General features: G+C 63.6%; 46 protein-coding genes and 1 pseudogene. 22 read left to right on the top strand and 25 right to left on the bottom strand.

Annotated features, from left to right (window positions below):
• The first annotated feature begins 225 nt into the window (after positions 1-225).
• Together leuB and NKK51_RS29170 are read left to right on the top strand one after the other, a co-directional pair.
• Entirely contained in the window at positions 226-1,329 is a 1,104-nt protein-coding gene (leuB, locus tag NKK51_RS29175; protein WP_352555609.1) for a 3-isopropylmalate dehydrogenase, read from the top strand.
• Positions 1,330-1,333: 4 nt separating this feature from the next.
• Positions 1,334-1,810 carry a GNAT family N-acetyltransferase gene (locus tag NKK51_RS29170; RefSeq protein ID WP_352555607.1) on the top strand — a complete coding sequence of 159 codons (477 nt, stop codon included), beginning with the start codon at positions 1,334-1,336 and terminating at the stop codon, positions 1,808-1,810.
• On the opposite strand, the gene NKK51_RS29165 is transcribed toward NKK51_RS29170, so the two are convergent.
• Together NKK51_RS29165 and NKK51_RS29160 are read right to left on the bottom strand one after the other, a co-directional pair.
• Positions 1,807-2,469, bottom strand: coding sequence for a DUF805 domain-containing protein (locus NKK51_RS29165; protein ID WP_023814442.1), 663 nt, complete (start codon positions 2,467-2,469; stop codon positions 1,807-1,809). The genes NKK51_RS29170 and NKK51_RS29165 overlap by 4 nt on opposite strands.
• 63 nt (positions 2,470-2,532) lie before the next feature.
• Positions 2,533-3,243: a DUF805 domain-containing protein gene (locus NKK51_RS29160; RefSeq protein ID WP_023814443.1), complete on the bottom strand. Its 711-nt coding sequence runs from the start codon at positions 3,241-3,243 to the stop codon at positions 2,533-2,535.
• A 134-nt stretch (positions 3,244-3,377) separates the two neighbouring features.
• On the opposite strand from NKK51_RS29160, the gene NKK51_RS29155 reads away from it, so the two are divergent.
• Positions 3,378-4,793: a glycosyltransferase gene (locus NKK51_RS29155; RefSeq protein WP_352555605.1), complete on the top strand. Its 1,416-nt coding sequence runs from the start codon at positions 3,378-3,380 to the stop codon at positions 4,791-4,793.
• A 98-nt stretch (positions 4,794-4,891) separates the two neighbouring features.
• On the opposite strand, the gene NKK51_RS29150 is transcribed toward NKK51_RS29155, so the two are convergent.
• Positions 4,892-6,766 carry a DEAD/DEAH box helicase gene (locus tag NKK51_RS29150; protein ID WP_352555603.1) on the bottom strand — a complete coding sequence of 625 codons (1,875 nt, stop codon included), beginning with the start codon at positions 6,764-6,766 and terminating at the stop codon, positions 4,892-4,894.
• Positions 6,767-7,223: 457 nt separating this feature from the next.
• Between NKK51_RS29150 and NKK51_RS29145 the strand changes: the two genes are divergently transcribed.
• Positions 7,224-8,258, top strand: a complete 1,035-nt coding sequence (locus tag NKK51_RS29145; RefSeq protein WP_023814446.1) for an aspartate-semialdehyde dehydrogenase — start codon at positions 7,224-7,226, stop codon at positions 8,256-8,258.
• 174 nt (positions 8,259-8,432) lie between these two features.
• Here NKK51_RS29145 and NKK51_RS29140 read toward each other — a convergent pair whose 3' ends face one another.
• A complete protein-coding gene (locus NKK51_RS29140; RefSeq protein ID WP_352555601.1) occupies positions 8,433-8,840 on the bottom strand; it encodes an ACT domain-containing protein in 408 nt (135 codons plus the stop codon).
• Positions 8,841-9,003: 163 nt separating this feature from the next.
• On the opposite strand from NKK51_RS29140, the pseudogene NKK51_RS29135 reads away from it, so the two are divergent.
• From NKK51_RS29135 to NKK51_RS29125, 3 genes and pseudogenes are all read left to right on the top strand, one after another.
• Positions 9,004-9,931, top strand: a pseudogene (locus tag NKK51_RS29135) (bestrophin family protein).
• A 109-nt stretch (positions 9,932-10,040) separates the two neighbouring features.
• The gene (locus tag NKK51_RS29130) at positions 10,041-10,451 is read left to right on the top strand and encodes a DoxX family protein (protein ID WP_352555599.1); all 411 of its coding nucleotides are present in this window, start codon (positions 10,041-10,043) and stop codon (positions 10,449-10,451) included.
• A 134-nt stretch (positions 10,452-10,585) separates the two neighbouring features.
• Positions 10,586-10,849, top strand: a complete 264-nt coding sequence (locus NKK51_RS29125; protein ID WP_023811331.1) for a YMGG-like glycine zipper-containing protein — start codon at positions 10,586-10,588, stop codon at positions 10,847-10,849.
• 81 nt (positions 10,850-10,930) lie between these two features.
• Here the strand turns inward: NKK51_RS29125 and rpsP are convergent, their stop codons facing one another.
• The 7 genes from rpsP to NKK51_RS29090 all read right to left on the bottom strand — a co-directional run bounded on the left by rpsP (position 10,931) and on the right by NKK51_RS29090 (position 17,908).
• Positions 10,931-11,332 carry a 30S ribosomal protein S16 gene (gene rpsP, locus NKK51_RS29120; RefSeq protein ID WP_023811330.1) on the bottom strand — a complete coding sequence of 134 codons (402 nt, stop codon included), beginning with the start codon at positions 11,330-11,332 and terminating at the stop codon, positions 10,931-10,933.
• A 51-nt stretch (positions 11,333-11,383) separates the two neighbouring features.
• Positions 11,384-11,710, bottom strand: a complete 327-nt coding sequence (locus NKK51_RS29115) for a chorismate mutase (protein WP_023811329.1) — start codon at positions 11,708-11,710, stop codon at positions 11,384-11,386.
• Between the two features lie 7 nt (positions 11,711-11,717).
• Positions 11,718-13,322, bottom strand: a complete 1,605-nt coding sequence (gene ffh, locus NKK51_RS29110) for a signal recognition particle protein (RefSeq protein WP_352555597.1) — start codon at positions 13,320-13,322, stop codon at positions 11,718-11,720.
• 277 nt (positions 13,323-13,599) lie between these two features.
• Positions 13,600-14,550, bottom strand: a complete 951-nt coding sequence (locus tag NKK51_RS29105; RefSeq protein WP_352555595.1) for a CPBP family intramembrane glutamic endopeptidase — start codon at positions 14,548-14,550, stop codon at positions 13,600-13,602.
• Between the two features lie 171 nt (positions 14,551-14,721).
• Entirely contained in the window at positions 14,722-15,321 is a 600-nt protein-coding gene (locus NKK51_RS29100; RefSeq protein WP_027037478.1) for a DUF1236 domain-containing protein, read from the bottom strand.
• 62 nt (positions 15,322-15,383) lie between these two features.
• Positions 15,384-16,481 (bottom strand): zinc-binding metallopeptidase family protein, encoded by a 1,098-nt coding sequence (locus NKK51_RS29095; protein WP_352555593.1) that lies wholly within the window; start codon positions 16,479-16,481, stop codon positions 15,384-15,386.
• 176 nt (positions 16,482-16,657) lie between these two features.
• Entirely contained in the window at positions 16,658-17,908 is a 1,251-nt protein-coding gene (locus NKK51_RS29090) for a flavin monoamine oxidase family protein (RefSeq protein ID WP_352555592.1), read from the bottom strand.
• Between the two features lie 141 nt (positions 17,909-18,049).
• Here NKK51_RS29090 and NKK51_RS29085 point away from each other — a divergent pair, with 141 nt between their 5' ends.
• Positions 18,050-18,847, top strand: coding sequence for a lytic murein transglycosylase (locus tag NKK51_RS29085; protein WP_128304286.1), 798 nt, complete (start codon positions 18,050-18,052; stop codon positions 18,845-18,847).
• A 71-nt stretch (positions 18,848-18,918) separates the two neighbouring features.
• On the opposite strand, the gene NKK51_RS29080 is transcribed toward NKK51_RS29085, so the two are convergent.
• Both NKK51_RS29080 and NKK51_RS29075 read right to left on the bottom strand, forming a co-directional pair.
• Entirely contained in the window at positions 18,919-19,440 is a 522-nt protein-coding gene (locus NKK51_RS29080; RefSeq protein ID WP_352442583.1) for a hypothetical protein, read from the bottom strand.
• Positions 19,441-19,445: 5 nt separating this feature from the next.
• Positions 19,446-20,669, bottom strand: a complete 1,224-nt coding sequence (locus NKK51_RS29075; protein WP_352555590.1) for an argininosuccinate synthase — start codon at positions 20,667-20,669, stop codon at positions 19,446-19,448.
• Positions 20,670-20,967: 298 nt separating this feature from the next.
• On the opposite strand from NKK51_RS29075, the gene NKK51_RS29070 reads away from it, so the two are divergent.
• A complete protein-coding gene (locus NKK51_RS29070) occupies positions 20,968-23,043 on the top strand; it encodes a putative bifunctional diguanylate cyclase/phosphodiesterase (protein WP_352555588.1) in 2,076 nt (691 codons plus the stop codon).
• A 126-nt stretch (positions 23,044-23,169) separates the two neighbouring features.
• Positions 23,170-23,811, top strand: coding sequence for a LysE family translocator (locus NKK51_RS29065; protein WP_128304284.1), 642 nt, complete (start codon positions 23,170-23,172; stop codon positions 23,809-23,811).
• Positions 23,812-23,818: 7 nt separating this feature from the next.
• Here the strand turns inward: NKK51_RS29065 and NKK51_RS29060 are convergent, their stop codons facing one another.
• The 6 genes from NKK51_RS29060 to NKK51_RS29035 all read right to left on the bottom strand — a co-directional run bounded on the left by NKK51_RS29060 (position 23,819) and on the right by NKK51_RS29035 (position 27,727).
• Entirely contained in the window at positions 23,819-24,298 is a 480-nt protein-coding gene (locus NKK51_RS29060) for a hypothetical protein (RefSeq protein ID WP_023811319.1), read from the bottom strand.
• Complete coding sequence (locus tag NKK51_RS29055; protein ID WP_023811318.1) at positions 24,298-24,747, bottom strand: hypothetical protein; 450 nt, start codon at positions 24,745-24,747, stop codon at positions 24,298-24,300. The genes NKK51_RS29060 and NKK51_RS29055 overlap by 1 nt, the downstream gene beginning before the upstream one ends.
• Positions 24,744-25,979, bottom strand: a complete 1,236-nt coding sequence (rlmN, locus tag NKK51_RS29050; protein ID WP_023811317.1) for a dual-specificity RNA methyltransferase RlmN — start codon at positions 25,977-25,979, stop codon at positions 24,744-24,746. The genes NKK51_RS29055 and rlmN overlap by 4 nt, the downstream gene beginning before the upstream one ends.
• A 191-nt stretch (positions 25,980-26,170) precedes the next feature.
• Positions 26,171-26,674: an invasion associated locus B family protein gene (locus NKK51_RS29045; RefSeq protein ID WP_127296348.1), complete on the bottom strand. Its 504-nt coding sequence runs from the start codon at positions 26,672-26,674 to the stop codon at positions 26,171-26,173.
• Positions 26,675-26,944: 270 nt separating this feature from the next.
• Positions 26,945-27,307 (bottom strand): YkvA family protein, encoded by a 363-nt coding sequence (locus tag NKK51_RS29040; protein WP_352555586.1) that lies wholly within the window; start codon positions 27,305-27,307, stop codon positions 26,945-26,947.
• A gap of 123 nt (positions 27,308-27,430) precedes the next feature.
• Positions 27,431-27,727: a 4a-hydroxytetrahydrobiopterin dehydratase gene (locus NKK51_RS29035; protein ID WP_023811314.1), complete on the bottom strand. Its 297-nt coding sequence runs from the start codon at positions 27,725-27,727 to the stop codon at positions 27,431-27,433.
• A 50-nt stretch (positions 27,728-27,777) separates the two neighbouring features.
• Here NKK51_RS29035 and NKK51_RS29030 point away from each other — a divergent pair, with 50 nt between their 5' ends.
• Positions 27,778-28,296 carry a low molecular weight protein-tyrosine-phosphatase gene (locus tag NKK51_RS29030; protein WP_128304280.1) on the top strand — a complete coding sequence of 173 codons (519 nt, stop codon included), beginning with the start codon at positions 27,778-27,780 and terminating at the stop codon, positions 28,294-28,296.
• Here NKK51_RS29030 and thpR read toward each other — a convergent pair.
• On the bottom strand, positions 28,200-28,796 hold the full coding sequence (gene thpR / locus NKK51_RS29025) for an RNA 2',3'-cyclic phosphodiesterase (RefSeq protein WP_027037464.1): 597 nt from the start codon (positions 28,794-28,796) through the stop codon (positions 28,200-28,202). The two genes, NKK51_RS29030 and thpR, sit on opposite strands and share 97 nt — an antisense overlap.
• Positions 28,797-28,921: 125 nt before the next feature.
• A complete protein-coding gene (locus NKK51_RS29020) occupies positions 28,922-29,566 on the bottom strand; it encodes an arylesterase (RefSeq protein WP_027037463.1) in 645 nt (214 codons plus the stop codon).
• Between the two features lie 83 nt (positions 29,567-29,649).
• On the opposite strand from NKK51_RS29020, the gene NKK51_RS29015 reads away from it, so the two are divergent.
• The 4 genes from NKK51_RS29015 to NKK51_RS29000 all read left to right on the top strand — a co-directional run bounded on the left by NKK51_RS29015 (position 29,650) and on the right by NKK51_RS29000 (position 34,579).
• Positions 29,650-30,345 (top strand): ABC transporter ATP-binding protein, encoded by a 696-nt coding sequence (locus NKK51_RS29015; RefSeq protein ID WP_013528821.1) that lies wholly within the window; start codon positions 29,650-29,652, stop codon positions 30,343-30,345.
• Complete coding sequence (locus NKK51_RS29010) at positions 30,345-32,894, top strand: ABC transporter permease (RefSeq protein WP_352555583.1); 2,550 nt, start codon at positions 30,345-30,347, stop codon at positions 32,892-32,894. Before NKK51_RS29015 ends, NKK51_RS29010 begins: the two co-directional genes overlap by 1 nt.
• A 226-nt stretch (positions 32,895-33,120) precedes the next feature.
• Complete coding sequence (locus tag NKK51_RS29005; RefSeq protein WP_352555581.1) at positions 33,121-33,900, top strand: Bax inhibitor-1/YccA family protein; 780 nt, start codon at positions 33,121-33,123, stop codon at positions 33,898-33,900.
• Positions 33,901-34,006: 106 nt separating this feature from the next.
• Positions 34,007-34,579, top strand: coding sequence for a GNAT family N-acetyltransferase (locus tag NKK51_RS29000; protein ID WP_023811307.1), 573 nt, complete (start codon positions 34,007-34,009; stop codon positions 34,577-34,579).
• A gap of 123 nt (positions 34,580-34,702) precedes the next feature.
• On the opposite strand, the gene NKK51_RS28995 is transcribed toward NKK51_RS29000, so the two are convergent.
• Positions 34,703-35,089, bottom strand: coding sequence for a DUF2794 domain-containing protein (locus NKK51_RS28995; RefSeq protein WP_023811306.1), 387 nt, complete (start codon positions 35,087-35,089; stop codon positions 34,703-34,705).
• A gap of 605 nt (positions 35,090-35,694) precedes the next feature.
• Entirely contained in the window at positions 35,695-36,495 is an 801-nt protein-coding gene (locus NKK51_RS28990; RefSeq protein WP_023811305.1) for a DUF1223 domain-containing protein, read from the bottom strand.
• Positions 36,496-36,667: 172 nt separating this feature from the next.
• Between NKK51_RS28990 and NKK51_RS28985 the strand changes: the two genes are divergently transcribed.
• On the top strand, positions 36,668-37,339 hold the full coding sequence (locus tag NKK51_RS28985; RefSeq protein ID WP_128304276.1) for a ceramidase domain-containing protein: 672 nt from the start codon (positions 36,668-36,670) through the stop codon (positions 37,337-37,339).
• A 71-nt stretch (positions 37,340-37,410) separates the two neighbouring features.
• On the opposite strand, the gene acnA is transcribed toward NKK51_RS28985, so the two are convergent.
• Positions 37,411-40,101 carry an aconitate hydratase AcnA gene (gene acnA, locus NKK51_RS28980; RefSeq protein WP_127273510.1) on the bottom strand — a complete coding sequence of 897 codons (2,691 nt, stop codon included), beginning with the start codon at positions 40,099-40,101 and terminating at the stop codon, positions 37,411-37,413.
• 280 nt (positions 40,102-40,381) lie between these two features.
• Here acnA and ccmA point away from each other — a divergent pair, with 280 nt between their 5' ends.
• From ccmA to NKK51_RS28960, 4 genes are all read left to right on the top strand, one after another.
• On the top strand, positions 40,382-40,987 hold the full coding sequence (ccmA, locus tag NKK51_RS28975) for a heme ABC exporter ATP-binding protein CcmA (RefSeq protein ID WP_352555580.1): 606 nt from the start codon (positions 40,382-40,384) through the stop codon (positions 40,985-40,987).
• A 25-nt stretch (positions 40,988-41,012) separates the two neighbouring features.
• Entirely contained in the window at positions 41,013-41,678 is a 666-nt protein-coding gene (ccmB, locus tag NKK51_RS28970) for a heme exporter protein CcmB (protein WP_352442575.1), read from the top strand.
• A gap of 123 nt (positions 41,679-41,801) precedes the next feature.
• Positions 41,802-41,969 carry a heme exporter protein CcmD gene (gene ccmD / locus NKK51_RS28965; protein WP_352555578.1) on the top strand — a complete coding sequence of 56 codons (168 nt, stop codon included), beginning with the start codon at positions 41,802-41,804 and terminating at the stop codon, positions 41,967-41,969.
• On the top strand, positions 41,966-42,547 hold the full coding sequence (locus NKK51_RS28960) for a DsbE family thiol:disulfide interchange protein (protein ID WP_023811300.1): 582 nt from the start codon (positions 41,966-41,968) through the stop codon (positions 42,545-42,547). Before ccmD ends, NKK51_RS28960 begins: the two co-directional genes overlap by 4 nt.
• A 103-nt stretch (positions 42,548-42,650) precedes the next feature.
• Here NKK51_RS28960 and NKK51_RS28955 read toward each other — a convergent pair whose 3' ends face one another.
• Positions 42,651-42,818: a hypothetical protein gene (locus NKK51_RS28955; protein ID WP_013528833.1), complete on the bottom strand. Its 168-nt coding sequence runs from the start codon at positions 42,816-42,818 to the stop codon at positions 42,651-42,653.
• A gap of 364 nt (positions 42,819-43,182) precedes the next feature.
• Here NKK51_RS28955 and NKK51_RS28950 point away from each other — a divergent pair, with 364 nt between their 5' ends.
• Both NKK51_RS28950 and NKK51_RS28945 read left to right on the top strand, forming a co-directional pair.
• Positions 43,183-44,103 carry an SMP-30/gluconolactonase/LRE family protein gene (locus tag NKK51_RS28950; protein WP_352555576.1) on the top strand — a complete coding sequence of 307 codons (921 nt, stop codon included), beginning with the start codon at positions 43,183-43,185 and terminating at the stop codon, positions 44,101-44,103.
• A 72-nt stretch (positions 44,104-44,175) separates the two neighbouring features.
• Positions 44,176-44,382, top strand: coding sequence for a tautomerase family protein (locus tag NKK51_RS28945; RefSeq protein ID WP_128304273.1), 207 nt, complete (start codon positions 44,176-44,178; stop codon positions 44,380-44,382).
• The last annotated feature ends 177 nt before the right edge of the window (positions 44,383-44,559 follow it).

Genomic DNA, 44,559 nt, shown 5'->3' with positions numbered 1-44,559 from the left:
CAGAGCCTCCACAAAACTGAACTGACCGCTCGGCTTCGTCGTCATCGCAAGATCCCTGTTTCAAAAACAGGGAATCACATCCACACAATTTTGCAACAGGCCCTTGAGGGGAGATGGCCGGCAGGCCAGAGGGGGGTGTGAAGGATCTCGGCGCTCGTCCCCTTGCGCACAACCGGCTTGGCGTTTAGCAAGGCCGCGGTTCAAATCTTTCCAGGACGGTTCTCCATGGCAACGAAGCATCTTTTCCTGCTCCCCGGCGACGGCATCGGTCCGGAGGCCATGGCCGAGGTCAAGAAACTGATCGCGGTCATGAACGACAAGCTCGGCAGCGGTTTTGCCACCGATGAGGGGCTGGTCGGCGGCTGCGCCTATGACGCGCATGGCGCGGCGATCTCCGATGCCGACATGGAAAAGGCGATGGCAGCCGACGCAGTGCTGTTCGGCGCCGTCGGCGGTCCGAAATGGGATACGGTGCCCTATGAGGTGCGCCCTGAGGCCGGCCTGCTGCGGCTGCGCAAGGACATGGAGCTGTTTGCCAATCTGCGCCCGGCCATCTGCTACCCGGCGCTGGCGGCGTCCTCCTCGCTCAAGCAGGAGGTGGTCGAGGGTCTCGACATCCTGATCGTGCGCGAGCTGACCGGTGGCGTCTATTTCGGCGAGCCCAAGCAGATCATCGATCTCGGCAACGGCCAGAAGCGCGGCATCGACACGCAGGTCTACGACACGTTCGAGATCGAGCGCATTTCGGGCGTCGCTTTCGAACTGGCACGCACGCGCAAGAACCACGTCACCTCGATGGAAAAGCGCAATGTGATGAAGTCGGGCGTGTTGTGGAACGAGGTCGTCACCCAGACCCACAAGGCACGCTATTCCGACGTCAAGCTCGACCACATGCTGGCCGATGCCGGCGGCATGCAGCTGGTGCGCTGGCCAAAACAGTTCGACGTCATTGTCACCGACAATCTGTTCGGCGACATGCTGTCCGACATCGCCGCCATGCTGACCGGCTCGATCGGCATGCTGCCGTCGGCCTCGCTCGGCGCGCCTGATGTGAAAACCAAGAAGCGCAAGGCACTCTACGAACCGGTGCACGGCTCGGCGCCCGACATTGCCGGCAAGGGCATCGCCAACCCGATCGCCATGATCGCTTCCTTCGCCATGTGCCTGCGCTATTCCTTCGGCATGGTCGATGAAGCCGACCGCGTCGAAGGCGCGATCGCCGCCGTGCTCGACGCGGGCCTGCGGACGAAAGACATCATGTCCGATGGCATGACCGAGGTCGGTACGGTTCAGATGGGCGACGCGATCATCGCCAAATTCCTGGGCTGATATCGTGACGGTCGACGTCCGCTGGGCGACGATCGAGGACGCGACGGCGCTCGCGGCCATATTGTGCGAGATGGCGGTTCACTACCGGCAGCCACCTCTCGATGCCGGCCGGGCCGTGTCTGCCGCACGAAAATGGCTTGGCGAGGAAAGCCCGGCCTATCCGCATTTCGCGCTCGCCTTCGTCGAGGGCGAGGTCAGCGGCCTGGCGTCGGTGGCGATCGCGCATCCCGGCATCGATCTTGAGCGGCTGCTGTTCCTCAAGGATTTGTTCGTGCGCGACAAAGCCCGCAACGCCGGCGTCGGCCGAGCAATGATCGGCTTTCTCGCCGATCATTGCCTGCGCGAAGGCATCGGCCGCATCGACCTGACCACCGAGGACTGGAACGAAGGCGCGCTGCCCTTCTACGACCGGCTTGGCGCCGAACGCCACGGCCAGAAGGTCTTTCTCAGACTTTCGGGTGAGGCGTTGAAAAGCGGCTAGATCCTGACGCCTGCCGGCACTGGTCCCCAAGGATTTTCGCCCACCTGGGACGGCAGAAGTCCGAAGACCAGCAAGGCAATGCTGCCAATGGGAGTGATGAAGCCCAGCAGTGCAAACCAGCCGCTCAGACCCGCGTCATGCACACGCCGCACGACGAGGGCAATCGACGGCAGGATCAATCCCGAAAAGAAAACCAGGAAGGGTATGAGCCCTATGGCCCTCATCGTCGTCCTGTCCGCATTGGTTTTGAAGCCATTGAACGCTAGGTCAACGAGTATTCCGAAGCCTAGAAGCGCCAATATCCCGAGGGTGTAGAATAGCCAGAAGGCCCAGAATTCCTTGCGGCGGGCGCGACCTTTGAAATTGCTATAGTCCGCAATTATCGCGCGCCAGAAGTAAGCCCACAGACCCATGGAATAGGCGGGCCTGCTCTCGGCCGAACGGCGTGGCTGGCCCGTGCTTGGCGATGGCGCTGTCGGGGTGACGGCGACTATATCGTGCGCCGTACCGTCATCCGGTTGAAACTCGACAAGGGTGCCCCTGGCGAGGGTCACTTCATGGCTCACATCGTCACGGGCAAAGATATAACGCTTGCTGTCGATTCCGTCGATGTAGCCGTAGTCCTGATCCTGATCGTAGTGGAATATCGTGCCACGCATGTTTCTCCCCCGCGTTGCGCAAATACTACCCAGGGTTGTTTGTGATTGCAATACACGTCGCGGCTAAATCCTGACACCCGCCGGCACCGGCCCCCACTGGTTTTCCCGGGCCTGCGTCGGGATCAGCGCGAAGACCAGGATGATCAGGCTGCCGATGGTCGGGATCAGGATCAGCAGGCTGAGCCAGCCTGACAGGCCGATGTCGTGGAGCCGGCGCACGATCATGCCGAGGCTAGGGAGCAGTGTCGCCAGCAGGAACGTGCCGCACAGCCCGACCGTTATCGCGCCCGAAATATCACTGTCGAAACCGCCCATATCCATATCGGTGTACAGGCCGATGCCGCCGATGATCAGCAGGCAAACCGTCCAGAACAGGCAGTAGCCCCAATATTCCTTGCGGCGGGCGCGGCCGGCGAAATTGAAGTAGTTCTGCGTCACGCCGCGCCAGAAATAGCCCCAGAGATCGCTGGGTTCGGCCGGCTCGGAGGAGCGGCCGAAATGCTGTGCCGGGGGCGGGGTTGCCGCGGCCTTGCTGCCGGCTTGAGTCGGTGCGGGGTTCGTGCCGGCGTCAGTGGCCGAAGTAGCGGTCTGGGCGGCAATCGAAAAGACGTCGTGAGCCTGGCCGCCGCCCGCCTGAAACTCGACGGACGCGCCCTTCCGCATGGCAGTTTCACGGCGCAGGTTTTCTCGGGTGAAGGTGTATTGGCTGCCGTCGGCGCCGGTGATGAAGCCGAAGCCCTGGACCTCGTCATAGTGAAGCACTTCGCCGCGCATTTGCCACCCCCGCTCGCCACGTCCTAGCCGAAGGTGGCACAGGGCCGTGCCGATGGGCAAGCCAGCATGGCTACCCTCTTCGCGGCAAATGAAGCATAAGGCATCGAGTGCAACCGCCTTCGACAGAAGCAGACATGACAGTCGAGAGTCCTGACAGTAAAACCGTAAATGAAGATGGAGGGGAAAGAAGACCTCCCAGGCTGGCCATCGACGCCACCGGCCTGACGTTCTGGCCGTCCGGCCAGGGACTTGTCGGCATCCCGCGGGTGGAAAGCTTTCTCGTCAGCGCAGCCCTGGCCGATCCCGACCCTTGCGTGGAGGTGGTGGCGTTCCGACCGTGGGAAGGCCGGTTTCGCCCCCTCGCTCCTTTCGAGCAGGACCATGTCGCGACGGGCGAGATTTCACCCTGGCGCCTCAAACGAAGGCCTGGGAGACGCACGGCGATGTCGCAGGCCCTCGAAGCGGTGAGGCAGCAGCCATGGGGCAAGCGCGACGCCGACCGCCATCTTGCAAAGACGGTGACCCATGGCCGCAAAGGGATTGCCTATCAGGCGACCAGGCTGCTGATCCGGGCCTATCGGCTGTACCAGCGGGCGCGGACCCGGTCGGCCCCGCGTCAGGTTCCAAGCCAACCGGACGAGACTGAACGCGGCTTTGTCCTGATCAGCCATCACATTCTGACCGGGGACGACCGAGCCGCCGTCTCCGGGCGCGCCGGTGGCCTTGCGTTTCTTTGCCACGACCTCATCCCGACACTGCGCCCCGACATGGTTGGTATGAGCCCTGGCGAGGCTCGCTACGGGTCATATCTCGAGCACCTCGTGCGTTCCGGCGCGCCGGCATTTTGTGCATCCGACGAAGTTGGTGCGACGCTGACCGATCATATGCAACAGGCAGGCGTCACGCAGCCGGTGGTATATCGGTTTCCGATGCCGTCCATCCTGTACGAAACGGCTTCGCGCATGGGCGAGACTTCGCGCATCGAGGCCGACGAGCCGTTCGTGCTCTATTGCTCGACCATCGAAGTGCGCAAGAACCACATCCTGCTGGCACGGATATGGCAGCAGGCGCTCGACGAGGGCGTCAAGCTGCCGAGGCTCGTCTGCGCCGGGCGCTGGGGCTGGATGATCGATCCGCTGCGCGCCTATCTCAAGGCCCATCCGAGACTGCTCGAGCGGGTTACGTTCACCGGAGCGATCAGCGATGAGGAACTCATCCGATATTATCGCAGCGCTTCCTTCGGCGTCTTTCCCTCGCATATCGAGGGCTGGGGCTATGGCGCCTCGGAATGTCTCGATTTCGGCGTTCCCGTCATCGTCTCGACCGCGCCGTCGCTGATCGAGGCGAGCGGCGGGCTGATGCCGGCGATCGATTCCAATGACCAGGCCGGCTGGTACGCTGCGATCCGCAGGATGGCGGAAGACCCGGACTGGCGCTCATCGCTGACGGAACGCATCGCAAAGCAGCATCGCCCGACGCCGGCATCGGCCAGCTGGGCTGCCATCAAGGCTGGCCTGCAGGCAAGCGCGTCCCTCCGGCCGAAGTCCTAGAGCAATTCTAGGAAAGGTGTGACGCGGTTTTCCGTCTAGAATTGCGTCAAAACAAAGAGTTAGAGCAGATCGCCGTTTCCGTGAAACGGTGAAATGCTCTAGGTGGGCCGCTTCTTCGCCTTCTTGTGCTTGGGCGCGCCGGTGGTGTCGAATTTCGGCTTGCCCGGCTTCTTCGCCCATGGCTTTGCCTCATGCGCGGTGGCCGGGCGCTGATCGACTGCTGCCGGTGCACGTTTTTCGAATTTGCGCTTCGGCGCGTTGGGGTCGAATGGCGCCTTGCCGCGATGCGGTTTCTTGTCGGGGCTTGGCGGCTGGTAGCCGGCGCGCGACAGATCGGGCGTGCCCTCGAGCCGCTTCACCAGGATGTTGCCTTGCAGCTTGCGATCGGGATCGATCGCGGCCAGGAAGCGGTCGGCCCAGTCGGCTGATATCTGCACGTAGGTCTCTTCCGGCTGCATCTTGATGGCGCCGATCTCGCGCTTCGAGATGCTGCCGGTGCGGCACAGCATCGGGATGAGCCAGCGCGGCTCGGCATTCTGCCGGCGCCCGATCGACAACGAGAACCAGACGCTGTCACCGAAATCGTCGCGACGGCTGGGCGCCTCGTCGCGGCGCGCGAAACCTTCGCCTGCCGGTCTTTCACGCGACGGCGTGAAGGGCGCGATCTCCATGAGGTCCTCGGGGGCCGAGCGGCTGGCGCGGCACTGGCGCACGAAGGCGGCAGCCACTTGCTCGGCGCCATGTCTTGCGAGCAGCGCGTCGATGAAACCGCGTTCGTCGTCCTTCACCGGCTCGTCGAAAACCGGATCGGCCAGGATGCGCTCGTCGTCGCGCCGCATCACGTCGTCGGCCGAGGGCGGGCTCGCCCATGTCGCCTTGAGGCCGGCGTTCTGCAACAGCCGCTCGGTGCGCTTGCGGGCACTGTTGGGCACGATCAGCGCGCTGACGCCCTTGCGCCCGGCGCGGCCGGTGCGGCCGCTGCGGTGCAGCAGCGTTTCCGGGTTGGTCGGCAGGTCGGCGTGGATGACCAGTTCGAGGTTGGGCAGGTCGATGCCGCGCGCCGCGACATCGGTGGCGATGCAGACTTTTGCGCGGCCGTCGCGCATTGCCTGCAGCGCATGGCTGCGCTCGTTCTGGCTGAGTTCGCCGGAGAGGGCGACGACGGAGAAGTTGCGGTTGTTGAAGCGCGCGGTCAGATGATTGACGGCGGCACGCGTGTTGCAGAACACCAGCGCGTTCTTGGCTTCGTAATAGCGCAGAACGTTGATGATGGCGTTTTCCCGGTCGGGCTGGGCGACGCTCAGCGCCCGGTATTCGATGTCGAGATGCTGCTTCTCCTCGCCGGCGGCCGAGATGCGCACCGCATCGCGCTGATAGCCCTGCGCGAGCGTGGCGATCGAGCGCGGCACCGTGGCCGAGAACATCAGCGTCCGGCGTTCGGCAGGAGCGGCGTCGAGGATGAATTCGAGGTCTTCGCGAAAGCCCAGATCGAGCATCTCGTCGGCCTCGTCGAGCACCACCGCCTTCAGCGCCGACATGTCGAGCGAGCGCCGGGTGATGTGGTCGCGCAGCCGGCCGGGCGTGCCGACGACGATATGGGCGCCGCGCTCCAGCACACGCCGCTCCGAGCGCATGTCCATGCCGCCGACGCAGGACGCCACGGTGGCGCCGGTCAGTTCGTAGAGCCATTCCAGCTCGCGCGTCACCTGCAAGGCGAGTTCGCGCGTCGGCGCCACCGCCAGCGCCAGCGGTGCGGCGGCGTGGCCAAAGCGCTCCGCGCCCTCAAGCAGGGTCGGCGCCAGAGCGAGGCCGAAGGCCACCGTCTTGCCGGAGCCTGTCTGCGCCGAAACCAGCGCATCGGCCTCGCCGAGTTCCGGCGCCACAACCGCCTTCTGGACGGGCGTCAGCTCGGAATAGCCGCGTTTTTCCAGCGCCCTTGCCAGCGCGGGAACGAGTGCATCGAAGTTGGACATCTTACTCTTTCGGAATTCGGATTCTTATATGCCCAGCAATGGGCCTGTCTTCGGCGGGCGTCGGGACGCTCCATGAGCCGGATGGTCATGCCGTTCGTACTTCGTGCCGCCGCGATTGTACAGGGCAACAGGACGCTCATCGCAATTGACTCTTGACGCAAACCGCGTAAAAGCCCGCTTTGAACGGGATCGTTTTTTCGATGCGCGGCCTTTTGATGGCTCTTCTTGCATTCGATGCCCCCAGCCTCAATGCACATCATTGGGCCGGGCGCGTCGGCGCGTCCCCTCGTTCCAGCAAAACCCCATTCTTGGCCAAAAAAACTACCAAAACCACCACCAAAACGGTGTGACTCCCTTGGCCTAACCACCCTCTCCCGGGTTCGGCCCGGGGGACGGAACCCGCATCGGCCAGCGGGTTTCTCCAAAAACCAAGCGGAGAGGGACAGGAGATTTTTCGATGAGTTTCAAGGTAGCGATCGTCGGCGCCACGGGCAATGTGGGCCGGGAAATGCTCAACATACTGGAAGAGCGCGGCTTTCCGGTAAGCGAAGTCGTGGCGCTGGCGTCGCGGCGCAGCCAGGGCACGGAAGTGTCGTTCGGCGACCGCACGCTGAAGGTGAAGACGCTCGACCAGTATGATTTTTCCGACACCGACATCTGCATCATGTCGGCTGGCGGCAGCGTCTCCAAGGAATGGTCGCCGAAGATCGGCAAGCAGGGCTGCGTCGTCATCGATAATTCGTCGGCCTTCCGCTACGATCAGGACGTGCCGTTGATCGTGCCGGAAGTAAACCCGGACGCGATCTCGCTGTTCACGCGCAAGAACATCATCGCCAATCCGAATTGCTCGACGGCGCAGCTGGTAGTGGCATTGAAGCCGCTGCATGACTTCGCCACCATCAAGCGTGTCGTTGTCGCCACCTACCAGTCGGTGTCGGGCGCCGGCAAGGAAGGTATGGACGAACTCTTTACCCAGACCCGCGCGGTCTTCGTCGCCGATGGCGTCGAGGTCAAGAAGTTCACCAAGCGCATCGCCTTCAACGTCATCCCGCACATCGATGTCTTCCTTGATGACGGCTCCACTAAGGAAGAGTGGAAGATGGTCGCCGAGACCAAGAAGATGCTCGACCCCAAGATCAAGCTGACGGCGACCTGCGTGCGCGTGCCGGTGTTCATCGGCCATTCGGAAGCGGTCAACATCGAGTTCGAAAAGCCGATCACCGCCGACGAGGCGCGCGATATCCTGCGTGAGGCGCCGGGCTGTCAGGTCTTGGACAAGCGCGAGGACGGCGGCTACATCACGCCGCTGGAATCGGCCGGCGAAGACGCCACCTTCATCTCGCGCATCCGCGAGGATTCGACCATCGACAACGGCCTGTCGATGTGGATCGTCTCCGACAATCTGCGCAAGGGCGCGGCGCTCAACGCAGTGCAGATCGCCGAGTTGCTGGTCGAGCGCGGCCTGATCCAGCCGAAGAAGAAGGCGGCTTAGTTTTCGCTCACGGGCCGTATCGCCGCTGCCGCGGCGGGCGCTCCGCGGGGGCGCCGGACGACCGGCGGCCCGCAGTCGCGGGCTCGGCCTTCGGCCGGGTGCTGAAGGTTAGCGAAGGCATTGATGGATGCCGATCTCCCCACGAGGGGGAGATCGGCAGCTCTGGCCGATGCGCTACGCTCTGTTCTCCCTGGCCAGCTGGTTCAACAGCCCCAGCGCTTCCTCCGCCCGGTCGACCGGCACGAACAGATGGTCGTGGTAGAAGGCCGAAACCGGGTTCACGCCCATGCCGGCGGCGGCGAGGCGCGTGGTGATGGCGGCGAGAAAGCCGACGGCTTCCAGCGACGAATGGATGTTCAGCGTGACCATCCGGCAGCGGAATGACGCGGTCAGTGCCGCAGCGATGGCCTTCTCCTCGGTTACGATCAGTGTCACGCCCTCGCGCTCACGAAAGATCATCACCGGCTCGAGGCCTTCCGGCTGAACGACGCCGGGCGCCAGCATGGCGAAGACATAGGTGCCGGCGAGCAGTTCCGGCGTCATCGATGCCAGCAGTGTCTTCAGATCGGTCTCGCCGGTCATTCGGTTTCTCTCGCTTGCAGAAATGGGCCGCAGCCCATGTGCTCTTCAATATCCGCGACCGGCGCGTGCCGATAGTCCAGGCGCTGCAAGGACGACATGGCGGTGTCGCTGGTGGCTGGGCTTGCAGAGCTGTCGCATCGCACAATAAAGGAGGTGAGGGCCGATGGCGGTCCGTGAAAGGCCTTCGATGATCGTTCGCCCGCGCCCCACATTCCTACAGCTGTTCTTCATCATGCGCGGTTCGGTCGTGCCACGCATCCTGCCGCAGATATTGGGCTTCGCGCTTTATTCCGCGATCATCCTGGCCGTGGCGCGCCGGTTCCAGCTTGATTTCAGCGTCTTCAACATCACGCCTTTCGGCCTGGTCGGCGTGACATTGTCGATCTATCTCTCGTTCCGCAACAACGCCGCCTACGACCGTTGGTGGGAGGCGCGCAAGCTGTGGGGCGCGCTGGTCTTCGAAATGCGCAACCTGGCACGCGCCACCACCAGCCTCATACCGGACCAGACCGAACAGCGCCTTGCTGATGGAAGCGCTCGCCTTCTGTCATTTCCTGCGCGGGCAGTTGCGCAAGATCGACAGCATGAAGGATGCCCGTGCCTTCATCGACGCCGAGGCGGACAAGGCAGCAGCCTTTTCCAATCCGGCGGACGAGATGGTCAGGCGCATGGGCCGGCGTGCCAATGCCCAGCGCCGGGCGGGCGACGTCGACACGATCGGCTTTCGTATCCTCGATGAGAGGCTCGCGTCGATCGCCGCCATCCAGGCCGGCTGCGAGCGGATCGCCGGCACGCCCTTGCCGTTCGCCTACACGCTGTTGGTGCATCGCACGGCCTATATCGTCTGCCTGCTGCTGCCGATCGGCCTGATCTCGACCGCCGGCTGGGCAACGCCGCTGTTCACGGCGCTGATCGCCTACACCTTCTTCGGCCTCGACGCGCTTTCGGAAGAGCTCGAGGATCCGTTCGGCACCGAGGCCAACGACCTCGCCCTCGACGGTCTCTGCCGCGTCTGCGAGATCTCGGTATTCGAGGCGCTGGGCGAAACGCCGCCGAAGATGATCCCGGCGGAAAAGTTCTATTTTTCGTAGGCGAAGGCGCGCGGGTTTAAAAGAATCCGCCCCGCTGTCGGATCGCGGCCCCATGCCACGTCCTTGGGTCGACCCCTGCGAAAGGGCTCGACCATCAGGAGGGACCACCATGAGTATTTCCGAAACCGCGCCCGTCTCGCCGGGCGCTTTGTGGACCGGCCGCGTGCTCAGCGGCGTCATCGTGCTGTTCATGATCTTCGACGGCGTCATCAAGCTGCCGCCGCTCGATGTCGTCACCCAGACGATGGTGCCGCTCGGCTGGCCGGCCGATGCCAATGTCGCGCGCATGCTTGGCGTCATCGGCCTGATCTCGACCGCGCTCTACGCCTTGCCGCGCACCGCGGTGCTCGGCGCCATCCTGCTCACCGCCTATATGGGCGGCGCCATCGCCACCAATGTCCGCGTCGACAACCCGCTGTTCTCGCACATTCTGTTCGGCGTCTATCTCGGCATTATTCTGTGGGGTGGCCTGTATCTGCGCGATGCCAGGGTCCGCGCGCTGATCCCGTTCAGCCGATAGATCCGCTCGAAGCATCGCTTTCAACTCGAAGCCTGGAACCCTTTGCCGGGCAATGTCTTAGGGATCGAATCGCCGAGTTGCGAGTTAGAGATTCGCTTGGCGGCGGAGGCGGCTCCTATCGGAGAGGAACGACGATGAAGAAAACGATGCTTTTGATGGCGCTTCTGGTGCCGCTCGCCGCTTGTTCGCAAACGGAAAAAGGCGCGGCCGTTGGCGGCCTCGGTGGCGCTGCCGTCGGTGCGGCGGTCGCTGGCGATCCGGTTGAAGGCGCCGTCGTCGGTGGTGCTGTCGGCGCCGTTGCCGGTGCGCTGATCGGCCGGGCAAGCGAGAGCGGCGAATGCCGCTATCGCGATCGGCGGGGCCGCGTCTACATCGACCGCTGCCCGAGCGGTTATTGATCGGCAGCTCTTACAGACAGAACTGGACAGCAAAACGGCGGGCCTTGGCCCGCCGTTTTCCTGGATGCGATAGGGCAATACTTATTCGGCGGTGGCGGCTTCCGCCTCGGCCGGTGCTGCTGCGGCGGCCGCAGCCGCGGCAGCAGCGTCTTCCTGCGCCTTCTTCAAGAGCGAAGCACGTTCCTGCGCCTTCTTGCCCGGCTCGGCCTTCTTCGGGTTGGAACGGGCGTCGCGCTTGACGAGGCCGGCCTCGTCGAGGAAACGCAGGACGCGGTCGGTCGGCTGGGCGCCATGCGCCAGCCAATGCTTGACGCGGTCGGCGTCGACCTTGACGCGTTCGCCGTCCTTGGGCAGCAGCGGGTTCCACGAGCCGATCGACTCGATGAACCGGCCGTCACGCGGCGAACGGGCGTCGGCAATGACGACGTGGTAGTAAGGACGCTTCTTCGAGCCCGCACGGGCCAGTCGGATCTTCAAGGGCATTTATTTTCTCCTAAAATGGCTGATTTGGTTGATCGGTTGGTGGCTGGTTTCTCAGCCGGCTTTCATCACGCCGTTGGAAGCGGCGATCTGTTCGTGGTGGCGGATCACTTCGCGGACGACGAAGTTGAGGAATTTTTCCGCGAAATCCGGGTCGAGATGGGCATCCTTCGCCAGCTGGCGAAGCCGGGCGATCTGCTGCTGCTCGCGTGCCGGGTCGGCCGGGGGCAGGCCATGCGTCGCCTTCAGCACACCGACCGCCTTGGTGCAGCGGAAGCGCTCGGCCAGCATGTGGATGAGGGCCGCGTCGATGTTGTCGATCGAGGCGCGGTAATCGGCCAGGAGAGCGCGAGCGTCGGCCATGTCCTTCTCTTCGTTCATGGCGTCCTCACTTCTTCTTGCCAAGGCCGGGCAGGCCGCCGCCCATTCCGGGCAGGCCGGGGAGCTTCATGCCGCCGGGCAGTCCGGGTAGGCCGCCGCCGGGAAGGCCTTTCATGCCGCCGCCGAGGCCGGCTGCTTGCGCCTGCTTCTGCAAGGCTTCGAGCTGCTTGGGATCCATCTTCGACAGGTCCGGCATGCCGCCGCCCATCATGCCGCCACCCATGCCCCCGGGGCCGCCCGGCATCATGCCGCCGAGGCCCATCTTGGACGCGAGGCCGCCCATCATGCCGCGCATCAGGCCGCCGCCTTTGCCCTTGCCGCCCATCGCCTTCATCATGTCGGCCATGCCGCGATGCATCTTGAGCAGCTTGTTGATTTCGGCCGCGTCGGTGCCGGAACCGGCGGCGATGCGCTTCTTGCGCGAATGCTTGAGCAAATCGGGATTGGCGCGCTCGGCCTTGGTCATCGACGAGATGATGGCGAGCTGGCGGCCGAACATCTTGTCGTCGAGACCGGCGGCGGCCATCTGGTCCTTCATCTTGCCCATGCCGGGCATCATGCCCATGATGCCGCCCATGCCGCCCATCTTCGACATCTGCTGAAGCTGGCCGGCGAGATCGTTCAGGTCGAACTTGCCCGACTGCATCTTCTTGGCCATCGCCGCCGCCTGCTCGGCGTCGATGTTCTCGGCGGCCTTTTCGACGAGCGAGACAATGTCGCCCATGCCGAGGATGCGGTCGGCGATGCGCTTGGGGTGGAATTCCTCCAGCCCGTCCATCTTTTCGCCAGTGCCGATCAGCTTGATCGGCTTGCCGGTGACGGCGCGCATGGAGAGTGCAGCACCACCGCGGCCGTCGCCGTCCATGCGGGTCAGGACGAGGCCGGTGATGCCGACGCGCTCGTCGAAGCTCTTGGCCAGGTTGACGGCGTCCTGGCCGGTCAGCGAATCGGCGACCAGCAGGATTTCGTGCGGGCTCGACACCTTCTTGATGTCGGCCATCTCGACCATCAGCGGCTCGTCGATATGGGTGCGGCCGGCGGTGTCGAGGATGACGATGTCGTGGCCGCCGAGCTTGGCCGCCTGCACGGCGCGGCGGGCGATGTCGACCGGCGACTGGCCGTCGATGATCGGCAGCGTGGCGACCTTGACCTGTTCGCCGAGCTGGCGCAGCTGCTCCTGCGCAGCGGGGCGCCGCGTGTCGAGCGAGGCCATCAGGACCTTCTTGTTCTGACGCTCGGAAAGACGCTTGGCGATCTTGGCCGAAGTGGTCGTCTTGCCGGAACCCTGCAGGCCGACCATCATGATGACGACCGGCGCCGGGGCATTGAGATCGATGGCGACGCCTTCGGCGCCGAGCATGTCGACCAGTTCGTCATGGACGATCTTGACGACCATCTGGCCGGGCTTGATAGACTTGACCACGGCAGCGCCGACGGCCTTCTCGCGCACCTTGTCGGTGAAGGAGCGCACCACTTCCAGCGCCACGTCTGCTTCGAGCAGCGCCCGGCGCACCTCGCGCAGCGCCGCCGAGACATCAGCCTCCGACAGGGCTCCGCGGCCGGTCAGGCCGTTCAGGATCGAACCAAGACGTTCCTGTAGCGATTCAAACATTCGTTTTCCTTTTCCCTGGCATCCGGATGATGCCCGAGAGGTAATGCGTTCGCGCCCAGTGTCCAACCAAAAGCCAAAACCAAAAAGCACCCGGGGGCGCTCAGCGCTGCCGGGTGTTGGCCTCCAGGATCGATTTACAGCACTTCACCTCAAAGAGGCTTCGGCGTCCTGGTCGGCTTGCTCGGAGGGATACTCGTCGCGGAATTCGGGGCGTGTAGACAGGAAATCGGACACGGAGTCAAGACAAAGACCGGATTGCGTCGTTCCCGGCCTGCAATCAGGCCGTGCTCGCCCGGTCCGGAAATTCGGCGGCAACCCTGAGCGGCGAACGCGGATGTAGAAGCAGCACGATGGTCAGCAGGCTGCAGGCGATGCCGATGAAGGCGATGAGAACCGCATCCGACGTCGCCCAGCCCGGTCCTTCGAGCGGCCTGGCATTGAACAGGGCGAAGGAATTGTAGCTTTCCTGATGCGAGATCAAGAGAAACCCGGTCAGGTTGTTGCCGAGATGAGCACCCAAGGCGGCGCCGAGATTGCCGGTTGCGTAGACGACAAGTGTCAGCAGCAGCGCGAAAGCGGCGATCGACGCCAGCACGCAAGCATTGATGGCTGGTGACGAACTCGCACTCCAATGCAGCGAGGTGAACAGCAGGGCCGGCAGCAGGGCCCAGACGAACGGGCTCGTGAACCGGCTGGCGAGACCGCGCAGCAGGTAGCCGCGAAACAGCAGCTCTTCCGAAGAGGTCTGCACCAAGGTAAGCGCGGCGATCGGGATCGCAAACAGCAGCCAGGATGACAGGCTGATCGGGCCACGCGTGATCTGCGGCTGCAGCAGATAGAGCAGGATTTCGGATATGAACGACGTGATCAGCACCGCGATCAGCCCTTTGAGGAAGCCGGGCCATGAAACTCGTCGGCTGTTGCCGAGCAGCGCCGACAGCTTCTCGCCATGCACCCAGCGCATCGCGACCCACAGGCCGATCCAGATGCCGGCAAACGAGACGAGCGCGGTGAGGATGCCGAGGGGCGAAGCGAGGAAGCCCTGAATGCCGGATGATGGGGTCGCCTGCCAGGCGATGAAGGCATAGGTGCCGCCGACCAGCACGGCCACGGTGGTTGCTGCCCAAAAAAGGACCACGATCCCCGTTCCGAGCAACAGGCGCGGTAAGGTCGTCCTGGCGTTCGGCGAATGCCTGTAACGCTCGAAGGCGGCCGGATCGATGGTCACGCGGGCTCCCTTCCCAAAGTCATCGCCTGTTGACTAACCGATGGCCGGGAAAATCGGAATGGTTTTCCGCAAAGACTAAGTCAGAGCAAAGTCGGCGCAGGAGAGCGCCGCGCGGCAGCGCCGCCTGCTGGCGGCCGCTGCTCTCGCAGCGGCCGCTTGTGGCAATTGTTGTTAACGCACGACGTACATGATGCGCCGGGTCTGAGGATCGATCAGCGCCCGCTGGCCGTTCACATAGACATAGCGGTAATTGTAGTCCGGAATCTCGCGCAGCTCGACGGTGTCGGGCAGGGTCGCGCCGGTCACCACTTCGCCATCGAGATAGATGGGATCGAGGCGATGCGCGTCGACATAGGTACGGACTTCAGCCGGGGGCGGGGGGAAGTCATCCACGACCGGCTCACCGGCAACGATCGCGCCGGTATAATCGGTCGAGTAGTTGCCGATGTCCTCCGGCGGCGAGACGACAGCAACACTGGCGCGCCGTTCCGTCAGCACCACGCGGCTGCCGCCGATATCGGCCGTCACATAGTCTGAATAGACCCAGCCCTGGCCGCCGGCCTCGGCTATGGTGCACCATTTGCTGTTTTCGATGCAGCCATTGAGGGTTGCCGACTGGCCGGCGGTGAGCACGCCGATGACAGGGTATTGCGGGCCGGGTCCGGCGCGCACGTTAAGATCGGTGACGGCTGAGACGGCGGTATCGGCAAGCGCGGCGCCCGACATCACGGTCAGCATTCCGGCGACCGCCGGAAACAACAGGAATTTCATGGTTTCTCTCCGTTTTCAGGTCCCTCGGCAGCCAAAACGGGGCAGCAGCTTATGCGTTCCCGCTAAAACGCTTGCGCCAACTCACGATTTGTTCCCGCTTCTTTCGGCAAATCGGTCAGAAGTTCGTGAACGAATTCCAATTTCCGCGCCGTGACGTCCGAAATGACGAAGGGGTAGAGGTCGGGCAGGCCCATGCAGCGGTTGATCGAATTGGAGGCTTCCGACAGCACCAGCCAGCGTGCAAGGATCTTTTCGAAAGGCTCGGGCGCGGTCGCCGGCTCCGAGGGTGCGGCCTGCAACCCGCCGCCGGTGTCGCCGCGCGGCAAGTCGTTGGCCTCCACCGTCTCCAGCCGGCCGAGCGGAAAGTTCAGCGCATGGACCATTTCCAGCGTGTCGGTGATGTGCAGATGGTGAGCCCAGGTCTCGGCCCAGTCCTCCCAAGGATGCGAGGTGGCATAGGCCGAGATATGGCCTTGCTGCCAGTCGGGCGGCGCACCATTGGCATAATAGGCCTTCAGCGCCTGCTCGTAATCGGCGCGGTCGTCGCCGAACAGTGCGCGGAAAGCTTCGAGCCTGTGCGGATCGTCCCGGATGAGGCGGTCCCAGTAATAGTGCCCGAGTTCGTGGCGGAAATGACCGAGCAAGGTGCGATAGTTCTCGCCCATCTCGACGCGCCGCTTCTCGCGCTCGGCCGAATCCGCCTCGGCGACGTTGAGCGTGATCAGGCCATTGTCGTGGCCGGTGAGGATCCGCTCGCCGCCGGGGCCGCCGCCGATCGGATCGGCGAGGAAGTCGAAGGCCAGGCCGACCTCGTCGGCAGGGGTCTGCTTGGGGACTACCGGCAGCCCGAAGGCCAGCAGCGAGTAGATGGCGCGCTTCTTCGCCGCTTCGACACGGATCCAGCGGCGGCGGTTGCCGTCGACGGAGAGATCCGGGATCAGCTGGTTCAGCACGCAGGCGCGGCAAAAAGCGTGACCCGGTTCCGCCATCCAGTTGCAGGCGCATTCGTCGGCGTTGGTGCACTGGAAGACGCCGTCGACGCCCGCCAGCGCAAAGCGCGCGTGCTCGGGATCGTAGAGCACCGGGTTCCCGCAGTTCAGGCACTTGGCGTTCTCGAAATAGATGCGATGGCCGCAATGGGGGCAGTCGAAGAGTTTCATGTCGGTCTCAATTCACCGGAGGTGACTAGATGTTCACGGCGGCCCGTGCCCAACGCGAACAGCCGCGCGGCGTTCCGCATTTTGTCGAACTTGTTGGAACATAATCTCTGCAGAACGAGGTTTCGCAAAGCGAAGACCAGGTTCCACCTGTCGTTGGTTCCGTCCTTCGGTTCGGATCATGTCCTCGCCGCAAGCTGGGTGACAACCTGTCTTGCCACCGCTTCGCCTGACAGCCGTGCGCCGCCACAGGTCTGCATCAGCGGACCGGCCAGATGCTCGCCGGCGAAGAAGATCTTGTCGGCCACCGGCTGCATGAGTGCGGCGCGCGCCAGTGAACGGCCGGGGCGAGCGGCGGCATAGGCACCGCGCACGAAGCGCTCGCCGCCCCAATTGGTCATCATGGCGCGTCCGACGTGCTTGCGCGTATCGCCGCCGAAGATGCCGCACAGCCGGTCGACGACGAAGTCGATGCCGGCCGCCTCGCCGGCCGCCGACATTTCCCAGGCGAAATCGCCGCCGACGAAGCCGACCATCAGGTCGAGGTCGAACGGGAAGCACAGGAAATAGATGTCGTGCCTGGCCATCCGTTCGATCAGCAGGTCGTCGAAGGGCTGCAGCCCGAGCCTGGTGCCCGATATTTCGACCGGCAATTTGGTCAGCATGCCCATCGGCAGGTCGAAGAAGGCGCCGAAATGCGTGTCTGGCAAGGCCGGCGAGAACGCGATCTCCTCGAAGGCGAGCACCGCCGGCGAAGCGGTGACGATCACCGCCTTGGCGCGGACGGTGCCGCGATCGGTGACGCAGGCGACGCCCGGCACGTCCCACAGGATCTTGCGCACCGGCGTCGACAGTTCGACCGGCACGCCGGCGCCGAAACGCGCCACCAGCGCGCCAAGGCCCTCCTTGCTGAAGTAGTTCGGGTCGAGATCGGCAGCGGCCTGGAAGTCGAGGATCGAGATTTCGTCCTCGTCGGCACCGAAATCCATCGGCCCGGCGAAGGTGGCGGCGGCGCGCGGTGCATGGCCTTTTGCCAACAGCGCCGAAAGACGATCGTCATCTCCGTCCTTCACTTCATGCTTGGCCAGCAGTTCGAACAGCTTTGCGTCGGCGGCCTTCATGTCGGCTTCTTCCGCTTCGCTCGCCTTGCGCTCGCGGTAGTAGAGATGATCGACGTTCATGTCGTGATGATGCAACGTCCAGCCTGCCGCCTGGGCTTCGGGAAAATAGGGATTGCGGTCGGCCGCATGCAGCCAGGCGCAGCCGATGTCGAAAGGCACGCCGAAATGCTGGTCGCTGGTCCAGGCTCGCCCGCCGATTCGGTCTATCGCTTCGAGCAGCGTGAAGGAAAGCCCCGCCGCCTGCAAGCTCCTGGCGGCGGCAAGACCCGCCGAGCCGGCACCGATGATGACGACATCAACGTCTTGCATGCAGCCCCCCTGCCACAATAATCACTTGATCCTAGGCAAATTCCACGGCATTCGCCAGCATTGCAGCGGTGACAGTGACAAGTGCGCGTTTCGCTGGCAAGTTCGCAATTGGGACGTGATTCAGGCAACCAGGAGATCAACATGGCAATTCTTGCCAAGGGAAAGATGTTTGCAGCGGCCGTGGTGGCGGTGCTTGCGCTGGCGACGGGCGCACAGGCGGCAGCCAGCTGCGGCAAGACCGGCGCCGGCTTCGACGCCTGGAAGCAGGACTTTGCCGCGCAGGCCAGGTCGGAAGGTGTAGGCGCCAAGGGGCTGGCCGCTCTGGCCGGGGCAAACTACGCGACAAAGACGATCTCAGTCGACCGCGGCATTCACAAGGCCTTCAGCGGCTCGGTGGACGATTTCATGCGGCGTCGTGGTGGCGCAGCGATTATTTCCAAGGGCCGGTCGCTGAAAAAGTCGAATGCGGCGCTGTTCTCCAAGATCGAAGCGAATTACGGCGTGTCGCCGGGCGTGTTGCTCGCCATCTGGGGTATGGAAACCGGCTTCGGTTCGGCCATGGGCAACCAGAACACCGTCTCTGCCATTTTGACGCTTGCCTATGATTGCCGCCGGCCGGGGTTCTTCTACCCGCATGCCATCGCAGCCCTGAAGCTGGTTGATCGCGGGGCGTTGACAGCCTCGTCGGTCGGGGCCGCGCATGGCGAGATCGGACACACGCAGTTCCTGCCCGGAAACGTCCTGAAATATGGCGTCGGTGGCGGAAACCTGCGCGACAAGAGCACGGCGCTGGCTTCCACCGCCAACTTCCTCAAGGGGCATGGCTGGCGGGCGGGCGCGAGCGCGAGTGCGAATATGGGCGCGATTGCCGGCTGGAATTCCGCGAGCGTCTATCAGCAGGCCATCGCCCGCATTGCCACGGCGATCGACGGCGATTGACGGATCATGCTCCGGGCAGAAGGCCCCGGCTATTTTTGACTTGATCGGAAACCCGGCGCGAATGTCGGGTTTCATTTGATTTCGAGCGTGTAGGAGCAACCGGCCAGGGTCTTGCCGGGGTGGGACTCGACGGTCGAGACGTTGAGCTTGACGTCCGTGGAGAAGGTCAATCCTTCCGACTCTTCGGTGCTTTGGACAACGACCTTCTCGCCAAGGAATTTTTGCGGCGTGGAAAAAACGGCCATGACGTCGAGTTCTTCGGCAAGCTCCGGCGCGGCAACGCCGTCGAGCACGGCCATCGGCCCCGCTGCGGTAAACACGATCGATCCCGTCTCGCGGTTGAACACGCGGATTTTGGCCGGCAGTTCGTATTGGCTGAGAAACGGATTGCCCGAGGCGACCTCCTTCCAGCCAAGCGTTTCAACGGCACCCGGTGCGCTGGACAGCCACAGGGCAAAGTCGTTGTAGGTCGGAACGTCCGCCCTGCACTCGATCAGCGCGGGAAGGTCGAGAGAGGCGGGGTCGAACTCCTGGCCGGCCGCCGGCGTCGCCAGAACAACCAGCGGCGCCAGGCAGCGACCGAAACCGCGCATCCGCCCTACTTGGCGCGGTTGCGCGCGGCCAGCGTCCTGAGCCGCAGTGCATTGAGGCGGATGAAGCCGGCGGCGTCCTTCTGGTCGTAGGCGCCACGGTCGTCCTCGAAGGTGACCAGCGCATCGGAGTAAAGCGTCTTCTTCGACTTGCGGCCGGTGACCATGACGTTGCCCTTGTAGAGCTTGAGCCGCACCGTGCCTTCGACGTCTTCCTGGCTCTTGTCGATCATCGCCTGCAGCATCAGCCGTTCGGGCGCGAACCAGAAGCCGTTATAGATCAGCTCGGCGTAACGCGGCATGAACTCGTCCTTGAGGTGGGCCGCACCTCGGTCGAGCGTGATCGATTCGATGGCCCGGTGGGCTGATATCAGGATGGTGCCGCCTGGTGTTTCGTAGACGCCGCGCGATTTCATGCCGACGAAGCGGTTTTCGACCAGGTCGAGCCGGCCGATGCCATTGTCGCGGCCAAGATCGTTGAGTGCCGCCAGCATGGTCGCCGGCGACAGTTTCTTGCCGTTCAGCGCGATCGGATCACCCTTCAGGAACTCGATCTCGATCTCGGTGACCTTGTCCGGCGCGTCCATCGGCGAAACGGTGCGCTGATGAACGAATTCGGGCGGCTCCACCCACGGGTCTTCCAGCACTTTGCCCTCGGAGGACGAATGCAAGAGGTTGGCGTCGACCGAGAAAGGTGCGTCGCCCTTCTTGTCCTTCGGCACCGGGATCTGATGCTGCTCGGCGAAATTCATCAGGTCGGTACGCGATTTGAACGACCAGTCGCGCCACGGCGCGATGACCTTGATGTCGGGGTTCAGTGCGTAAGCTGAAAGCTCGAAGCGAACCTGATCGTTGCCCTTGCCGGTGGCGCCATGCGCGATCGCGTCGGCGCCGGTTTCCCGGGCTATATCGACCAGATGCTTGGAGATCAGCGGCCGCGCGATCGAGGTGCCGAGCAGATAGGTCCCTTCATAGACGGTGTTGGCGCGGAACATCGGGAAGACGAAGTCGGACACGAATTCCTCGCGCACGTCGACGACGCGGATGTCCTTGATGCCCATCATCTCGGCCTTGCGACGGGCCGGCTCGAGTTCGCCGCCCTGGCCAAGATCGGCGGTGAAAGTCACGACTTCGGCGCCGAGTTCAGTTTGCAGCCATTTCAGGATGATGGATGTGTCGAGACCGCCGGAATAGGCGAGCACGACCTTCTTGATGTCTTTGGCCTTGGACATTTCTACTCCGTCGATGGCGGACGCCCCAGCCTGGGCGTCACGGATTGTCGCAGCGCCTTTTAGCAGGAACGGCAGAGCGAGCAAGCACGCGTGCATGCATGGCTTCTGGTCCAGCGCATGGCCGGGGGCCGCCGGCAGCGGAAACAACCTGCTGCAATCAAAGGCTGCATTTGCTGGAAGGACTTAATCAAGTTTTCACGCCGTGCCGCTAACATTCGCGACAAAGCCGCCTCGACCATTTCCGGGCGGCTTCTTGCCTGCCTTGTCGCGGGTGTCCCTCGGGCTCGGGCCGTTCTTGATGCGCGTTATATCATGCATCGCCATGGAGCATAATCTGTGGCTTGTCCTGCTGGCGGCGCTGATGTGCGTCACCGGCTGCTGGGTGACGATCGGCCTCTTCGACCGTTCGAGAAAAACCACCGGCGTGCAGATGAAGGGCTGGCTGTTCCTGACCGCGGTCGCCGCCGGCTCGTCGATCTGGTGCACCCATTTCATCGCCATGCTGGCCTACCAGCCCGGCGCGCCGATCACCTTCGATCCGGTCCTGACCATGGCATCCCTGGTCATCGCCATCGCCGGCACCGGGCTGGGTTTCACCCTCGCATCCGGCAAGAGCCGGCGCCTGGCCCCGGAATGGGGCGGCGTCGTCGTCGGCCTGGCGATCTCGGCCATGCACTACACCGGCATGATGGCCTATCACGTTGCCGGCATCGTCGAATGGGACGGCTCCTATGTCGTGGCCTCACTGGTCATCTCGGCGGTGTTCTCCGCCCTGGCCGTCGGCCATGCCGTGCGCCGGCCATACCGCTGGTCGAACTATCTCGCCATCGGGCTGCTGGTGCTGGCGATCGTCGGCCTGCATTTCACGGCTATGGCCGCGGTGGCGGTGACGCCGCTGTCCTTCATCAGCACAGGCACCAATCCCGATATTCTGGTGGCAATGGCGGTCGCCGTCGCCGTGGTGGGCCTGATCGTCGCGGCCACCGGCTTCGCCAGCTATCTGATCGATGAGCGTGGTCGTTTGGAGAGCTTCGAGCGGCTTCAGCATCTCGCCCTCAACGACGCCCTTACCGGCCTTCCCAACCGGGTCTCCTTCAACGACCGCCTTGACCATGAAATCGACCGGGCATGCGAGGGCGAGGACACAATGACGGCGGTCATCGTCATCGATCTCGACCGCTTCAAGGAGATCAACGACCTCAGGGGGCATGCGGCCGGCGACCAGGCGCTCAAGATCGTCGCCCGCAGGCTGTCGAAACTCATCGGCGAGGGCGAATTCGTCGCCCGGCTCGGCGGTGACGAGTTCGCCGCGATCAAGCGCTTCAAGGATCAGAAGGACCTTCTCGGGCTGGTCTCGCGGCTGGAGAAATCCCTGTTCGAGCCGTTGCGGCTCGACGATTTCGAAATCGCCGCCGGCGCCAGCATCGGCGTAGCGATCTATCCGCGCGACGGGGCCGACCGCGAGCGGCTGGTCAGCAATGCCGATCTTGCCATGTACCGGGCAAAGAACGACGTCACGCGAGCCGTCTGCTTCTACGAATCCGCCATGGATGAGACGGCGCGGGCGCGCCGCGCGCTGGCCACCGACCTTCGCCAGGCGATCGAGCGCGGCGAGCTTTCGCTCCACTATCAGGTACAGACCTCGGTCCCGACCGGCGCCACCTGCGGCTACGAGGCGCTGCTGCGCTGGACCCATCCGGTGCACGGCATGATCCCGCCCGCCGAATTCATCCCGATTGCCGAGGAGAACGGCTCGATCATGGCGATCGGCGAATGGGTGCTGCGGACCGCGTGCCGCCAGGCGGCCTCGTGGGGCAACGGCCACAAGATCGCGGTCAATTTGTCGCCGGTACAGTTCGCCCATGCCGATCTCGCCAAGCTCGTCCATCAGATCCTGATCGAGACCGGGCTGTCGCCGAAACGGCTGGAGCTGGAGCTCACCGAATCGACGATCGTCGCCGACAAGGTGCGCACGCTGCATGTTCTGCGCCAGATCAAGGCGCTGGGGGTGACGATCGCGATCGACGATTTCGGCACCGGCTATTCATCGCTCGATACGCTGCGCTCGTTTCCGTTCGACAAGATCAAACTCGACCGTTCATTCATGGCTGACGTCGAGCGAAGCCCGCAGGCCAAGGCCATCATCCGGGCGGTGCTGACGCTGGGCCGCAGCCTCGACATTCCGGTGCTTGCCGAAGGCGTCGAGACGCATGTCCAGCTCACCATCCTGCAAGTCGAAGGCTGCAACGAGGCGCAAGGCTATTTCCTCGGCCGGCCCAAGCCGATCGACCAGATCACCGGGGACGCCGATGTCCGCAACGATCAACTCGTCGCGGAGGAGCCGGCGAGGATGCGGCTGAGCAGGCAGGCATAGGACGCCGCGGCCGGCCGTCCAGCGAATGCCGTGCGGACGCCTGCTGGATCGAGATCGGGTCGCTGCTGTGTCTGGCATCGTCATGGCGCATCCTGTATAGGCCTCGCAATCCCTTGGGGGCCGCTCATGTCGTTCATTCCAGACACCGCCACGCTGATCCAGTTCGCCATCGCCACGGTCATCCTGGCGATCACGCCGGGGCCGGACATGACCCTGTTCGTCTCGCGCACGCTGAGCCAGGGCCGTGCCACCGGCTTTGCCTCGATGGCCGGCGCGCTGTGCGGCACGCTGATCCACACCACACTGGTGGTTGTCGGTGTCTCGGCGCTGATCGTCGCCTCGCCGATGGCTTTCTTCGTGCTGAAGATCTTCGGCGCCGGCTATCTCGTCTTCCTGGCCTGGCAGGCAATCACCAGGGGCTCGGCCTTTTCGCCGGAGAAGAAGACAGGCCCCGAGATTTCCCTGTTGCGCAGCTGGGCCGCGGGTCTTGGCGTCAATCTGCTCAACCCGAAGATCATCCTGTTCTTCATGACCTTCCTGCCGCAGTTCGTCTCCGCGCATGATCCGAACGCACCGGGAAAGCTGTTTTTCCTTGGGCTGATGTTCATTGTGCTGTCGGTCCCGGTGACGGTGCCGATGGTGCTGGCGGCGGAAAAGTTTTCGGCGGCGATGAAGGCCAGCCCGCGCGTCACACGGGCGGTCGACTATCTCTTTGCCGGCGTGTTCTCCGCCTTCGCCCTCAAGATCCTGACGGCGCAGGCGAAGTAAGGCGCCGTCATCCTGTCTGGCCATCCTCTTTTGATCCTGGTTCGCCTTGCCACCAGCTTGCGGCCCAGCGCCCGGCGCTGAGCCAGTAAAAGATACCACCGACCATGCCGCTGCCGATCACGGCCATGATGGCGCTGGTGTCCCTGACGACGAAGGCGGTGTCACCGCTGCGGTCGGCAAGCCCGAGGAAAACACCGGCAACCACCGCGCCTGCCAGCGCATAGAACAGCCAGTCGCGCCGGCCCAGGATTTCGGCAAGCAGGATGACGACAGAGGCCGGCATCAGGGCGAAATAGGCGACGAACAGAGCGGCGAAGGGAATTGAGAAATACAGGGAAGCCGTCGCCGTCGGATGCGCATGCTCCGGCGTGTAGCCGAGCGATGCCAGCAACAGGATGTTGAGGAAGGCGCTCGCCGCCAGCGAGGCGACGGCATAGCCGAACAGGATGACGGTGAAACGGACGAGGTAGCCGACGAGACGCGCCATCAATCTCGGCCCAGATTCTGTCGCGTGCCGGACCTGCGTCCAGCCAGAAGCCAGTAGACCGAACCGGCGGCGATGCCGGCGGTGGCGAGAAAACCCAGAAAGCCCGGATTGAAGACAAAGCTGCTGGCCGAGCGCGGCATGGATACGCCAAAGGCGATGGACGTGATCGCACCGGTGGCGGCGAAGTAGAACCATCCCCGAAGTGAAAACCGTTCGGCGACAAAGAGCGCCGGGCCGACGATCAACAGCGCGCCGATCGTTACGGTCAAGACGGCGAGCGGGAACGAGCCCAGCCAGTCGAAAGCGAAAATGATGGACCAGTTGCCGTCTTCGATGCCTTCCAGGAGAGCGATCAGCAGCACCGGCACCAGGATCGAGGTCAGCACCGCGGCGACATAGCCGACCGCCATGATGGCGAAGCGTTTTAGCCAGGCGAAGGGGCGGCTCACGCCTCGCCGTGCCCCGCTATCATCATCGCTTCCAGCGCCAGCCGGTCGACCTTGCGCATGCGCTCGGAGTCGGATTTGAGCTGGCCGCAGGCGGCGAGAATGTCGCGGCCGCGCGGCGTGCGGATCGGCGAGGCATAGCCGGCATTGTTGATGTAATCGGCGAATTTCTCGATCGTCTCCCAGTCCGAGCACTGGTAATTGGTGCCCGGCCACGGGTTGAACGGGATCAGGTTGATCTTGGCCGGAATGCCCTTGAGCAGCTTGATCAGGCCCTTGGCGTCCTCGATGGAATCGTTGACGTCCTTCAGCATCACATATTCGAAGGTGATGCGCTTGGCGTTCGACAAGCCGGGATAGGCGCGGCAGGCGGCGATCAGCTCGTTGAGCGGATACTTCTTGTTGATCGGCACAAGCAAGTCGCGCAGATCGTCATTGGTGGCGTGCAGCGAGATCGCCAGCATGACGCCGATCTCCTCGCCGGTGCGGAAGATTTCCGGCACGACGCCGGAGGTCGACAGCGTGATGCGCCGCTTCGACAGGGACAGGCCGTCACCGTCGGAAGCGATCAGCAGCGCCTTCTTCACCGCTTCGAAATTGTAAAGCGGTTCGCCCATGCCCATCATGACGACGTTGGACACTTTGCGGCCCTCGGCCGGCACGATGGCGCCGTCGGGCGTGTCGCGGTCGGGAAAATCGCCGAGCCGGTCGCGGGCGGTGAGCAGCTGGGCGAGGATCTCCTCAGCCGTTAGATTGCGCACCAGCTTCTGCGTGCCGGTGTGGCAAAACGAGCAGGTCAGCGTGCAGCCCACCTGTGACGAGATGCACAGCGTGCCGCGACCCTCTTCGGGAATGTAGACAGTCTCGATCTCGACCGGCCGGCCGGCGCCGCGCGGCGGAAAGCGGAACAGCCACTTTCGCGTGCCGTCGGCGGAAATCTGCTCCTCGACGATCTCGGGCCTGGCGACGGTGAAATGCTTGTCGAGCTCGGCGCGCAGATCCTTGGAGATGTTGAACATGCCGGCGAAATCGGAGACGCCGCGCACATACATCCAGTGCCACAACTGCTGGGCGCGCATTTTCGCCTGGCGCTCGGGCACGGTGCCTGATGCAACCAGAGCCTCGGCGAGCTCGACCCGCGTCAGGCCGATCAGCGACGGCTTTTCGGGCTGTGCCGCGCGGGCACGCAACGCGTCGCGGGCGCCGTCAGTGGTGAGATCGAATGAAAGGGTCATGGTTGCACTGATATAAGCGGTTTGCGGCCGATTTCACGCATCGTGCCGGAAAGGAAGCGCGGCGCATAGCACAGGTTGACGGCAGAGTCATGGGTTGTGCGATGATGCACCCTCGCCAGAGATCCACCAACAGACCCAAAAACGAAAGGCCGGGCTTTGCGGCCCGGCCTTTCACTAAAACAAAGCCTAGCCTATTTGCACTTGGCAATCGACGTCAGCGCCGCCGAAATGCCCTTCAGCGAGAAGACGTAGCTGGTCGGGTTGCCGCGGCCGGACTTCGCCGTCACCTTCATGTCGGTGCCGGTCTTCATGGCGGCGATCAGCACCGGCTCCTCGGCGGCATTCTCGACCCAGGCCGATTTGCCGCGGGTGAACATCGAAAACGTCTTCTTATCGATGGTCACGGTGGCCTTGGAGCCGTCCTGGAAGTTGTAGCCGGCAATGAATTGCGGCTCGTAGGACACTTGCTGGCCGGGCCGCTGGCTGACGAAGAAGAACATGTCGCCATGGTCGAGCGTCGGCGGCTGCTTGTCGGTCGGCACGGTCAGGACATAGCAGACCTTGCCGCCCGACGCCTGGTAGCTGTAGGTGCCCCAGGCATTGTGCTGGCCGATTTTGGTCGCCGACTGCGCCAGTGCCGGCGCTGCCACGGCCACCAGGGCCAGACTCGAAACTATAGCAATCAATCCGCGCATCGCTTTTCCCGTATTCCAAATGGTGCGGAGGCAGGCCGGCTTGGCGTCCTGCCCGTCGCTTCATTTTGATTTAATCTGGGTTACCAAACGGTGAATTTCCGAAGAGAAAAGGACCCTCACCCCGAGGAAACCGCCGCCATTCCCGCGCCGCCGCCTTGTGAGCGGCTGGCGCGACATCCCTTTGGCGACTTGGAGGCCACGAAAGCGGCAAGAGTTTGACTTTTTACGCTGTCGCAGAAAGCCGGCTTCAACGGCGTTCCGTGCGCGAGTTCAGCCCTTGTCGGCCATGGCGTCCCTGGCGGCCTGCCGGTGCGCAGTGGTGATGTGGGCATTGACGGCGGTGATCGCGGCGGTGAGCACGGCGATGTCGTCGGTGAAGCCAAGCCCGAAGACGAAGTCGGGGATGACATCCACCGGCAGCACGAAATAGCCGAGCGCGGCGAGCAGAATGCCTTTGGCGCGCAGCGGCGTGTTCTTGTCCATGGCGCAGTAATAGGCGGCCACCACCTCTTCCATGAAGGGGATCTGCCGCGCGGCCTTCTTGGCTGTGCGCCAGAATTTCTCGCGCACTTCGCTCTCGTCCGCCAGCTTGCCGCCAAAGCCGAAGAAATTAAAACCGGATTGTCGCGCCATCAGTCTCTCCTTGCAGAGCCCGTGCGCATCCCGGCGCATGCCCGCGGGGCAAAATGTGGTGAAACCCGACCCCCGCTACAAGATGCCGGTGCCGATTTGGGCCCGCCGAGGCGATACCAGGCCTCAGGCGCCGGCAAAACGGTTCATTTTCTTGGCCAGATCGATATCGAGCGCGGTGACGCCGCCGGCGTCGTGAGTGTTCAGCGTCACGTCGACTGTCTTGTAGACATTCGACCAGTCGGGATGATGGTCCATCGTCTCGGCGGCAAGCGCGACGCGGGTCATGAAGGCGAAAGCCTCGGAGAAATTCGCGAAGGTGAATGTGCGCTTGATGGAGGCGCCGTCTTCCGCCAGCGCCCAGCCGTCGAGACCGGTCAATGCGGCTTCAGCGGCTTGCCTGCCCAGTTTCTCTCTCGCCATGTCCATATCCTGTGCTATTCGAAAACGACCCTCACCATAGCGACGGATCGATGAGCGCGAAGCCCATAAACTCCATTCTCTTCGTCTGCCTCGGCAACATCTGCCGGTCGCCGCTGGCGGAAGGTGTCTTCCGCGCCGTTTGGGCCGAGCGCGGATCGGCCCGGGATATCCTGCTCGATTCAGCGGGAACCAGTGACTGGGAGGCCGGCTCTGCCCCCGATCGACGCGCGATCGCGATCGCGGTGCGGCACGGCGTAGACATTTCCGGACAGAGGGCGCGCAAGGTCACGCCGCAGGACCTCCACCGTTTCGACCTGATCCTCGGCATGGACCGGTCGAATGTCGCCGACCTGAAGGCGCTGGCGCCGGCGGCCGTGCAGGACCGCATCCATCTGTTCCTGGAGTTCGCGCAGGGAAAGGCACGCGACGTGCCGGATCCTTATCATGACGAGGCAGAAGCCTTCGCTTCCGCCTATCGCATGATCCGCGAGGCGTCGGAGGCGCTGGCGACAAGGCTGGAGGCGCGGGCGTCCGTGCCTGACAGCGGCCAGGCTTCCTCGACGATATAGGGTCCGCCGCCGACCGAATCGCGCGACGACATCAGCACGAAACGGCCGATGCGGAACGGCAGCGTCGAGAAATTGCCGCGCGCCGACAGATATTGGGCGACGTCCAGCGGAGTCGAATTGCGTAAGCGCGCCAGCGTCACATGCGGCATGAATTTGCGCGGGTCGGCCGGGATGCCGAGCCGCTGGCAGATGCGGTCGATCTCACCTTGAAGGGCGGCCAGATCAGGCGAGGCGGAAGTGCCCGCCCACACCGCATGCGGCTTCTTCTGGCCGAAAGCGCCGACGCCGGACAGCGCCAGCGAGAACGAAGGGCGGTGGACCCGGTCGAGCGCGTTGGCGATCTCGTCGGCCACATGGCCGGGGACATCGCCGATGAAGCGCAGCGTCAGATGGTAATTTTCGACGTCGATCCAGCGGGCTCCCGGCAAGCCTCCCCGCAGCAGGGACAGCGAAAGGGCGGCGTCACGCGGAATTTCGAGGGCGGTGAAAAGACGCGGCATGAAGAGCCTCCCTTCCTCGAATCGAACTGTCATCCCCAGCGAATCATCGATAGTCAAACGGAGCAAGAGGTTTGTTGGTCACAGTCCCTGTTAAAAGCTCGCCGGGCGGAAACAGTTCCAGTCCGCTAGGAATCGCCCGGCACCGCCGCGATCACCTTCTCGACCGTCGGCAGGATGCGTTCGACCATCTGGTCGACGCCTCGTGCGCTTGGATGCAGGCCGTCCTCGAGCTGCATGCCGGGCTGGCCGGCGACGCCGTCGAGAAAGAACGGGTAGAGCACGACGTCGTATTTCTTCGCCAGGTCCGGAAAAATGGCGTCGAACGCATTCTGGTAGTCGGGACCGAGATTGGGTGCGGCACGCATGCCGGCCAGAAGCACGGCAATCTTGCGCTGCTTCAGCTTGCTTAGCATCTCGTCGAGGTTCTTCCTGGCGATGTCGGGCGAAACGCCGCGCAGCATGTCGTTGGCGCCGAGTTCGAGGATGACCAGCTGCGTGCCGTCCGGCACCGACCAGTCGAGCCGCGCCAGGCCGCCGCTCGTCGTGTCGCCGGAGACGCCGGCATTGGCGACGGTCACTTCGTGGCCCTTGGCGCCAAGTGCCGCCTGCAGCCTGTTGGTAAAGCCCTGGTCCGGCCCAAGGCCGAAGCCCGCCATCAGGCTGTCACCGAAGCCGACGATCTTGAACGGCTCGGCGCTCGCCGAGGACATGGCGCCGCAAATGGCGAGGAAAGCCACGAAGCCTGCGGCAATACTGCGTTTGAAAGACATGCGGCAGGCCCCATATGAGCTAGGATTCTTCGACGGCTTCCGGCAAGCAGAGCCTTCATCTCCAGATATAGGACGATTTCATTTTGACAGAAGCGGTCATCGCGCTGAAAGATGTATCCCTGACCCTTGGCGAGGGCGCTTCATCGGTCCATGTGCTGAAGGGGGTGAGCCTCGATGTGGCGACCGGCGAGGCGACCGGCATCGTCGGGCCTTCGGGTTCCGGCAAGTCGACATTGCTGATGGTCCTTGCAGGACTGGAAAGGGTCGATTCGGGTACGGTCCGAATCGCCGGCGAGCTGCTCAACGGCAAAAGCGAGGACCAGATTGCTTCGTTTCGTGGCCGAAACATTGGCATCGTGTTCCAGTCCTTCCATCTCATTCCCAACATGACGGCGCTCGAAAATGTCGCGGTGCCGCTGGAACTGGCCGGCCATGCCGATCCGTTCGCGGTGGCGGCGCGCGAGCTGGCGGCGGTTGGCCTCAGCGACCGCGTCACCCACTATCCCGGCGAATTGTCGGGCGGCGAGCAACAGCGCGTGGCGATCGCCCGCGCATTGGCGCCGTCGCCGCGCATCCTGATCGCCGACGAGCCGACCGGCAATCTCGACCAGGCGACCGGGCGGCAGGTCGCCGACCTCTTGTTTGCCAAGGCGGCCGAGCGCGGCATGACGCTGGTGCTGGTGACCCATGATCCGGCGCTCGCGGCGCGCTGTTCGCGCCAGGTTTCGATGCGCTCGGGCCGGATCGAGGCACCGGCCCCCGTCAAGGTGACGGCCTGATGCCGCTGTCCCGGACGTTGAGGCTCGCGGTCCGCTTCTCACTGCGCGAGATGCGCGGCGGCCTGTCCGGCTTCCTGATCTTCCTCGCCTGCATCGCGCTCGGCGTCGCGGCCATCGGCGGCGTCAACTCGGTGGCGCGTTCGATCACCGCCGGTGTCGCCAATCAGGGCCAGACGCTGCTCGGCGGCGATCTTCGCTTCCAGATCAACCAGCGTGACGCCAGCCGGGCGGAGCGCAGCTTCCTTGACGGGCTCGGCACGGTTTCCCGGACCGCCAGCATGCGTTCGATGGCGCGTCTGGCCGACGGATCCGACCAGGCGCTGGTCGAGGCCAAGGCGGTCGACCATGCCTATCCGCTCTATGGCACGCTGGAGACCGAGCCGGCACGGTCGAAACAGGAACTGTTCGGCGAAGAGTTCGGCGTCTTCGGTGCGGCGGCACCCGATCTTCTGTTCGAGCGGTTGCACGTCAAGATCGGCGACCGGCTGAAGCTCGGCACCGCCACTTTCGAACTGCGCGCCAGGCTGGTCGCCGAACCGGACGCCGTGTCCGACGGTTTCGGCTTCGCCCCAAGGCTGATGATCTCGACCGACGGACTGGCGGCCACTGGACTGATCCAGCCGGGCAGCCTGGTCGAGAATGCCTACAAGATCCGGCTGCCGGCAGACGCCGACGAGGTGCGGCTGAAAGCCGTCCAGGACAAGGCCGCCACGGATTTCCCCGAAGCAGGCTGGTCGATCCGCACACGCAGCAACGCGGCGCCCGCGCTGTCGTCCAACATTGAACGTTTCTCGCAGTTCCTGACCCTGGTCGGGCTGACGGCGCTGGTGGTCGGCGGCGTGGGCGTCGCCAATGCGGTACGCGCCTATCTCGACGGCAAGCGCGGCGTCATCGCCACCTTCAAGAGCCTGGGCGCTTCGGGCGGCTTCGTCTTTGCCGTCTATCTCGTGCAGATCCTGATCATAGCCGGATTGGGTATCGTGCTGGGCCTTGTGCTCGGCGCACTGATGCCGTTCGCGGCGAGTGCGGCCTTGCAATCCGTCATTCCGGTGCCTGCCGAAGGCGGCTTCTATCCCGGCGCGCTCGGTATGGCGGCGCTGTTCGGCCTGCTGGTGACGTTGGCTTTCGCGCTGCTGCCGCTCGGCCGCGCCCGCGACGTGCCGGCAACCGCGCTGTTTCGCGAAATGGGGCTGGAAGGCCGCGGCTTGCCGCGCCCCGCTTATGTCGCGGCCGCCATAGGCATCGCGCTGTTGCTTGCGGCGCTGGCCATTCTGTTCTCGGGCGACCAGCGCATAGCCTCGATTTTTGTCGGCGCTACCGTCTTCGCCTTCCTGGTGCTGCGCGTGGTCGGCGCACTGGTGCAATGGGCGGCCAGGAAAAGCCCGCGCGTGCGCTTCGTGGCGCTCAGGCTCGCCATCGGCAACATTCATCGGCCAGGCGCCCTGACGCCATCGGTGGTGCTGTCCCTGGGGCTTGGCCTGACGCTGCTGGTGACGCTGGCGCTGATCGATGGCAATCTCAGGCGGCAGATCTCCGGCAGCCTGCCGGAACGGGCGCCGAACTTCTTCTTCGTCGACATCCAGAGCGCCGATGTCGCGTCTTTCTCGGCGCTGATCGGCAAGGAGGCCCCGCAGGGCGTGCTGGCCAAGGTGCCGATGCTGCGCGGCCGGGTGATGGCGCTGAACGGTGTCGATGTCGACAAGGTGAAAGTGCCGGCGGAAGGCGCCTGGGTGCTGAGGGGGGACCGCGGCCTGACCTATGACACCAGGCAACCGGAGAACGCGACGTTGACCGAGGGCAGTTGGTGGCCCGAAAATTACAGCGGCGAACCGCTGGTTTCGTTTTCGGCGCAAGAAGGCAAGGAGATCGGGCTGAAGCTCGGCGACACCATCACCGTCAATGTGCTGGGCCGCAATGTCACCGCCAGGATCGCCAATTTCCGCCAGGTCGAATGGGAGACGATGGGCATCAATTTCGTCATGGTCTTCTCGCCCAACACATTCGCAGGCGCCCCGCATGGCTGGATGGCGACGCTGACCGAAAAGAGTGCCTCGACGGCCGACGACGCCCGCATCCTCAACGCCGTCACCCGCGCCTTCCCCGCGGTGACGACGGTGCGGGTCAAGGACGCGCTCGATGTCGTCAACCGGTTGGTCGGGCAACTCGGCACGGCGATCCGGGCCGCCGCTGGCGTGGCGCTGATCGCCTCGGTGCTGGTGCTGGCCGGCGCGCTTGCAGCCGGCAACCGGGCGCGCATCCATGATGCGGTGGTGTTGAAGACGCTGGGTGCGACACGCACGACGGTGATATCGGCCTTCTCGCTCGAATATATGCTGATCGGGCTGGCCACCGCCATCTTCGCGCTGGCAGCGGGCAGTGCTGCCGCCTGGTTCGTCGTCGCGCGCATCATGACATTGCCGTCGCATTTCATGCCGGAGGTGGCGGTGGCAACCATTCTGTTTTCGCTGGTGGTCACGGTCGGCATTGGTCTCGCCGGCACCTGGCGGGTGCTCGGCCACAAGGCAGCACCGGTGCTGCGCAACCTGTGACGACAGGCCCGGAAAAGGCATCCTGGATTAAATCTTGGTAAGAAAGCCGTCCGGAAGCCGAGGAATCGGCACTTGGTTGCCTCACGAACCGTTACATCCGGTTACGGTCTTGTTCTTGACGCGAATAACCATCATATTTCGCCACAGGCATGCTGGAGCCCTGCCAGCGGCGCCTGGGTCCGGAAGGACCTGACACCGGACGGGGCAGAAGCAATAGAGGACTACAATGGCTGATCCCATTCGCAACTACCAGACGCGCGCCGTGCCCGGCGTCAGCGTCGGTGCCGACATCGATCAGGGCCTGCGCGCCTATATGATCAAGGTTTACAACCTGATGGGGCTTGGCCTCCTCATCACCGGTCTTGCCGCTGTCGGCACGATCATGCTGGCCACCACCACCGATCCGGCTTCGGCTGTTGCGACGCTGCCAAGCGGCGTGATGCTGACCTCGTTCGGCTACGCGATCTTCGGTTCGCCGCTGCGCTGGGTGGTGATGCTGGCCCCGCTGGCCGCCGTGCTGTTCCTGTCGTTCCGCGTCCAATCGATGAGTGTTTCGGCGGCGCAGACGACGTTCTGGATCTATGCCGGCCTCGTCGGTCTGTCGCTGTCTTCGATCTTCCTGGTCTACACCACGGCCAGCATTTCGCAGACCTTCTTCGCAACCGCCGCGGCCTTCGGCGCGCTGTCGCTCTATGGCTACACGACCAAGCGCGACCTGACCGCTTTCGGTTCGTTCCTGATCATGGGCGTGTTCGGCATCATCATCGCGTCGGTGATCAACATCTTCCTGCAGTCGTCGGCACTGTCCTTCGCCGTCTCGGCGCTAGGCGTGTTGATCTTCTCGGGTCTCACCGCCTATGACACGCAGAAGATCAAGGAGATGTATTTCGAGGGCGACACTTCCGACGTCGCGGGCCGCAAGGCGATCATGGGCGCGCTGACGCTCTATCTCGACTTCATCAACCTGTTCATGTTCCTGCTGCAGTTCATGGGCGACCGCCGCTAAAGCGGCATTGGACCATCAACTTCCGGAAGGGCGGCCCAACGGCCGCCCTTTTCTTTTGTCTTGGCCTTTGCTGTTATTGCGAGCAGAGAAACGACATGCATAAACAATGAGCAATATTACGATCCGGCCTGTCACGGTGGCCGACCTCGACAGCGTCACGGCCATCTATGCCGACGCGGTGACCCAAGGCACGGCGAGCTATGAGCTGGAGCCGCCGAGCCGCGCGGAGATGGGTGTTCGATTCGACAGCCTGATGGCCGGCGGCTTTCCTTACCTGGTGGCGGAGAAGGACGGCACCGTTCTCGGCTACGCCTATGCCGGCGCCTTCCGGCCGCGCCCGGCCTATCGCTTCATCGTCGAGGATTCGGTCTATGTCGCGCCCGAGGCCAAGGGCCAGGGCGTCGGGCTCAAGCTGATGCAAAGCCTGATCGAGGCAGTGACGACGGCGGGCTTTCGCCAGATCATCGCGGTGATCGGCGATGGCCGTCCCGACAGTGCCTCGGTGCGGCTGCACGAAAAGCTCGGCTTTCGCTATTCGGGACGCCTCGAAGGTTCCGGCTACAAGCATGGGCGCTGGCTGGACACGGTGTTCATGCAGCTGTCGCTGAATGGCGGTGCCTCGGCGCCGCCCGATCCGAGCTCGCTGCCGGAGCGGAAGTTTCGTCTTAAAGGGGACTGAAGCGAGGAATTGGGGAACTGAAGAACTGAACAACTGAAGAACTGAAGAAGAAGGCGGTTACATCAGGCGTCGAGTGCCCAATTCTTCAATTCTTCAATTCTCCAGTTTCTTCAATTCCGTAGCTCAAGCCTCTACAACCTTGAGCTTGCTGTCGAACACACCAAGCACGCGGCCAAGTTCCTGACCGCGTTTCAGGATGCGGCCGCCGGCGGCGATGACGGCAAAAGCGCCCTGCTTGCGGGCCAGTTTCGGATCCTTGACGATCTGGAACAGCGGCACTTCACTGGTGCGGCGGAATACGGAAAACACGGCGCGGTCCGCAAGATGATCGATGGCGTAGTCGCGCCATTCATTGGCAGCGACCATGCGTCCGTAGAGCCTGAGGATCTGGTCCAACTCGCGGCGGTCAAACCGTACCGGCTGATCGAGACGTTCGCGTCGTGCCTCGTGCAGCGGGATCAATATCGCGGATGCGTCCCCATCCCCCGTCCCGCCGCTGTCATCCGTCATGCCTCGATCCTTCAAAATGAATCTTTGCCAACCAAAGTTGGCGTGTTCGCGACTGAATTGCAAGGCCTAGCGAACCGAGCCCCGCGCCGCGCCGTTTTCGTCACGTCCAGTCACTTTTATGAAACGCCGTGTTGGAATTGGTGATGTTCCGCCACATTTCTGCCTTTTTTTATCCGCGCTCATGCCCCAATGTCCGACGAATTTACCGGTGTTGCCTGAGACGGTTCGGTCCGGCACCGGCTCGTAAACCCCAAGCCCCCCGCCCACGGGTCTGCGTCGGATCGAACCAACCTCGGCTCTTCCTCGGAAGAACCGGGTGCGACGATCCCAAAACCTAAATGACCGACGTCAGAAGCAAGCTGACGTCGGTTTTTTATTGGGTGGTGAGTCGAGTGCGGTTTCACCGAGCGTCGCGTCCCCCTCACCCGGATTGCCAACCGAATTGCGAAGGGGCAATTCGGGACAATCCGACCTCTCCCCGAGGGGAGAGGAGATCGCGGCGGCGCTTTACCTCTTCTCCCCTCGGGGAGAAGGTGGCCGCGAAGCGGCCGGATGAGGGGCCTCCCATCCACAGTCCTAGCGAAGATGGGGGGCGCCGGCGTCCGTTACGGCTTGTGGATGAACGCGGCGCCGAGAATAGGACCGGGCATGCCGTCCTTGCCGACCGACTGCAGCAGCACGGCGCAGCCGCCCTTTTTGGCAATCTCGCTCATCGGCAGCTCGTAGCGCTGTGCCTTGCCATGCCACATGCCAGCGGTCTGAATCCCGGTGACGGCGTTCCAGTAGGTCATCTTGCGGCCGGTATTCTCGCCCTCGCCGACCTTGACCGTCTGCGGCGGGTCGAAATAGACGATGACGACATGGGCGTCGCTGGGGCCGTTGCCGGCATCACCGGCGTCGATCGTCACACGGTCGCTGGTGCGGCTGACCTTGACGGCGACGCGCATGCCTTCGCCGTTCTTGGCCATGCGGGCGAGCGCGCCATCGACCTCGCCGCGGCTGGCGCCGTTGACGTGGACACGGCCGTTGATGACGGCCTGCGGCGTATAGACGGAGCGGCTGCCGAAGGCGCGCATGTAGTCGTATTGCCGCTCGGTGTTCTCCTTGCGGCCCAGCGTGTCCTGCCAGCCGAGATAGTCCCAATAGTCGACGTGATAGGCGAGCGCGACGATATCTTCCTTAGCGGCAAGTTCGGAGAACAGCGTATCGGCCGGCGGGCAGGAACTGCAGCCCTGGCTGGTGAACAGTTCGACCACGCCCAATGGCCTGTCGATCTGGAGCCTGTCGATCTGGACCCGGTCGGCATGGGCGCGATCGGATTCGCCGGCATGCCCGGCGCCGGCAGACGCCGAGAAGGCCAGCGCAAGAGCTGCCAGCCACAATGATTTTCGCGAGGCCATGGCCATTCCGATTCCCGCCGGTGGTGCCGGCTTTATCTTGATTGCTAAAATATGTGGCAGAACCGGAAGTCAACGGGAAGTCACGTTGCGGTGAAATTTTGCCATTGCAGCTGACCGCAACCCCGCAATAGGAAGGATCTGCGCTTCAGGATAGAAACCGATTCGGGCGGCAATCACGATGTGGCAAACGTTTTTGGCGCCGGTCGACCTCTATTGCGAGCGGACCGGCCCGGAATTCTGGTCCGAACCCGTCAACGCCCTGACCAATCTCGCCTTCATCGCCGCCGGCCTGTGGGGCGTGCGCGAGGTGCGAAGGCTGGGCACCGGCGCCTTCGCCGAGGTGCTGGCTTGGTGGGTGGTGGCGATCGGCATCGGTTCGACGATCTTCCACACCTTTGCCACCAAGGGCACGGTCTGGGCCGACGTGCTGCCGATCGCCGGCTTCACGCTGGCCTACACGCTGTTCAATTTACGCCGCTTCCTCGGCATGCGATGGGGCAAGGCCATTGCCATCTTCATTGCCTTCTATGTGCTTGCCGGGGCGATAACCCTTGCCGTGCCGGACTGGCTGCGCCAGGCGTCGAACGGTACGACGGGCTATCTGCCGCCGTTCCTGGCGCTCGCCTTCTTCGGTGTCTGGGTGACGGTGAGCGGCAATCGCGCCGGCTGGTATAATCTGGCGGGCTCGGCGATCTTCGTCGTGTCCGTCATCTGCCGGATGATCGACCCGGTGGTCTGCGGCAGCTTTCCGCTCGGAACGCACTTCCTCTGGCACATCCTCAACGGCGTGATGCTCAGCGTGCTTTTGGCGGCAGCGGCGCGGTTTGGGAAGCCGAAGGTAGGGGAATAGGGGAATAGGGGAATAGGGGAATAGGGATTCCCTTCCCTACTCCCTTACTGCCCTACTCCCTTACTCCCGTACTAAGCAGCAAGATCGCGCAGCACGTATTGCAGGATGCCGCCGTTCTTGAAGTAATCGAGCTCATCCAGCGTATCGATGCGGCAGATGATCGGCACATTCTTCACCGTGCCGTCGCCATAGGTGACCTTGGCGATCATCGTCTGGCGCGGTTTGATGGTGCTCAAGCCGTCGATCTCGACCAGCTCGTCTCCCTTGAGGTTGAGCGATGCCCATGAGGTGCCTTCCTCGAAGACGAAGGGGATAACGCCCATGCCGACCAGGTTCGAGCGATGGATGCGCTCGAAGGACTGGGCGATGACCGCGCGGACACCGAGGAGATTGGTACCCTTGGCAGCCCAGTCGCGCGACGAGCCGTTGCCGTATTCGACGCCGGCGAAGACAACCAGCGGCACGCCTTCCCTTTTGTACTCCATCGCCGCGTCGTAGATCGATTCCTCTTCCTTCGACGGGTAGTGGATGGTGTAGCCACCCTCGCGGCCGTTCTCGCCCAGCATGTGGTTGCGGATGCGGATGTTGGCGAAGGTGCCGCGCATCATCACCTCGTGATTGCCGCGCCTTGTGCCGTACTGGTTGAAGTCGGCGACGCCGACACCGTGATCGGTGAGGTATTTGCCGGCCGGTGAAGCCGCCTTGATCGAACCCGCCGGCGAAATGTGGTCGGTGGTGATCTTGTCGCCGAACAGGCCAAGCACGCGGGCGCCCTTGATGTCGCCGATCTTGCCGAAACCTGATGTCATGCCAGCGAAATAGGGCGGGTTCTGCACATAGGTCGAGTTGTCGTCCCAGGCATAGGTCTGGCCTTCCGGCGCCTTGACGTTCTGCCAGTACTCGTCGCCCTTGAAGACGTCGGCATATTTGCGGGCGAACAGCTCGCGGGTGACGTTCTTCTCGATGAACTCCTGGATCTCGGCCGAGCTCGGCCAGATATCCTTGAGGTAGACCGGCTCGCCGTTCTTGTCCTCGCCGAGCGGCTCGGTGGTCAGGTCCTTTGTGACGGTGCCGGCCAGCGCGTGCGCGACGACCAGCGGCGGCGAGGCCAGATAGTTCGCCTGCACGTCGGGCGAGACGCGGCCTTCGAAGTTGCGGTTGCCGGACAAGACCGCGGCAGCGATCAGGCCCTTGTCGTTGATGGTCTTCGAGATCGGCGCCGGCAGCGGGCCGGAATTGCCGATGCAGGTGGTGCAGCCGAAGCCGACCAGGTTGAAGCCGATCTGATCGAGTTCCTTCTGCAGGCCGGATTTCTCCAGATACTCGGCGACCACCTGGCTGCCCGGCGCCAGCGAGGTCTTCACCCATGGCTTCTGCTTCAAACCGAGGCGGTTGGCGTTGCGGGCCAGGAGGCCGGCGCCGATCAGCACACTCGGGTTCGAGGTGTTGGTGCACGAAGTGATGGCGGCGATGACGACGTCGCCATGACCGAGATCATGGTCGGTGCCTTCGACTGCGTAGCGTTTGGAGATTTCGGCGGCCTTCTTGTATTCGGTCTCCATCGCCTTGGCGAAACCTTCCGGAATGCCTTCCAGGGCGACGCGGCCCTCGGGCCGCTTGGGTCCGGCCATCGACGGCACGACGGAGCCAAGTTCCAGCTCGAGCAGATCGGTGAACACCGGATCGGTCGAGCCGGTCTCACGCCACATTCCTTGAGCCTTGGCATAAGCCTCGACCAGCGCGATGCGGTCCTCGCTGCGGCCGGACATTGTGAGGTAGCGGATGGTTTCCGAGTCGACCGGGAAGAAGCCGCAGGTGGCGCCATATTCGGGCGCCATGTTGCCGATGGTGGCGCGGTCGGCCAGCGTCATGTTGGAGAGGCCCGGCCCGAAGAACTCGACGAACTTGCCGACGACGCCCTTCTTACGCAGCATCTGGGTGACGGTGAGCACGAGGTCGGTGGCGGTGACGCCTTCTTTGAGCTTGCCGGTGAGGCGGAAGCCGATCACCTCAGGCAAAAGCATGGAGACAGGTTGGCCGAGCATGGCCGCCTCGGCCTCGATGCCGCCGACGCCCCAGCCGAGCACGCCAAGGCCGTTGATCATGGTGGTGTGCGAATCGGTGCCGACGCAGGTGTCGGGATAGGCTGTCGTTTCGCCGTCCTCGGTGTTGGTCCACACCACCTGGCCGAGATATTCGAGGTTGACCTGATGGCAGATACCGGTGCCGGGCGGCACGACGCGGAAGTTGCGGAACGCCTGTTGGCCCCATTTGAGGAATTTGTAGCGCTCCTCGTTGCGCTCATATTCCAGCTCGACATTGCGGGCGAAGGCCATCGGCGTGCCGAATTCGTCGACGATGACGGAATGGTCGATGACGAGGTCGACCGGCACCAGCGGGTTGATCTTCTGCGGATCGCCGCCGAGCGAAGCCATGGCGTCGCGCATCGCGGCAAGGTCGACCACGGCCGGAACGCCGGTGAAATCCTGCATCAGCACGCGGGCCGGGCGATAGGCGATCTCGACACCGGCGGTGCCCTTGTCGGTCAGCCAGCCGGCCACCGCCTGGATCGATTCCTTGGTGACGGAGCGGCCGTCTTCGTTGCGCAGCAGGTTTTCCAGCAGCACCTTCATCGAATAGGGCAGCTGCGAGATGCCGGTGAGACCGTTCTTCTCGGCCTCGATGAGGTCGAAATAGGCATACTCCGCGCCGCCTGCGGTCAGCGTGCGGCGGCAATTGAAACTGTCGAGGGATTTTGACACGTGCGATCCTTGTCTGTTCAGCCTGAAAGGGAACGGACGCCGATGGCATGCAATCACGCGCAAAGGTGCGGGTACGGCCATTTCCGCTGTCCGTTCCCAAGCAACCCGAGCCGTTCAAGGCGGCGCGTGCGCTGGTTCGGCGCTAATTCTGTTCCCGTGCCGACCGCTGGCACGGATGCACCGCATATAGAGAATTTTCTGGAATAGTTCTAGACAGTTGGAAAGCAAATTTGTGCGATGCGGCAGCGGCCGCGACACATGGTTTCAGGGCAGGCGAGGAATGCGGCTGATCGCCGAAAATCTGTGCGGCGAGCGAGGCGGCGAGGCGGTGTTTTCCGGCATCGATTTTGCCTTGGAGGAGTGTCGGGCGCTCATCGTCACGGGGCCGAACGGATCGGGCAAGTCGACCCTGCTGCGGGTCATCGCCGGGCTGCTGCCGGTGGCGCAAGGCAGCGTGAGGATCGAGGGTGGCGGCGAAGCGTTTCCGTCTGTTGCCTCGGCCTGTCACTACCTTGGCCACCAGAACGCAATGAAACCGGCGCTCAGCGTGGCGGAGAATTTGCGCTTCTGGCGCGACTTCAACGGCGACGGACAGCTCGGCGTCAAAGAGGCGCTGGAAACGGTCGGGCTCGGTGGCATCGGCCACCTGCCATTCGGCTATCTATCGACCGGGCAACGGCGCCGGGCGGCGATCGCGAAACTGCTGGTCAGCCACCGGCCATTGTGGTTGCTGGATGAGCCGACAGCAGGGCTGGACAAGGCGTCGGAGGCGCGGTTTGCGGGGTTGATGGCCAAGCATTGCACGGATGGCGGGATGATTGTCGCGGCGACGCATCTGCCGCTGGGGATCGAGGGGATGGAGTTGAGGATGGGGGAAACGGGTTGATGATGGCGCGCGAGCATCTCAAACTATGCTAGCTCTCTTCCTGCGCGACATCCGCCTCAACATCCGTGCGGGCGGCGGGGCGCTGACCGGGGTCATCTTCTTCCTCGCCGTCATCGCCACCATCCCGTTCGGAGTCGGGCCGGACCTGAAGCTGCTGGCCCGCATCGGACCGGCCATCCTGTGGATCGGCGCGCTGCTGTCCTGCCTGCTCGGGCTCGACCGGCTGTTCCAGGCCGATCGCGAGGACGGCTCGCTCGATCTCCTGGTGCTCGGCAATGATCGCCACATGCTGGCCTTGACGGTGCTGGTGAAATGCCTGGCGCATTGGGCGGGCAGCGTGCTGCCGCTGGTGGTCGCCGCGCCCCTGCTCGGGCTGTTCATGAACATGGAGCCGCTCGGCATCGGCGCCACGGCGCTGACGCTGCTGGTCGGCACGCCTGCCATCACCTTCATCGGCGCCGCCGGTGCGGCGGTGGCGGTGGCGCTGCCGCGTGGCGGGCTGCTGATCTCGGTTCTGGTGCTGCCACTGACCATTCCGGTGCTGATCTTCGGCGTTTCGGCAAGCTATGGGGCGACCGCCAATCCCGATCCGTTTCTGCAGCCCTTCCTCATTCTTGCCGCGCTAACCCTGTTCCTTGGCGTGCTGGGTCCGGTCTCGGCGGCGCTGGCGCTGCGCCATGGCACGGATTGACGCGGCGTATGACTGCGGCGCGGCGACCGATTGCGAAGCCGACGGAGCGAGGCTAAGGAAAAGCATGTCTAGACTGGGCGACATGATCGGTTTGGAAGGCCGCACTTCAGCGGGGCCCGTCGCATGAGCGCGCATGCACTCTACGTGACCGCCGCCTATGGCATCACCGCCGTGGTGCTGGCCGGATTGATCGGCTGGATCCTGCTCGACCAGCGGGCGCGCAGGCGTGAGCTTGCCGAACTGGAGGCGTCCGGCGTGAGGCGTCGCTCCGACAAGGTCGCAAAGCCATGAGCATCGAAACAGAAACGCCGCCCCCGCGCACTCGTCGCCTGTTCGTGCTGTTGCCGCTGCTGATCTTCCTCGGCCTGGCCGGACTGTTCCTGTCGCAGCTGCTGTCGGGACGCGATGTTTCGGAAGTGCCGTCGGCCCTGATCGGCCTGCCTGCGCCGCAAACCAGCCTGCCGGCGCTGGAGGGCTCAAACCTGCCGGGGCTCGATTCGAAAACCTTCGCCGGCAAGGTCACATTGGTCAACGTCTTCGCGTCGTGGTGCGCGCCATGCCGCGAAGAGCACCCGGTGCTTCTGGCGCTGTCGCAGGACAAGCGTTTCAGCATGGCGGCGCTGAACTACAAGGACCGGCCGGAAAACGCACGCCGGTTCCTCGGCGATCTCGGCAATCCGTTCCAGGCGATAGGGGTCGACGAAGCGGGCCGTGCGGCGATCGACTGGGGCGTCTACGGCGTGCCGGAGACCTTCGTCATCGGCAAGGACGGCAAGATCGCCTACAAGCATGTCGGCCCGCTGACGCCCGAGACGGCGAGAGATCTCTTGCTGCCACAGATAGACAAGGCGCTGGCGGCGTCGAACTGACGTCGCGACGCGCCTATACGCGTAGCTTCGTCATCCTTGGGTCTTCGCAACGCTACGCGTCGCTACGCCCAAGGATGGCGAACGTGATGAGGCGATCGAATACTCAGCCGTAGATCTGCTTGTGGATCTGGTAGAGCATTTCCGAGCGGTCGGCGCGCATGTCGGCCAGATCGCGGCTGGAAAAGCTGTCGATTTCGGCGACAAGGCGGTTGTAGTGCTTGCGCTTGGCAATGCTGTTGCGAGCGCGGGTCATGAGACTGTCGAGGATCATAGCAAGGTTCCTTTTTGGCGCCGCGTTTCGGCGGCCGTTTCTTCCTCCCTTGATCGATACGAAGCATGACATAGTAATTGTGCATTGCAAAAAGAAGATGTTGCAATGCACCATTGCGCTGAACGCATAGCCGGTTAATGCGGCGCTAAAGCGCGTCGCGTTTGAACGGATTCAGGCGACGCGCTTCAGGTCTTTGTTTTTATGCATGTCGTTCTCCCAAAACCGGGGCCACTTTTGGGCGACATGCATTAACGTCATGCGCAGAGCCGGCAAGCGATCTTTTGCATCACACTGTGCGTACCCACATTGCCTTCTGTCCCTCCGGCTGTCTTGATCCGGTGTCATTGATGCCGGGAGGAAAAGCATGGCGGCTGCGGACTATTATGAAATTCTCGATCCGCGCTTCGCGCGCCTGTTCAACGGCAACGCGCAGGTCGAGAAGCTGTTCACCGGATGCCAGTGGGCGGAGGGGCCGGCCTGGTTCGCCGCCGGCCGCTATGTCGTCTGGTCCGACATCCCCAACAACCGCATGCTGCGCTATGACGAGACCGACGGCAATGTCAGCGTCTTCCGGCAGCCGTCCGGCAATTCGAACGGCAACAGCGTCGACCGGCAGGGCCGGCTGATCACCTGCGAGCATTCGGGCCGCCGCGTCAGCCGCACCGAGTTCGACGGCTCGGTCACTACGATCGCGGCCAAATGGAAGGGCAAGCGGCTGAATTCGCCAAACGACGCGGTGGTGAAATCCGACGGTTCTATCTGGTTCACCGATCCGAGCTACGGCATCGATACGGATTATGAGGGCGACAGGGCCGAGAGCGAAATCGGCGCCTGTCATGTCTACCGGGTCGATCCCGGCACCGGCGAGGTCGAAGCCGTCATCACCGACATGGTCCGGCCCAACGGCCTGGCTTTCTCGCTCGACGAGAGCAAGCTTTATGTCGTCGACACCGGCCGCACGCATGGCGCGCAGAATCCGGCGCATATGCGGGTGTTCGATGTCGGCAAGGGCGGCAAGAAGGTTTCGGGCGAGAAAGTCTTCGCCGACTGCACGGCCGGCCTGTTCGACGGCTTCAGGCTCGACGAGGACGGCCGCATCTGGACCAGTGCCGCCGACGGCATCCATTGCTACGATCCGGACGGCACGCTGATCGGCAAGGTCAAGGTACCGGAAGTCACCGCCAATTGCGTGTTCGGCGGCAACAAGCTGAATTGCCTCTACATCGCCGGCACCACGTCGCTCTACATGGTGCGGCTGATGGTCAACGGCGCCAAGACATACTGAGACTTGAGCACTGGCGGCCGTTCGACGGTTTCATCGAAGCGGGTCGTGAGCACGAACATCCGGGAGGACAAAATGCCATTCGTCAACATCCGCATCGTCAAGGAAGTGATATCAGCCGATCCGGCGGGCAAGAAGGCGGACATCGCCAAAAAGGTCACGGCGGCCATCATGGACGCCACCGGCCTCGGCAATAACGATGTCTGGGTGGTTTTCGAGGAGGTCAATGCGCGTGATTGGTATGTTGGGAAGACGGATGTGGAGACGCTGCGAAAGGGTTGATTTCGAAGGCATGGCGAAGCCCCTTTCCTTCGTCATCCTAGGGCGAAGCAGTCGCGAAGCGACGTCGCGGAGACCCTAGAGCGATTCCTATTTTGAGAGAATCGTAGGATTCCCAAAGCCGGATGTTTGTGATTCAAGATGCTGGCTGGATTGGAGGCCAGCATCTGATGACGCGAG

The organism is Mesorhizobium sp. M0011, assembly GCF_040324155.1.
Lineage (GTDB): Bacteria > Pseudomonadota > Alphaproteobacteria > Rhizobiales > Rhizobiaceae > Mesorhizobium.
This window is presented reverse-complemented; position numbering and strand designations above follow the sequence as displayed.

Excerpts from the sequence above, each read along its gene's own strand:
- NKK51_RS28960 (WP_023811300.1), top strand. The coding sequence starts at position 41,966 with ATGAGCATCGAAACAGAAACGCCGCCCCCGCGCACTCGTCGCCTGTTC.
- NKK51_RS29085 (WP_128304286.1), top strand. The coding sequence starts at position 18,050 with ATGGCAATTCTTGCCAAGGGAAAGATGTTTGCAGCGGCCGTGGTGGCG.
- NKK51_RS28950 (WP_352555576.1), top strand. The coding sequence starts at position 43,183 with ATGGCGGCTGCGGACTATTATGAAATTCTCGATCCGCGCTTCGCGCGC.
- rpsP (WP_023811330.1), bottom strand. The coding sequence starts at position 11,332 with ATGCCCTTGAAGATCCGACTGGCCCGTGCGGGCTCGAAGAAGCGTCCT.
- NKK51_RS29125 (WP_023811331.1), top strand. The coding sequence starts at position 10,586 with ATGAAGAAAACGATGCTTTTGATGGCGCTTCTGGTGCCGCTCGCCGCT.
- NKK51_RS29005 (WP_352555581.1), top strand. The coding sequence starts at position 33,121 with ATGGCTGATCCCATTCGCAACTACCAGACGCGCGCCGTGCCCGGCGTC.
- NKK51_RS29075 (WP_352555590.1), bottom strand. The coding sequence starts at position 20,669 with ATGTCCAAGGCCAAAGACATCAAGAAGGTCGTGCTCGCCTATTCCGGC.
- NKK51_RS29035 (WP_023811314.1), bottom strand. The coding sequence starts at position 27,727 with ATGGCGAGAGAGAAACTGGGCAGGCAAGCCGCTGAAGCCGCATTGACC.
- NKK51_RS29070 (WP_352555588.1), top strand. The coding sequence starts at position 20,968 with ATGCGCGTTATATCATGCATCGCCATGGAGCATAATCTGTGGCTTGTC.
- NKK51_RS29040 (WP_352555586.1), bottom strand. The coding sequence starts at position 27,307 with ATGGCGCGACAATCCGGTTTTAATTTCTTCGGCTTTGGCGGCAAGCTG.
- NKK51_RS28990 (WP_023811305.1), bottom strand. The coding sequence starts at position 36,495 with ATGGCCATGGCCTCGCGAAAATCATTGTGGCTGGCAGCTCTTGCGCTG.
- NKK51_RS28945 (WP_128304273.1), top strand. The coding sequence starts at position 44,176 with ATGCCATTCGTCAACATCCGCATCGTCAAGGAAGTGATATCAGCCGAT.
- rlmN (WP_023811317.1), bottom strand. The coding sequence starts at position 25,979 with ATGACCCTTTCATTCGATCTCACCACTGACGGCGCCCGCGACGCGTTG.
- ccmB (WP_352442575.1), top strand. The coding sequence starts at position 41,013 with ATGCTAGCTCTCTTCCTGCGCGACATCCGCCTCAACATCCGTGCGGGC.
- NKK51_RS29045 (WP_127296348.1), bottom strand. The coding sequence starts at position 26,674 with ATGCGCGGATTGATTGCTATAGTTTCGAGTCTGGCCCTGGTGGCCGTG.
- NKK51_RS29000 (WP_023811307.1), top strand. The coding sequence starts at position 34,007 with ATGAGCAATATTACGATCCGGCCTGTCACGGTGGCCGACCTCGACAGC.
- ccmD (WP_352555578.1), top strand. The coding sequence starts at position 41,802 with ATGAGCGCGCATGCACTCTACGTGACCGCCGCCTATGGCATCACCGCC.
- NKK51_RS29130 (WP_352555599.1), top strand. The coding sequence starts at position 10,041 with ATGAGTATTTCCGAAACCGCGCCCGTCTCGCCGGGCGCTTTGTGGACC.
- NKK51_RS29165 (WP_023814442.1), bottom strand. The coding sequence starts at position 2,469 with ATGCGTGGCACGATATTCCACTACGATCAGGATCAGGACTACGGCTAC.
- ccmA (WP_352555580.1), top strand. The coding sequence starts at position 40,382 with ATGCGGCTGATCGCCGAAAATCTGTGCGGCGAGCGAGGCGGCGAGGCG.
- NKK51_RS29030 (WP_128304280.1), top strand. The coding sequence starts at position 27,778 with ATGAGCGCGAAGCCCATAAACTCCATTCTCTTCGTCTGCCTCGGCAAC.
- NKK51_RS29155 (WP_352555605.1), top strand. The coding sequence starts at position 3,378 with ATGACAGTCGAGAGTCCTGACAGTAAAACCGTAAATGAAGATGGAGGG.
- thpR (WP_027037464.1), bottom strand. The coding sequence starts at position 28,796 with ATGCCGCGTCTTTTCACCGCCCTCGAAATTCCGCGTGACGCCGCCCTT.
- NKK51_RS29080 (WP_352442583.1), bottom strand. The coding sequence starts at position 19,440 with ATGCGCGGTTTCGGTCGCTGCCTGGCGCCGCTGGTTGTTCTGGCGACG.
- NKK51_RS29150 (WP_352555603.1), bottom strand. The coding sequence starts at position 6,766 with ATGTCCAACTTCGATGCACTCGTTCCCGCGCTGGCAAGGGCGCTGGAA.
- NKK51_RS29010 (WP_352555583.1), top strand. The coding sequence starts at position 30,345 with ATGCCGCTGTCCCGGACGTTGAGGCTCGCGGTCCGCTTCTCACTGCGC.
- NKK51_RS29160 (WP_023814443.1), bottom strand. The coding sequence starts at position 3,243 with ATGCGCGGCGAAGTGCTTCACTATGACGAGGTCCAGGGCTTCGGCTTC.
- NKK51_RS29090 (WP_352555592.1), bottom strand. The coding sequence starts at position 17,908 with ATGCAAGACGTTGATGTCGTCATCATCGGTGCCGGCTCGGCGGGTCTT.
- leuB (WP_352555609.1), top strand. The coding sequence starts at position 226 with ATGGCAACGAAGCATCTTTTCCTGCTCCCCGGCGACGGCATCGGTCCG.
- NKK51_RS29065 (WP_128304284.1), top strand. The coding sequence starts at position 23,170 with ATGTCGTTCATTCCAGACACCGCCACGCTGATCCAGTTCGCCATCGCC.
- NKK51_RS29140 (WP_352555601.1), bottom strand. The coding sequence starts at position 8,840 with ATGACCGGCGAGACCGATCTGAAGACACTGCTGGCATCGATGACGCCG.
- NKK51_RS29115 (WP_023811329.1), bottom strand. The coding sequence starts at position 11,710 with ATGAACGAAGAGAAGGACATGGCCGACGCTCGCGCTCTCCTGGCCGAT.
- NKK51_RS29145 (WP_023814446.1), top strand. The coding sequence starts at position 7,224 with ATGAGTTTCAAGGTAGCGATCGTCGGCGCCACGGGCAATGTGGGCCGG.
- NKK51_RS28995 (WP_023811306.1), bottom strand. The coding sequence starts at position 35,089 with ATGACGGATGACAGCGGCGGGACGGGGGATGGGGACGCATCCGCGATA.
- NKK51_RS29095 (WP_352555593.1), bottom strand. The coding sequence starts at position 16,481 with ATGAAACTCTTCGACTGCCCCCATTGCGGCCATCGCATCTATTTCGAG.
- ffh (WP_352555597.1), bottom strand. The coding sequence starts at position 13,322 with ATGTTTGAATCGCTACAGGAACGTCTTGGTTCGATCCTGAACGGCCTG.
- NKK51_RS29020 (WP_027037463.1), bottom strand. The coding sequence starts at position 29,566 with ATGTCTTTCAAACGCAGTATTGCCGCAGGCTTCGTGGCTTTCCTCGCC.
- NKK51_RS29100 (WP_027037478.1), bottom strand. The coding sequence starts at position 15,321 with ATGAAATTCCTGTTGTTTCCGGCGGTCGCCGGAATGCTGACCGTGATG.
- NKK51_RS28985 (WP_128304276.1), top strand. The coding sequence starts at position 36,668 with ATGTGGCAAACGTTTTTGGCGCCGGTCGACCTCTATTGCGAGCGGACC.
- NKK51_RS28955 (WP_013528833.1), bottom strand. The coding sequence starts at position 42,818 with ATGATCCTCGACAGTCTCATGACCCGCGCTCGCAACAGCATTGCCAAG.
- NKK51_RS29060 (WP_023811319.1), bottom strand. The coding sequence starts at position 24,298 with ATGGCGCGTCTCGTCGGCTACCTCGTCCGTTTCACCGTCATCCTGTTC.